General features: G+C 55.7%; 52 protein-coding genes, 5 tRNA genes, 1 other RNA gene and 1 pseudogene (2 of these 59 running past the window's edge). 16 read left to right on the plus strand and 43 right to left on the minus strand.

From position 1 onward, the window contains the following. Positions 1–584: the 5' portion of an 8-amino-7-oxononanoate synthase gene (gene bioF / locus ABIE11_RS08845; RefSeq protein ID WP_429184345.1), read on the minus strand. The gene continues 568 nt to the left of window position 1, outside the view; the window shows 584 of its 1,152 coding nt (coding positions 1–584); its start codon is at positions 582–584; its stop codon lies off the left edge, out of view. Next, positions 581–1,621: a biotin synthase BioB gene (gene bioB, locus ABIE11_RS08850; RefSeq protein ID WP_100777137.1), complete on the minus strand. Its 1,041-nt coding sequence runs from the start codon at positions 1,619–1,621 to the stop codon at positions 581–583. Before bioB ends, bioF begins: the two co-directional genes overlap by 4 nt. Before the next feature lie 71 nt (positions 1,622–1,692). Here bioB and bioA point away from each other — a divergent pair, with 71 nt between their 5' ends. Together bioA and ABIE11_RS08860 are read left to right on the plus strand one after the other, a co-directional pair. Then, the gene (bioA, locus tag ABIE11_RS08855) at positions 1,693–3,000 is read left to right on the plus strand and encodes an adenosylmethionine--8-amino-7-oxononanoate transaminase (RefSeq protein WP_429184346.1); all 1,308 of its coding nucleotides are present in this window, start codon (positions 1,693–1,695) and stop codon (positions 2,998–3,000) included. A 71-nt stretch (positions 3,001–3,071) separates the two neighbouring features. Further along, positions 3,072–3,548 carry a kinase inhibitor gene (locus ABIE11_RS08860; RefSeq protein WP_100777139.1) on the plus strand — a complete coding sequence of 159 codons (477 nt, stop codon included), beginning with the start codon at positions 3,072–3,074 and terminating at the stop codon, positions 3,546–3,548. Positions 3,549–3,651: 103 nt separating this feature from the next. On the opposite strand, the gene hutH is transcribed toward ABIE11_RS08860, so the two are convergent. The 5 genes from hutH to hutI form a co-directional block, all read right to left on the minus strand. Further along, on the minus strand, positions 3,652–5,172 hold the full coding sequence (gene hutH, locus ABIE11_RS08865) for a histidine ammonia-lyase (protein WP_429184347.1): 1,521 nt from the start codon (positions 5,170–5,172) through the stop codon (positions 3,652–3,654). Further along, a complete protein-coding gene (gene hutU / locus ABIE11_RS08870; RefSeq protein WP_194514168.1) occupies positions 5,172–6,857 on the minus strand; it encodes a urocanate hydratase in 1,686 nt (561 codons plus the stop codon). Before hutU ends, hutH begins: the two co-directional genes overlap by 1 nt. A 127-nt stretch (positions 6,858–6,984) precedes the next feature. Continuing rightward, entirely contained in the window at positions 6,985–7,719 is a 735-nt protein-coding gene (locus ABIE11_RS08875; protein WP_100777142.1) for a histidine utilization repressor, read from the minus strand. Positions 7,720–7,738: 19 nt separating this feature from the next. Continuing rightward, complete coding sequence (gene hutG / locus ABIE11_RS08880) at positions 7,739–8,677, minus strand: formimidoylglutamase (protein ID WP_429184348.1); 939 nt, start codon at positions 8,675–8,677, stop codon at positions 7,739–7,741. Beyond that, complete coding sequence (gene hutI / locus ABIE11_RS08885) at positions 8,674–9,897, minus strand: imidazolonepropionase (RefSeq protein ID WP_409255552.1); 1,224 nt, start codon at positions 9,895–9,897, stop codon at positions 8,674–8,676. Before hutI ends, hutG begins: the two co-directional genes overlap by 4 nt. A gap of 224 nt (positions 9,898–10,121) precedes the next feature. Between hutI and ABIE11_RS08890 the strand changes: the two genes are divergently transcribed. Beyond that, on the plus strand, positions 10,122–11,405 hold the full coding sequence (locus tag ABIE11_RS08890; RefSeq protein ID WP_107704009.1) for a putative acyl-CoA thioester hydrolase: 1,284 nt from the start codon (positions 10,122–10,124) through the stop codon (positions 11,403–11,405). Positions 11,406–11,464: 59 nt separating this feature from the next. On the opposite strand, the gene pgl is transcribed toward ABIE11_RS08890, so the two are convergent. Beyond that, a complete protein-coding gene (gene pgl / locus ABIE11_RS08895; RefSeq protein WP_312153041.1) occupies positions 11,465–12,460 on the minus strand; it encodes a 6-phosphogluconolactonase in 996 nt (331 codons plus the stop codon). A gap of 141 nt (positions 12,461–12,601) precedes the next feature. Between pgl and ABIE11_RS08900 the strand changes: the two genes are divergently transcribed. Further along, positions 12,602–13,420, plus strand: coding sequence for a pyridoxal phosphatase (locus ABIE11_RS08900; protein ID WP_107704010.1), 819 nt, complete (start codon positions 12,602–12,604; stop codon positions 13,418–13,420). Here ABIE11_RS08900 and modC read toward each other — a convergent pair whose 3' ends face one another. The 4 genes from modC to ABIE11_RS08920 form a co-directional block, all read right to left on the minus strand. Further along, the gene (gene modC / locus ABIE11_RS08905) at positions 13,421–14,479 is read right to left on the minus strand and encodes a molybdenum ABC transporter ATP-binding protein ModC (RefSeq protein WP_100777148.1); all 1,059 of its coding nucleotides are present in this window, start codon (positions 14,477–14,479) and stop codon (positions 13,421–13,423) included. A 2-nt stretch (positions 14,480–14,481) separates the two neighbouring features. Further along, on the minus strand, positions 14,482–15,171 hold the full coding sequence (modB, locus tag ABIE11_RS08910; RefSeq protein WP_100777149.1) for a molybdate ABC transporter permease subunit: 690 nt from the start codon (positions 15,169–15,171) through the stop codon (positions 14,482–14,484). After that, positions 15,171–15,944 (minus strand): molybdate ABC transporter substrate-binding protein, encoded by a 774-nt coding sequence (gene modA / locus ABIE11_RS08915; RefSeq protein WP_429184349.1) that lies wholly within the window; start codon positions 15,942–15,944, stop codon positions 15,171–15,173. The genes modB and modA overlap by 1 nt, the downstream gene beginning before the upstream one ends. 178 nt (positions 15,945–16,122) lie before the next feature. Continuing rightward, the gene (locus tag ABIE11_RS08920) at positions 16,123–16,272 is read right to left on the minus strand and encodes an AcrZ family multidrug efflux pump-associated protein (RefSeq protein ID WP_072241805.1); all 150 of its coding nucleotides are present in this window, start codon (positions 16,270–16,272) and stop codon (positions 16,123–16,125) included. 128 nt (positions 16,273–16,400) lie between these two features. On the opposite strand from ABIE11_RS08920, the gene modE reads away from it, so the two are divergent. The 7 genes from modE (at position 16,401) to gpmA (ending at position 24,194) form a co-directional block, all read left to right on the plus strand. Further along, a complete protein-coding gene (gene modE, locus ABIE11_RS08925; RefSeq protein ID WP_100777151.1) occupies positions 16,401–17,189 on the plus strand; it encodes a molybdenum-dependent transcriptional regulator in 789 nt (262 codons plus the stop codon). 67 nt (positions 17,190–17,256) lie between these two features. Further along, complete coding sequence (gene modF, locus ABIE11_RS08930) at positions 17,257–18,729, plus strand: molybdate ABC transporter ATP-binding protein ModF (RefSeq protein WP_429184350.1); 1,473 nt, start codon at positions 17,257–17,259, stop codon at positions 18,727–18,729. A 205-nt stretch (positions 18,730–18,934) separates the two neighbouring features. Next, a complete protein-coding gene (gene galE, locus ABIE11_RS08935) occupies positions 18,935–19,951 on the plus strand; it encodes a UDP-glucose 4-epimerase GalE (protein ID WP_100777153.1) in 1,017 nt (338 codons plus the stop codon). A 9-nt stretch (positions 19,952–19,960) separates the two neighbouring features. Further along, entirely contained in the window at positions 19,961–21,007 is a 1,047-nt protein-coding gene (gene galT / locus ABIE11_RS08940; protein WP_100777154.1) for a galactose-1-phosphate uridylyltransferase, read from the plus strand. Positions 21,008–21,010: 3 nt separating this feature from the next. After that, positions 21,011–22,159: a galactokinase gene (galK, locus tag ABIE11_RS08945; RefSeq protein WP_429184351.1), complete on the plus strand. Its 1,149-nt coding sequence runs from the start codon at positions 21,011–21,013 to the stop codon at positions 22,157–22,159. Beyond that, on the plus strand, positions 22,153–23,193 hold the full coding sequence (galM, locus tag ABIE11_RS08950) for a galactose-1-epimerase (RefSeq protein WP_429184352.1): 1,041 nt from the start codon (positions 22,153–22,155) through the stop codon (positions 23,191–23,193). The genes galK and galM overlap by 7 nt, the downstream gene beginning before the upstream one ends. 248 nt (positions 23,194–23,441) lie before the next feature. Further along, positions 23,442–24,194 (plus strand): 2,3-diphosphoglycerate-dependent phosphoglycerate mutase, encoded by a 753-nt coding sequence (gpmA, locus tag ABIE11_RS08955; protein WP_102105244.1) that lies wholly within the window; start codon positions 23,442–23,444, stop codon positions 24,192–24,194. Positions 24,195–24,257: 63 nt separating this feature from the next. On the opposite strand, the gene aroG is transcribed toward gpmA, so the two are convergent. Continuing rightward, complete coding sequence (aroG, locus tag ABIE11_RS08960; protein ID WP_102105245.1) at positions 24,258–25,310, minus strand: 3-deoxy-7-phosphoheptulonate synthase AroG; 1,053 nt, start codon at positions 25,308–25,310, stop codon at positions 24,258–24,260. A 317-nt stretch (positions 25,311–25,627) separates the two neighbouring features. Here aroG and ABIE11_RS08965 point away from each other — a divergent pair, with 317 nt between their 5' ends. Next, on the plus strand, positions 25,628–26,026 hold the full coding sequence (locus tag ABIE11_RS08965; RefSeq protein ID WP_100777159.1) for a YbgS-like family protein: 399 nt from the start codon (positions 25,628–25,630) through the stop codon (positions 26,024–26,026). Between the two features lie 107 nt (positions 26,027–26,133). Then, complete coding sequence (zitB, locus tag ABIE11_RS08970; RefSeq protein ID WP_107704016.1) at positions 26,134–27,072, plus strand: CDF family zinc transporter ZitB; 939 nt, start codon at positions 26,134–26,136, stop codon at positions 27,070–27,072. Here the strand turns inward: zitB and pnuC are convergent. The 21 genes from pnuC to mngA form a co-directional block, all read right to left on the minus strand. Then, a complete protein-coding gene (gene pnuC / locus ABIE11_RS08975; RefSeq protein ID WP_129035339.1) occupies positions 27,069–27,788 on the minus strand; it encodes a nicotinamide riboside transporter PnuC in 720 nt (239 codons plus the stop codon). The genes zitB and pnuC overlap by 4 nt on opposite strands. 37 nt (positions 27,789–27,825) lie before the next feature. Next, a complete protein-coding gene (nadA, locus tag ABIE11_RS08980; RefSeq protein ID WP_429184512.1) occupies positions 27,826–28,869 on the minus strand; it encodes a quinolinate synthase NadA in 1,044 nt (347 codons plus the stop codon). Between the two features lie 163 nt (positions 28,870–29,032). After that, a non-coding RNA gene (locus ABIE11_RS08985) (RtT sRNA) lies at positions 29,033–29,157 on the minus strand. A gap of 31 nt (positions 29,158–29,188) precedes the next feature. Beyond that, positions 29,189–29,264 (minus strand) — tRNA-Lys (locus tag ABIE11_RS08990). Positions 29,265–29,294: 30 nt separating this feature from the next. After that, positions 29,295–29,370 (minus strand) — tRNA-Lys (locus ABIE11_RS08995). A 29-nt stretch (positions 29,371–29,399) separates the two neighbouring features. After that, positions 29,400–29,475: transfer RNA gene (locus tag ABIE11_RS09000), tRNA-Lys, on the minus strand. A 2-nt stretch (positions 29,476–29,477) separates the two neighbouring features. Next, positions 29,478–29,553, minus strand: a tRNA-Val gene (locus tag ABIE11_RS09005). 37 nt (positions 29,554–29,590) lie between these two features. After that, positions 29,591–29,666, minus strand: a tRNA-Lys gene (locus ABIE11_RS09010). Positions 29,667–29,828: 162 nt separating this feature from the next. Continuing rightward, on the minus strand, positions 29,829–30,623 hold the full coding sequence (cpoB, locus tag ABIE11_RS09015; protein ID WP_102105250.1) for a cell division protein CpoB: 795 nt from the start codon (positions 30,621–30,623) through the stop codon (positions 29,829–29,831). Positions 30,624–30,632: 9 nt separating this feature from the next. Continuing rightward, positions 30,633–31,154: a peptidoglycan-associated lipoprotein Pal gene (gene pal, locus ABIE11_RS09020; protein WP_003858578.1), complete on the minus strand. Its 522-nt coding sequence runs from the start codon at positions 31,152–31,154 to the stop codon at positions 30,633–30,635. A gap of 35 nt (positions 31,155–31,189) precedes the next feature. Further along, entirely contained in the window at positions 31,190–32,482 is a 1,293-nt protein-coding gene (gene tolB / locus ABIE11_RS09025) for a Tol-Pal system beta propeller repeat protein TolB (protein WP_102105251.1), read from the minus strand. A gap of 129 nt (positions 32,483–32,611) precedes the next feature. Beyond that, positions 32,612–33,883 carry a cell envelope integrity protein TolA gene (tolA, locus tag ABIE11_RS09030; RefSeq protein ID WP_102105252.1) on the minus strand — a complete coding sequence of 424 codons (1,272 nt, stop codon included), beginning with the start codon at positions 33,881–33,883 and terminating at the stop codon, positions 32,612–32,614. A 28-nt stretch (positions 33,884–33,911) separates the two neighbouring features. Further along, positions 33,912–34,340, minus strand: a complete 429-nt coding sequence (tolR, locus tag ABIE11_RS09035; protein ID WP_100777166.1) for a colicin uptake protein TolR — start codon at positions 34,338–34,340, stop codon at positions 33,912–33,914. A gap of 3 nt (positions 34,341–34,343) precedes the next feature. Next, positions 34,344–35,036 (minus strand): Tol-Pal system protein TolQ, encoded by a 693-nt coding sequence (tolQ, locus tag ABIE11_RS09040; protein ID WP_100777167.1) that lies wholly within the window; start codon positions 35,034–35,036, stop codon positions 34,344–34,346. Next, positions 35,033–35,437, minus strand: coding sequence for a tol-pal system-associated acyl-CoA thioesterase (gene ybgC, locus ABIE11_RS09045; protein WP_032617092.1), 405 nt, complete (start codon positions 35,435–35,437; stop codon positions 35,033–35,035). Before ybgC ends, tolQ begins: the two co-directional genes overlap by 4 nt. Before the next feature lie 148 nt (positions 35,438–35,585). Then, complete coding sequence (gene ybgE / locus ABIE11_RS09050) at positions 35,586–35,876, minus strand: cyd operon protein YbgE (RefSeq protein ID WP_100780748.1); 291 nt, start codon at positions 35,874–35,876, stop codon at positions 35,586–35,588. Between the two features lie 2 nt (positions 35,877–35,878). After that, positions 35,879–35,992 carry a cytochrome bd-I oxidase subunit CydX gene (gene cydX / locus ABIE11_RS09055; protein ID WP_095281280.1) on the minus strand — a complete coding sequence of 38 codons (114 nt, stop codon included), beginning with the start codon at positions 35,990–35,992 and terminating at the stop codon, positions 35,879–35,881. A gap of 14 nt (positions 35,993–36,006) precedes the next feature. After that, positions 36,007–37,146 (minus strand): cytochrome d ubiquinol oxidase subunit II, encoded by a 1,140-nt coding sequence (gene cydB / locus ABIE11_RS09060; RefSeq protein WP_107704020.1) that lies wholly within the window; start codon positions 37,144–37,146, stop codon positions 36,007–36,009. Between the two features lie 15 nt (positions 37,147–37,161). Then, the gene (gene cydA, locus ABIE11_RS09065; protein ID WP_100777169.1) at positions 37,162–38,730 is read right to left on the minus strand and encodes a cytochrome ubiquinol oxidase subunit I; all 1,569 of its coding nucleotides are present in this window, start codon (positions 38,728–38,730) and stop codon (positions 37,162–37,164) included. Between the two features lie 681 nt (positions 38,731–39,411). Continuing rightward, a complete protein-coding gene (gene mngB / locus ABIE11_RS09070; RefSeq protein WP_429184353.1) occupies positions 39,412–42,045 on the minus strand; it encodes a mannosylglycerate hydrolase in 2,634 nt (877 codons plus the stop codon). Positions 42,046–42,062: 17 nt separating this feature from the next. After that, positions 42,063–43,979 carry a PTS 2-O-a-mannosyl-D-glycerate transporter subunit IIABC gene (mngA, locus tag ABIE11_RS09075; RefSeq protein WP_429184354.1) on the minus strand — a complete coding sequence of 639 codons (1,917 nt, stop codon included), beginning with the start codon at positions 43,977–43,979 and terminating at the stop codon, positions 42,063–42,065. Positions 43,980–44,161: 182 nt separating this feature from the next. Here mngA and ABIE11_RS09080 point away from each other — a divergent pair, with 182 nt between their 5' ends. Further along, positions 44,162–44,878 carry a GntR family transcriptional regulator gene (locus tag ABIE11_RS09080; RefSeq protein WP_429184355.1) on the plus strand — a complete coding sequence of 239 codons (717 nt, stop codon included), beginning with the start codon at positions 44,162–44,164 and terminating at the stop codon, positions 44,876–44,878. Between the two features lie 124 nt (positions 44,879–45,002). Here the strand turns inward: ABIE11_RS09080 and sucD are convergent, their stop codons facing one another. From sucD to sdhC, 8 genes are all read right to left on the minus strand, one after another. Continuing rightward, a complete protein-coding gene (gene sucD / locus ABIE11_RS09085; protein ID WP_095281274.1) occupies positions 45,003–45,872 on the minus strand; it encodes a succinate--CoA ligase subunit alpha in 870 nt (289 codons plus the stop codon). Then, positions 45,872–47,038 carry an ADP-forming succinate--CoA ligase subunit beta gene (gene sucC / locus ABIE11_RS09090; protein WP_059355295.1) on the minus strand — a complete coding sequence of 389 codons (1,167 nt, stop codon included), beginning with the start codon at positions 47,036–47,038 and terminating at the stop codon, positions 45,872–45,874. The genes sucD and sucC overlap by 1 nt, the downstream gene beginning before the upstream one ends. 96 nt (positions 47,039–47,134) lie before the next feature. After that, positions 47,135–48,364, minus strand: a complete 1,230-nt coding sequence (gene odhB, locus ABIE11_RS09095; RefSeq protein WP_100777173.1) for a 2-oxoglutarate dehydrogenase complex dihydrolipoyllysine-residue succinyltransferase — start codon at positions 48,362–48,364, stop codon at positions 47,135–47,137. A 14-nt stretch (positions 48,365–48,378) separates the two neighbouring features. Next, positions 48,379–51,186 (minus strand): 2-oxoglutarate dehydrogenase E1 component, encoded by a 2,808-nt coding sequence (sucA, locus tag ABIE11_RS09100; protein WP_100777174.1) that lies wholly within the window; start codon positions 51,184–51,186, stop codon positions 48,379–48,381. Between the two features lie 340 nt (positions 51,187–51,526). Next, positions 51,527–52,243 (minus strand): succinate dehydrogenase iron-sulfur subunit, encoded by a 717-nt coding sequence (locus ABIE11_RS09105; RefSeq protein ID WP_100777175.1) that lies wholly within the window; start codon positions 52,241–52,243, stop codon positions 51,527–51,529. Between the two features lie 15 nt (positions 52,244–52,258). Beyond that, positions 52,259–54,025, minus strand: coding sequence for a succinate dehydrogenase flavoprotein subunit (gene sdhA / locus ABIE11_RS09110; protein ID WP_100777176.1), 1,767 nt, complete (start codon positions 54,023–54,025; stop codon positions 52,259–52,261). Next, the gene (sdhD, locus tag ABIE11_RS09115; RefSeq protein WP_100777177.1) at positions 54,025–54,372 is read right to left on the minus strand and encodes a succinate dehydrogenase membrane anchor subunit; all 348 of its coding nucleotides are present in this window, start codon (positions 54,370–54,372) and stop codon (positions 54,025–54,027) included. Before sdhD ends, sdhA begins: the two co-directional genes overlap by 1 nt. Continuing rightward, positions 54,366–54,770, minus strand: coding sequence for a succinate dehydrogenase cytochrome b556 subunit (sdhC, locus tag ABIE11_RS09120; RefSeq protein WP_164971833.1), 405 nt, complete (start codon positions 54,768–54,770; stop codon positions 54,366–54,368). The genes sdhD and sdhC overlap by 7 nt, the downstream gene beginning before the upstream one ends. A gap of 491 nt (positions 54,771–55,261) precedes the next feature. On the opposite strand from sdhC, the pseudogene ABIE11_RS09125 reads away from it, so the two are divergent. Then, a pseudogene (locus ABIE11_RS09125) lies at positions 55,262–55,324 on the plus strand (hypothetical protein); the annotation flags it as partial. Positions 55,325–55,530: 206 nt separating this feature from the next. Continuing rightward, positions 55,531–56,817 (plus strand): citrate synthase, encoded by a 1,287-nt coding sequence (locus ABIE11_RS09130; RefSeq protein WP_102104149.1) that lies wholly within the window; start codon positions 55,531–55,533, stop codon positions 56,815–56,817. Between the two features lie 99 nt (positions 56,818–56,916). Here the strand turns inward: ABIE11_RS09130 and nei are convergent, their stop codons facing one another. Next, positions 56,917–57,671, minus strand: partial view of an endonuclease VIII gene (gene nei, locus ABIE11_RS09135; RefSeq protein WP_102104150.1) — the 3' portion only. The gene runs 37 nt beyond the window's last position; 755 of the gene's 792 nt are visible here — the last part of the coding sequence; its start codon lies off the right edge, out of view; the stop codon is at positions 56,917–56,919.

Below are 57,671 nucleotides of genomic sequence, written 5' to 3' on the forward strand. Positions count from 1 at the left end.
TGGCGTGCCGCGGCATGGAGTTCACCCAGCGGAGCGCAATCACCGTCCATGCTGAAGACCCCTTCCGTCACCACCAGCTGTTGCCCGTCGCAGGATTTCGCCAGCAGCGCGTTGAGCTGGGCGGCGTCGTTATGGGCAAACCGGCGCAGCTGCGCCGGACTGAGGCTGGCCGCTTCGAGCAGGGAAGCGTGGCTCAGGCGGTCGGCGACAATCCGATCCTCTTTTCCCATCAGGGCCGCAATCAGCGCCTGATTGGCGGCAAAACCGGAGATAAACAGCAGCGCGCGGGGATAGCCGAGCCAGTCGGCAAGGGCCTCTTCCAGCGCCTGATGCGCGGTGGTGTAGCCCGTCACATGCCCCGACCCGCCGCTGCCGACGCCCCAGGTTTCCGCCCCCTGCTGCCAGGCGCGAATGATCGCCGGATGTTGGCTCAGGCCGAGATAATCGTTGCTCGAAAAGTTGCAGAACCGGCGCGTTTCGCGGGTCAGAAAACGCCCGCCGCTTTCGACCGCCAAGCGCGAGCGAAATGCGTCCGCCGCCCGGCGTTCCTCCAGTGCGGCGTCGATGCGGTGTTGCCAGGTCATAGGGCTGCCGCGTTGTAGAACTGTTCAGTGTCGGCGTTGAAAAGCTGCTGTTCCAGCTGGTGCTGCTGCTCGTTATCACCCGTCAACACCTCGGTCTGATGCGGATTCAGCCCCAGCTTGCGGAACAGCTGGACATCTTTGTCCTCTTCCGGGTTTGGCGTGGTGAGCAGTTTGCAGCCGTAGAAAATTGAGTTTGCGCCCGCCATAAAGCACATCGCCTGAGTCTGCTCGCTCATCTGCTCACGGCCTGCGGAGAGGCGCACAAACGAGGTCGGCATCATGATGCGCGCGACGGCAATCGTGCGGATAAAATCAAATGCATCCACGTCATCGTTATCGGCCATCGGCGTGCCTTTGACCTTCACCAGCATGTTGATCGGCACGCTTTCCGGCGGCGTCGGCAAATTCGCCAGCTGCAACAGCAGACCGGCGCGATCTTTTACCGTTTCACCTAAACCGACAATCCCCCCGGAGCAGACTTTAATCCCCGCGTCGCGCACTTTGTCGAGCGTATCGAGACGCTCCTGGTAGGTGCGGGTGGTGATGATATTGCCGTAGAATTCCGGCGAGGTATCGAGGTTGTGGTTGTAGTAGTCCAGGCCCGCTGCTGACAGGCGCTGCGCCTGCGTTTCGTTGAGCGTGCCGAGCGTCATGCAGGCTTCCAGCCCCATCGCTTTCACGCCCTGCACCATCTGCTCCAGATACGGCATATCACGGTCGTGCGGGTTTTTCCACGCGGCTCCCATGCAGAAGCGGGTCGAACCGGCATTTTTCGCCTTGCGTGCCGAGTCGAGCACCTGCTCCACTTCCATCAGCCGCTCGGCCTCCAGCCCGGTTTTGTAGCGCGCACTTTGTGGGCAATATTTGCAGTCTTCCGGGCAGGCACCGGTTTTGATCGACAGCAGCGTACTGACCTGCACATGGCGCGGATCGAAGTGCTGGCGGTGGATTTGCTGGGCTTCGAACATCAGTTCGAGGAAAGGTTTGTTAAATAATTCGGTGACTTGCGACATTGTCCAACGTACAGGGTTAGCCATCGGGCTTCTCCAAAAAGGGGTTCAGTTCATTGTGGGTTCGGTTTATACTTGTAAACCTAAAACTTTTCAAAATGGTTTACAAGTCGATTATGACCCCGGACGATCTCGCCTTCGACAAGCAACATATCTGGCACCCCTACACCTCCATGACCCGCCCGCTGCCCGTTTATCCGGTCGCCTCGGCGCACGGGTGTGAACTGCATCTGGCCACCGGCGAAACGCTGATCGACGGGATGTCCTCCTGGTGGGCAACCATCCACGGGTACAACCATCCGCGCCTGAACGCGGCGATGAAAACGCAAATTGACCAGATGTCCCACGTGATGTTTGGCGGGATCACCCATCAGCCGGCGATTGAGTTGTGTCGTCGGCTGGTCTCCATGACTCCGGACGCGCTGGAATGCGTTTTCCTCGCCGATTCCGGTTCGGTGGCGGTGGAAGTGGCGATGAAAATGGCGCTGCAGTACTGGCAGGCGAAAGGTGAGCCGCGCCAGCGTTTCCTCACCTTCCGCAACGGCTATCACGGCGACACCTTCGGCGCGATGTCGGTCTGCGATCCCGATAATTCGATGCACAGCCTGTGGCAGGGTTATCTGCCGGAAAACCTGTTCGCCCCGGCGCCGCAAAGCCGTTTTGGAGGCGAGTGGAACGAAATGGATATGGTCGGATTTGCCCGTCTGATGGCCGCCCATCGCCACGAAATTGCTGCCGTGATCCTTGAGCCTGTCGTACAGGGCGCGGGCGGAATGCGCATGTATCATCCCGAGTGGCTGAAACGCATCCGAAAGATGTGCGATCGGGAGAGTATCCTGCTGATTGCCGACGAAATCGCGACCGGATTTGGCCGCACCGGCAAGCTCTTTGCCTGCGACCATGCGGAGATCGCTCCGGATATTTTGTGCCTCGGTAAAGCCCTGACGGGCGGCACCATGACCCTCTCCGCAACGCTCACGACCCGTCACGTAGCCGACACCATCAGCGACGGCGAAGCCGGCTGCTTTATGCACGGCCCGACGTTTATGGGCAATCCGCTGGCCTGCGCGGTCGCCAGTGAAAGTCTGGCTATTCTGGAAAGCGGTGAATGGCAGGCGCAGGTTGCGGCGATTGAATCTCAGCTCACGCGTGAACTGACGAGCGCGGCACAGTCAGAGTTCGTGGCCGACGTGCGGGTGCTGGGCGCAATTGGCGTGGTCGAAACGCGCCATCCGGTGAACATGGCGGCATTGCAGCGTTTCTTCGTCGAGCGTGGCGTGTGGGTGCGACCGTTCGGCAAACTGATCTACCTGATGCCGCCGTACATCATCACCCCAGAGCAACTGCAGAAGCTGACCCGCGCGGTGAATGAGGCTGTTAACATTCCCGCACATTTTGCGATTTAACCCAACGCGTTAGCTTCGGTATGCTGTTTTATGCAGTACACTTTTTGCATGGCTACGTACGGAGAAATCGCATGAAGATAATCAGTCAGGATCTGCGCGACGGTGAAAAGTTACCCGAGCGTCACGTGTTTAACGGCATGGGTTATCAGGGCGATAATATTTCGCCGCACCTGGCCTGGGATGATGTTCCGCCGGGGACGAAGAGTTTTGTCGTCACCTGCTACGACCCGGATGCGCCAACCGGTTCCGGCTGGTGGCACTGGATTGTCGCAAACCTGCCCGCTGACACGCGCGTGCTGCCGCAGGGCTCCGGCTCTGATTTAACGGCGTTGCCGGAAGGGGCCATTCAGACCCGCACCGATTTCGGCAAAGCCGGATATGGCGGCGCGGCGCCGCCAAAGGGCGAGACGCACCGGTATATTTTCACCGTTCATGCCCTGGACGTTGAGAAGATCGATGTGGATGAAGGCGCGAGCGGCGCAATGGTCGGCTTTAACGTGCATTTTCACACGCTGGGAAGTGCGTCGATTACCGCGATGTATTCGTAAAAAAAGCCGGGCGGCGTCGTCGCCTCACCCGGCCTGTACGGTTCATTCATCACCAAAACGTTGTTTTACAGGCCCGGCAAGCGCAGCGCTGCCGGGCTGTGCTTTACAGCACCGCGGGTAATAACGTCACCAGGCTCCCCGCCTTCAGCAGTTCCATCGCCTTATCAATATCCGGCGCAAAGAAACGATCGTCGTCGTAGTGCGTGACGTGTTCTCGCAACGTCTGGCGCGCCTGCTCCAGCAGTGGACTGGACTTCAGCCCTTCGCGCAGGTCGATCCCCTGCACCGCCGCCAGCCACTCGACCGCGATCACGCCGCGCGTATTGTAGGCCATCTCCCACAGACGACGCCCGGCCGCCGGCGCCATAGAGACATGGTCTTCCTGATTGGCCGAGGTCGGCAGGCTGTCCACGCTGTGCGGATGGGACAGCGCTTTGTTCTCGCTCGCCAGCGCCGCCGCTGTCACCTGGGCAATCATAAACCCGGAATTTACGCCGCCGTTGCGCACCAGGAATGGCGGCAGTTGCGACATGTGTTTATCCATCATCAGCGCGATACGACGCTCAGAGAGCGAACCTATTTCGGCAATCGCCAGCGCCAGATTATCGGCGGCCATCGCCACCGGCTCCGCATGGAAGTTCCCGCCCGACACCACGTCATTCTGCTCGGCGAACACCAGAGGGTTATCGGAAACCGCGTTCGCTTCCACCAGCAGCACGTCGGCGGCCTGACGAATTTGCGTCAGACACGCGCCCATCACCTGCGGCTGACAGCGCAGGGAGTACGGGTCCTGCACCTTGTCGCAGTTATGGTGCGAATCCGCAATTGCGCTGGTATCAGTCAGCAGATGACGGTACATCGCCGCCGCATCAATTTGCCCGCGCTGGCCGCGCACCTCATGGATACGCGCATCAAACGGACGACGCGAACCGAGCACGGCTTCCGTGGTCAGCGCACCGCACACCACCGCCGAGGCAAACAGGTCTTCAGCCTCGAACAGACCGCGCAGGGCGAACGCTGTGGAAGCCTGGGTGCCGTTCAGCAGGGCCAGTCCCTCTTTCGCCGCCAGAGTAATTGGCGTTAATCCGGCTTTTTGCAGCGCCTCTTTGGCGGGCAACCATTGCCCCTGCCAGCGAGCTTTGCCCTCGCCGAGGAGCAGCAACGACATATGCGCCAGCGGCGCCAGATCCCCCGAGGCACCCACCGAGCCTTTGGCCGGGATCCACGGATAGACCTGCGCGTTGACCAGAGCGATTAGCGCCTGAATCACGCTCAGGCGGATACCGGAGAAACCGCGCGCCAGGCTGTTAATTTTCAGCACCATCATCAGTCGGACGATCTCGTCATCCAGCGGTTCGCCGACCCCCGCCGCGTGTGACAGCACCAGCGAGCGCTGTAAGTTTTCCAAGTCGTGCGTGGCGATGCGCGTCTGCGCCAGCAGGCCGAAACCGGTGTTGATGCCATAGGCCGTGCGATCTTCGGCGACGATGGCTTCCACGCAGGCGACGCTGTCGTTGATCGCCTGATGGGCGTTTTCATCCAGTCTCACCGTCACCGGGTGGCGCCAGGCGCTGCGCAGGTGAGCGAAGGTCAGCGCGCCGGGCGTAATAGTCAGTGCATTCATCAGTGTTTTCCTTGTGTGGCGGCGACCATCGGCAGGTTCAGCCCCTGCTCTTTCGCACAGTCAATCGCGATGTCGTAGCCCGCGTCGGCATGGCGCATGACGCCTGTCGCCGGGTCGTTATGCAGTACGCGGGCGATGCGGGCGGCAGCTTCGTCGGTACCGTCGCAGACAATCACCATGCCCGCATGTTGGGAGAAGCCCATCCCGACGCCGCCGCCGTGGTGTAGCGACACCCAGGTCGCGCCGCTGGCGGTGTTCAGCAGGGCGTTGAGTAACGGCCAGTCAGAGACGGCGTCAGAGCCGTCCTGCATGGCTTCGGTTTCGCGGTTCGGGCTGGCGACTGAGCCGGAATCCAGGTGGTCGCGACCAATCACAATCGGCGCGGAGACTTCGCCGCTGCGCACCATTTCGTTAAAGGCCAGGCCGAGTTTTTGGCGCCACTCCAGCCCCACCCAGCAGATACGCGCGGGCAGCCCCTGGAAGTTGATGCGTTCGCGCGCCATGTCCAGCCAGTGGTGCAGGTGCGCGTCGTCGGCGACGATGGCTTTCACTTTGGCGTCAGTTTTATAGATATCTTCCGGGTCGCCCGAGAGCGCTACCCAGCGGAACGGGCCAATGCCGCGACAGAACAGCGGACGGATATAGGCCGGGACAAAACCAGGGAAGTCGAAGGCGTTTTCCACGCCCATCTCTTTCGCCATCTGGCGAATGTTGTTGCCATAGTCAAAGGTCGGTACGCCCATTTTGCTGAACGCCAGCATCGCCGACACATGCTCAGCCATCGAGCGTTTGGCGGCCAGCACCGTCCCTTCCGGGTCGCTTTGGGATTTTTGCTGGTACTCTTCCCAGCTCCAGCCTTTTGGCAGGTAGCCGTGGAGCGGATCGTGGGCGCTGGTCTGGTCGGTGACCAGGTCCGGGCGCACGCCGCGCGCCACCAGTTCCGGGACGACCTCCGCCGCGTTGCCGCACAGGGCAATCGACACGGTTTTGCCTTCGGCGGTGTATTTCTGAATGCGCGCCAGCGCGTCATCGAGATTGTCGGCCTGCTCATCGACATAGCGGGTGCGCAGGCGGAAATCGATGCGGCTCTGCTGACATTCGATGTTCAGGGAGCAGGCGCCCGCCAGTGTTGCTGCCAGCGGCTGTGCGCCCCCCATGCCGCCCAGTCCGGCGGTCAGCACCCAGCGCCCTTTCAGGGAGCCGTTATAGTGCTGGCGTCCGGCTTCGACGAAGGTTTCGTAGGTGCCCTGCACGATGCCCTGGCTGCCAATGTAGATCCAGCTGCCCGCAGTCATTTGGCCGTACATCGCCAGCCCTTTGGCGTCCAGCTCATTAAAGTGTTCCCAGGTTGCCCAGTGCGGAACAAGGTTTGAGTTGGCAATCAGCACCCGTGGCGCATTCTTATGGGTTTTGAACACCCCGACCGGTTTACCGGATTGCACCAGCAGGGTTTCGTCGATTTCGAGGTTGGTGAGCGCGTCCACAATGGCGTCGTAGCATTCCCAGTTACGCGCCGCGCGACCGATGCCACCGTACACCACCAGCTCGTGCGGGTTTTCGGCGACGTCGGGATCGAGGTTGTTCATCAACATGCGCAGCGGCGCTTCGGTGAGCCAGCTTTTGGCGGTGAGCGTGGTGCCGCGCGGGGCGCGGACATCCTGCTGACGGTATTTACCTGACGACATTGTGTGGTCCTCATACGGGATGAAAGATACAAACAGATATACTTGTATAGACAACCACGCACAAGGTCAGATTTAACAATAAAGATACAATTTTGTTATATTGTGTTAGCTATCACGCTTTGAAAACCTATGACATAAAGTGGCCTTGTAACCGGTAACGGGAACCGGGGAATAACAGTCTGGCGTGCGAGACAATCTGCCCGGAAGACCAGGTGCGGCGGCGGATCAGCAGGCACGGGTCGTGCTCTTTAATCCGCAGTCGTTCGCACTCCTGCGGCGTGGCGCGCACCGCTTCGACAATGTGTTCGCCCTCGGTCAGCGGAGCGACCTGTGACAGCCAGGCGTGGGGCGTGGTCTGGGTATAATCCTGCTGAAGATAATCGGGCACCCGTTCGGCGTTGACGCAGCGATCCTCGATTTGCACCGGAACGTCGTTCTCGAAATGCACCATCACCGAGTGGAAAATCCGCGCCCCCTCTTTGACATTCAGCTCAACCGCCTGCTCGGCACTGGCCTGTGTCTCCTCAAGCACCAGCACTTCACAGTGGTGCTGATGATTGCGCGAGGCGATCTCATCGGCAATGCTGCGGATTTCAAACAGCGCCGACTGCCCTTTCGGCTCGGCGACGAACGTTCCCACTCCCTGCAAACGCACCAGCAGCCCTTCGTCCGTGAGTTCACGCAGCGCGCGGTTGATGGTCATACGGCTGAAACCAAACTGCGCCACCAGTTCGGCCTCGGAAGGGATGCGGTCGTGCGGCTGCCAGACGCCGGTGGCGATCTTCTCGCTGATGGCCTGTTTCACCTTTTCGTAAAAAGGGGCTGGCGCGCCGGAAGGCGGATTCGGTGAGCGTGAAAACATTGTTACTCCTTAAAATGATTTATGCCCACCAGTGAGCAATTTGCCAGGCCAGACGCGCCGCGAGCCGCGCGCCCTGTCCGTCGCGATCGTAAACCGGATTAAACTCGACCAAATCTACTGCCTGCAGTTTTCCGCTGCGACAGATTTCGCCAATCACCGGCATTATATCCAGCGCCGACACGCCGAGCGCCGCCGGGGCTGAGACGGCAGGCATTTCACCGGCAGGCAGTACGTCGAGATCGATGGTCAGATAGACGCGGTCGGCCTGCGCCAGGACGCTTTCCAGCACCGGTAACGCCTCCCGGTGAAAATCGAGATCTTCCACCAGCGTCACGTTGAGGCGGGCCGCTTCGTCCCACAGCGCCTGCGTATTCGCCGCCCGGCTGACGCCCAGACAGGCGTACTGAAATTCGCGGTTCTGCGCCTCGCAATACTGCGCGAGCTGGCGGAACGGCGTGCCTGATGTGGCGTGGTCGGCCTTGCGGAGATCGAGGTGCGCGTCGAGATTGATAATCGCAACGCGTTCGTGAGGAAAGGCATCCAGCACTCCCCGACCGTGGGCCCAGGCCGTTTCGTGCCCGCCGCCGAACACCAGCGTACGCATGCCCGACTGCTGGCAGGCCAGCACCGCATCACTCAGCGCGCGCTGGGCGTCTTCGAGCCGATCGCCCGCAACGGTGATGGTGCCCATATCGGTCAGCGTGTCGTGCCCGCTGTGGCTGGCCATGTTTGCCAGCGCTTTACGCAGCACGTCGGGCGCCTGCGCGGCACCGGGCCGCCCATGGTTGCGCCGCACGCCTGCATCACACTCGAAACCTAACAGCGCAATGCCTGAACTTTTTGGCGCAAAACGATCGGTCTGGGCGATAGTCTGAAAAATTCGCAGCGCGTTGCTGGCTTCGCTGCTGTCGTCGCGCCCCTGCCAGAGATCAGCGGGCGTTGGCCGCCACAGTGTCATGATACTTTCCCTCGAAACACACGCTGATAGAGCGGATTACGCCCCGGCTCGTAGACCATTTCCACCGGGCGCTCAGCATCCCAGACGACGAAGTCAGCGACAAAACCGGCCTTCAACTGACCGTGGGTGGCACCCCGACCCAGCGCCTGTGCCGCGTGACGCGTCACGCCTGCCCATGCCTCTTGCGGCGTTAAACCAAACTGCACGCAGGCCATGTTCATCGCCAGATGCAGGCTGGCAAACGGGCTGGTGCCGGGGTTGTAGTCTGTGGCGACAGCCATCGGCACGCCCTGTTTACGCAGCTGATCGACAGGCGGGTGCTGACGTTCCTGTAAGAAGTAGAACGCGCCGGGTAGCAGCACTGCGACCGTGCCGCTGTGCGCCATCGCGTTGACCCCCGCGTCATCGAGATACTCAATATGATCGGCGGACCAGCCGTGATAGCGGCTCACTAATGCGGCGCCCCCCAGCCTGGAAAGCTGTTCGACATGGCCTTTGACGGGAATGCCCAGCGCGGCGGCCGCCTGAAACACCCGTTCGGTCTGCGACAGCGTGAAGCCGACGTTCTCGCAAAATACGTCCACCGCTTCAAACAGCCCTTCACGCCAGAGAGTCGGCATGATCTGCTCGCAAACCTGCGTCAGATAAGCGTCCGGATCCTGACGGTACTCCTTCGGCACGGCGTGGGCGGCAAGCAGCGTTGGGCTGATTTCAACCCGATGGCTTTGCGCCAGAGTCTGGACGACGCGCAGCATTTTCTCTTCAGTCTGCGCATTCAGGCCATAACCCGACTTGATCTCAAGGGTGGTGACGCCTTCCTGCATCAGGCGATGCAGGCGCTGTTCCGCCCGCTTGAGTAATGATGGTTCATCGCTTTCGCGGGTGGCGGCCACGGTCGCATTGATTCCGCCGCCCTGGGCGCTGATGGTCTGATAAGAGACGCCGTTCAGACGTTGCTCCCACTCCGCGGCGCGATCGCCACCGAACACCAGATGGGTGTGACAATCGATCAGACCAGGTGTCACCAGTCGTCCCCCGAGGTTGACCTGATGAGCATGCGTGGCCGGGACCTCCGTTTCAGGGATAATCGCTACAATCTTCTCGCCGCGCACCACCAGAGCCGCATTGTCACGCAGGCCGTAAGGTGCGGGTTCATCAGGGTTCATGGTCGCCAGTCGTGCGTTACGCCAGAGAAGATCGTCGGGATGAAGCTGATGCATAGGACTTCCGCTTGTCATGGGTTGTATAGACATTTATTTTCATTCGTTTGCCCGTGTCAACCGGCTTTACGGAAATTGTTATTTATTTGTGACGACTTCCCCGCCGGGCGCGGGTGAAATATGCAACTTTTTCGTATTTCATCTTCCCGTTTCGCTCAACTTAGTATAAAAAAGCAGGCTATTTCGATCATCCCGTTAAGACTCGCGAAGCAAGGAGCTTTCCCTTGAACATTTCCAGGATTTCTCGTCTGGCGTTGGCACTCGCCTTTGGCGTGACACTGTCAGCGTGCAGCTCAACGCCACCTGATCAACTGCCCTCTGAGCAGGCCGCACCAGGCACGGCATCTCGCCCTATTCTGTCTGCTGGCGAAGCGAAGAACTTTACCGCCGCACATTATTACACTGCCATGGACCCGAACGCGGCACCGTGGACGCCTTCTTCTATTAACGTTCCTGCGCAGCCTAACTTCGTGGTTGGCCCGGCAGGCACGCAGGGCGTGACGCACACCAGCATTCAGGCTGCCGTTGACGCTGCCATCACGAAACACAGCGCATCACGCCAGTACATCGCAATTCTGCCAGGCGAGTACGAAGGGACGGTCTACGTTCCCGCCGCACCGGGCAGCATTACGATTTACGGTACCGGTGATAAAGCGATTGACGTGAAAATCGGTCTGGCGATCGACTCTGAAATCGACCGCAACACCTGGCGTCACCTGGTGAACCCGGCCGGTAAATATATGCCGGGCAAACCAGCGTGGTATATGTTCGACAGCTGCCAGAGCAAGCAGAGCGCCACTATCGGCATGATGTGCTCGGCGGTGTTCTGGTCGCAGAACAACGGCCTGCAACTGCAGAACCTGACCATTCAGAACACCCTGGGTGACAGCGTGGATGCGGGTAACCATCAGGCTGTGGCGCTGCGTACTGACGGCGACAAAGTGCAGATCAACAACGTGAACATTCTGGGTCGTCAGAACACCTTCTTCGTGACCAACAGCGGTGTGCAGAACACCCTGCAGAATAACCGTCTGACCCGTACTCAGGTGACCAACAGCTATATCGAAGGTGATGTGGATATCGTTTCCGGTCGCGGCGCAGTGGTGTTTGATAACACCGAATTCCGCGTGGTGAACTCCCGTACTCAGCAAGAAGGTTACGTGTTTGCACCCGCAACGCTGTCCAACATGTTCTACGGCTTCCTGGCCGTGAACAGCCGCTTTACCGCAGCCGGTGACGGCGTGGCGCAGCTGGGACGTTCGCTGGACATCGACTCTGCCACCAACGGTCAGGTCGTGATCCGCGACAGCGTGATTAACGAAGGCTTTAACATGGCAAAACCATGGGCCGACGCGGCGATCTCCAAACGTCCTTACTCTGGTAACACCGGCGCGATGGATGATAAAGGAAACGTGCAGCGCAACCTGAACGACGCTAACTTCAACCGCATGTGGGAATACAACAACCGCGGTCTGGGCAGCAAAGTGGTTGCAGAGCCGAAGCAGTAATCCCGAACGCCGGGCATAAAAAAACCTCGCAAATGCGAGGTTTTTTGTTTTCACGCCGCTTAGTGCGCGTTTACCACCACCCACATTGGGCCCTGGCCTACGGCATAGCGGCCTTTCTCTTCCAGCAGGCCCTGCTCGCCTTTGATTTCATACAGCGCGATGTGGTGGGATTTCTGCCCCGCCGCCACCAGAAATTTACCGCTGTTATCAATATTAAAGCCGCGCGGCTGGGTTTCGGTTGGCTGGAAGCCTTCGATTGCCAGCACGCTGCCATCTTCAGAGACACTGAAAATGGTAATCAGGCTTGAAGTACGGTCGCAGGCGTACAGATGACGACCATCCGGGGTGATGTGAATATCCGCCGCCCAGCGGGTGTCAGTAAAGTCTGACGGCATCATGTCCAGGGTCTGAACGCGTTCAATCTTGCCGTTCGGATCGTTCAGTGCCCACACGTCTACAGAGCTGTTTAGCTCATTCACCACATAGGCGTACTGCTGATTCGGGTGGAACACCATGTGGCGCGGGCCTGCGCCCTCAACGGTGGTGATTTCCGCCGGGGTCTGCGCAGCCAGATGGCCGTCGTCGCTCAAGGTAAACAGGCAGATTCGATCCTGTTTCAGCGCCGGAACCCACAGCGTGCGGTTGTCCGGAGAGATATTGGCCGAGTGGCAACCTTCCAGCCCTTCAACCACTTCCACGGTGTCGCGCGGCAGGCCATCTTCCAGACGCGTGACGCTCACGCAGCCCGCATTGTAAGAACCGCTGAAGATGAACTGGCCTTTGCGATCGGTCGAGATGTGCGTCGGGCTGCCCGGGAGCGGCGCTTCGGCGGTATAGGTCAGGGCACCATCGTCCGGTGCAATGCGGTAGGCCAGCACGCGAAACTCAGGACGCACGCCTACGTACAGAAAACGTTTATCCGGGCTGACAACCATCGGTTGCACCTGTCCCGGCACATCAACAACCTGCACCAGCGTGAGCGAGCCTTCCGCATTCAAACGCCAGACGTGGATCTGCTGGCTCTCAGGACTGGCGGTATAAACGGTTTGTTTCATGAATACTCCTCTCCTCACTGCGCGTGAAAGTGATTAACTTTTTAACGGTGAATGCTGAATTTTAGCCTGGCATTTTGTGGGTCACGCCTCTCGGTGTACCATCCCCTAAGACCATAATTCAACATTAACCCGGAAGAACAAATGACCTCGCGTGTGATTGCTCTGGATTTAGACGGTACGCTGTTAACCCCGCAAAAAACCCTGCTCCCCTCTTCGCTCGAAGCACTGAAACGTGCTCAGGAAGCGGGATATCAACTCCTGATTGTTACCGGTCGACATCACGTTGCCATTCATCCTTTTTATCAGGCACTGGCGTTAGATACACCTGCAATTTGTTGTAATGGCACTTATTTGTATGATTATCATGCAAAAAAGGTTCTTGAGTCCGATCCGCTGCCGGTGACTGAGGCGTTACAACTGATTGATCTGCTGGATGAGCACGCCATTCACGGCCTGATGTACGTGGATAACGCCATGGTCTATGAGCGCCCAACCGGGCATGTCATCCGTACCAGCAACTGGGCGCTGTCACTGCCCGAGGCCCAGCGTCCGGTCTTTACGCAGGTGTCATCTCTACGCCAGGCGGCTGCCGACGTCGATGCTATCTGGAAGTTTGCCCTGACGGACGAAGATACGAACAAGCTGAACGCATTCGCGAAACATGTTGAGCAGACGCTGGGGCTGGAGTGCGAATGGTCCTGGCACGATCAGGTGGATATCGCGCGTAAAGGCAACAGCAAAGGCAAACGCCTGACGCAGTTTGTTGAATCTCAGGGCGGGTCGATGAAAGACGTGATCGCTTTCGGGGATAACTACAATGACATCAGCATGCTGGAGGCTGCCGGCACTGGCGTGGCGATGGGCAATGCCGACGATGCCGTGAAAGCGCGCGCCAACGTGGTCATTGGCGACAACACCACCGACAGCATCGCGCAGTACATTTACACCCATCTGCTGTGATCAGGCGGTGATCGAGACACTCTTGATCTGCGCGTAAAGCCACAGGCCAGGTTTGATGCCAAGCTCATCCCTGGCCCACGGGCTGATGCGCGCCCATAGCTTTCTGCTGCCCACTTCCAGCTGCACTTCCACCTGGCCGTTATCGTCCACACACTGGGCCACTTTCGCGCGCAAAATATTACGAATACTGGTTTGCAACGGCGGCTGAAGTACCAGAGAAACATCCGACGCCTGAATGCGTATACGCAGCGCGGATTGCAGCGGCTTGTCGATCTTATTGACCCACAGATGCTGATCGCCCAGCGCCAGCGCCGTCATGGCGTAGTGCGGATGGTGCTCCAGCACGCTGACCTTCAGGATGCTGCTCTGCTGCTCTTTCGGCAGCCACGGATACATCACGCTGCTGCCCCACACCTCTTCTAGCGGTCCAAAGGCCTTCACACTGCCGTTTTCCAGCACCAGCACGTTGTCCGCCAGATGCAGAATCTCGTCCAGCGAGTGGCTGACATAGAGCATCGGTATGTTAATTTCCCGCGCCAGGCGTTGCAGATAAGGCAATAACTCGCGCTTACGCGGCAGATCGAGCGACGCCAGCGGCTCATCCAGCAGCAGGAGTTCCGGTGCGGTTAACAGCGCGCGGCCAATCGCCACACGCTGTTTTTCACCGCCGGAGAGCGACGACGGGAGCCGGTCCAGCAGCGATTCAATGCCCAGCAACGTGACCAGATTATCAAACTGACCGGCCATGCTTTTCGCCATGCCGTAGCGCAGATTGCCGCGCACTTTATAGTGCGGAAACAGGCGCGCGTCCTGGAAAACATAGCCGATGCGCCGTTTTTCAGGGGCCAGGTAAATCTTATTTTCCGCGTCGTGAAGCACGCGATTGTTCAGCGCGATCCGCCCGGTTTGCGGGCGCGTCAGCCCGCTGATGGCATTAATCAGCGAGGTTTTTCCCGCGCCCGAAACGCCAAAGACGGCGGTAATTCCGCTGGCGGGCAGCGTTTCGTTGAGCACCAGACAGTGGTTGCCGAGCGTTTGAGTAAAGTTGAGTTCCAGCATGATTATTTCCCCATCCGCTCGCGGCTCAGACGCGCCAGCCATTCAGAAATCAGCAGCGACACCAGCGCCAGCACAATGGAGATAATGCACAGCCGTGCGGCAGCCCCTTCCCCGCCCGGCGTTTGAATCAGGGTGTACATCGCCGACGGAATGGTCCGCGTTTCGCCGGGGATGTTTGAAACAAAAGTAATGGTCGCGCCGAATTCACCCAGAGAACGGGCAAACGCCAGTACCGTACCGACGATAATTCCCGGCAACGTAAGGGGCAGCGTAATGGTGAAAAACACCCGCCAGCGCCCGGCACCGAGAGTGCGCGCCGCCTGCTCCAGCTTGATGTCCACCCCTTCCAGCGCCAGGCGTATCGCGCGCACCATCAGTGGGAAAGACATCACTGCCGCCGCCAGAACCGCGCCGCGCCAGCTAAAAGCAAACGTCAGGCCGAACCAGTCATACAGCCACTGGCCGATAAAACCGCGTCGCCCCATCGCGATCAGCAATAAATACCCGACCACCACCGGCGGCAACACGAGAGGGAGATGAAGCACACTGTCGAGCAGGGCTTTGCCCGGAAACTGGCAGCGAACCAGCAGCCAGGCAAAAAAGATCCCAAAGGGCAAACTAAAGGCAACTGCCAGGGAAGAGACTTTAAGGCTCAGCAGCACGGCCTGCCATTCAGGATCGGTCAATATCATTAGTGAGTCGTAAATCCGTAACGTTTAAAGATGGCAGACGCTTCAGGCCCTTTCAGATAGTCGTAAAAGGCGCTGACCGTCGCATTTTTATGTCCATCAACAATGGCGATCGGGTATTCCACTTTCTTGTGCGAATCTTCCGGGAAGGTCCCAACCACTTTCACACCTTTACCGGCAACCGCATCGGAACCGTAGACAATCCCCAGCGGCGCTTCGTTGCGCTCCACCAGCGCCAGGGCGCCGCGCACATCTTCAGCCGGAGCCAGTTTCGGCGATAATGTAGCCCACGCACCCAGTTTTTGCAGCGCTTCTTTCGCGTAGATGCCTGCCGGAACGTGGTCCGAATCGCCCACCGCCAGACGCCCGTCTTTCAGCAGGCTGGTCCAGTTAGTCTCTTTGTTGATGGTGAACTCCCCCTGCGCGCTGGCCTTTGGCGCGACCACCACCAGGCTGTTACCCAGCAGGGTTTCGCGGGTGGCCGTATCGATCGATTTTTTCTCCACCGCGTAATCCATCCATTTCTGATCGGCAGAAATAAACAGATCCGCAGGCGCACCGGCTTCGATCTGGCGAGCCAGAGTAGAAGACGAGGCGAACGACGAAACCACATCGACGTTTTTCTCTTTTTTATACTGCGCCGCAATGTCCTGCATCGCGTTGGTCAGCGACGCCGCCGCAAAGACCGTGATTTTCCCTTCGTCAGCCAGTACCTGCCCGGCGACGGTAAGTGTCAGTGTTGCCCCTGCGAAAAGGCGTAACCATGTACGTGCCATTTGTAGCTCCTGTGAGTGTCGTTATATACAGACAAATATAACGATAACTGCAGGGATAACCTAGCGTTAAATCGTACCGTTTAAGGGGTAAACAAAGCTGATTCTGAAACTACTATCGGCGGGAGAGGCGGAAACTTGAGAGCAAAACGCCCGGACTGACCGGGCGTTTTGGGAGGAATTAATGCTGCTTTTTAGGCTGGTCTTTATGACCGATGTTCGAAAAGACGTTGAACACTTCACCCAGGCCGTAGATGGCGCCGAGGATGATGGCCATCACTACGGGTACCATGATCACGGCGAATACCAGACTTTTCAACAACTCTAACATGGTTTTCTCCAGACACTGTGAATGGCGTATTCTAACCTGAAAAGTCAGAAAAACATCCCCTTTTGTGCGGTAGGCTTTGCGCTGTCGGGCAATTGGGTCACAATACGCTTTTTGCCAGGACACCGTCTATGCAGGCCGAAATTCTCCTTACCCTTCGACTTCAGCAGAAGCTTTTCGCCGATCCGCGACGTATTGCCCTGCTTAAACAGATAGAACAAACCGGTTCAATTAGCCAGGGCGCAAAGAATGCGGGCATTAGCTACAAAAGTGCCTGGGACGCCATCAATGAGATGAACAGCCTGAGCGAACAGACGCTGGTGGATCGGGCGACCGGTGGCAAAGGCGGCGGCGGCGCGATGCTAACCCGCTACGGCCAGCGCCTGATTCAGCTCTACGATCTGCTGGCGCAGATCCAGCAAAAAGCCTTCGATGTACTGAGCGACGACGACGCGTTACCCCTCGACAGCCTGTTGGCCGCCATCTCCCGCTTCTCCCTGCAAACCAGCGCGCGAAACCAGTGGTTTGGCACCGTGACCGCACGCGATCGCGACCAGGTTCAGCAGCACGTGGATATTCTGCTGGCCGACGGCACGACGCGGCTCAAAGTGGCGATTACCGCGCAGAGCGGCGAACGGCTGGGGCTGGACGAAGGCAAAGAGGTGCTGGTGTTGCTGAAAGCGCCATGGGTGAATATCACCCTGGATGAAAAGCAGGCCCAAGACGCCGATAACCAGTTGCACGGAAAGATCAGCCACATTGCGCGCGGCGACGAACAGAGCGAAGTGCTTATGACCCTGCCCGACGGGCAAGTGCTGTGCGCCACGGTCCCGCTGGCCGAAGCAGAAGATTTATCGGAAGGCGCTGACGTCACCGCATATTTTAATGCTGACCGGGTGATTATCGCCACGTTGTGCTAAGTGCGTTGACAAACCTGCCGCCAGTGAGTATCCCTGATGCATATTGCTGCAAAAAATGGGATAAGTCATGTCATCATTGCAAATTTCGCAAGGCACGTTTCGTCTTAGCGACACACGAACCCTCTCACTGCCCGAACTCAACTTGCGCGCCGGCGAAAGCTGGGCGTTTGTCGGCACCAACGGCAGCGGCAAGTCCGCGCTGGCTCGCGCGCTGGCGGGTGAGCTCACCCTGCTTAAGGGCGAACGTCAGTGCAGTTTTACCCGCATCACGCGCCTCTCCTTCGAACAGCTGCAAAAACTGGTCAGCGACGAGTGGCAGCGCAATAACACCGATCTGCTCAGCCCAGGCGAAGAGGATACGGGCCGTACCACCGCAGAAATTATCCAGGACGAAAGAAAAGACGCTGCTCGCTGCCAGCAGCTGGCCGAACTTTTCGGCATTACTGGCCTGCTGGAGCGACGCTTTAAGTACCTCTCGACGGGGGAAACGCGCAAAACTTTGCTTTGTCAGGCGCTGATGAACGAGCCGGATCTGTTGATCCTCGACGAGCCGTTCGACGGGCTGGATGTGCAATCCCGCGCACAGCTGGCCTCCCTGCTCGCGACGCTGAATCAGCAGGGCTATACCCTCGTGCTGGTTCTGAACCGTTTCGATGAGATCCCTGATTTTGTGCAGTACGCGGGCGTGCTGGCGGATTGTTGTCTGACGGAAACCGGCGAAAAAGAGGCGCTGCTTCAGCAGGCCCTGATCGCCCAGCTGGCACACAGCGAAAAACTCGACGGCATTGCACTCCCCGAGCCAGACGCCCCTTCGGCGCGGCATTTGCTGGACAACCACCAGCCGCGCATCGAGCTGAAAAACGGTACTGTCTCTTATAACGATCGCCCGATCCTTGATCGGCTGAGCTGGACGGTGAACCCCGGCGAGCACTGGCAGATCACCGGCCCCAACGGCGCGGGGAAATCCACGCTGCTGAGCCTGATTACCGGCGATCATCCCCAGGGTTACAGTAACGATCTGACGCTGTTTGGCCGTCGTCGCGGCAGCGGTGAAACCATCTGGGATATCAAAAAACACATCGGCTACGTCAGCAGCAGCCTGCACCTCGATTACCGCGTCAGCACCACGGTGCGAAACGTGATTTTGTCGGGATATTTCGACTCCATTGGCATCTATCAGGCGGTTTCTGACAAACAGCACAAGCTGGCGCAGGAGTGGCTGGAGATTCTGGGGATGGATAAACGCGTGGCGGATGCGCCGTTTCACAGTTTATCGTGGGGACAGCAGCGGCTGGCGCTGATCGTCCGCGCGCTGGTGAAGCACCCTACGGTGCTGATTCTGGATGAACCGCTGCAGGGTCTCGACCCGCTTAATCGCCAGCTGATACGCCGCTTTGTGGACGTTTTAATCAGCGAAGGCGAAACACAACTGCTGTTCGTTTCCCACCATGCGGAAGATGCGCCATCCTGTATCACCCACCGGCTGGAGTTTGTTCCTCACGGCGAGCAGTATCGCTATGAGTTAAGCCGCATTCGCTGATCGTTCTCTCAGAGGGGCGTGCCCCTCTTTTTCAGACAACCTGCAGTAATACATTGTTATCTCTTTGATTTATAATGGGCCATCTCATTACAAATTCGCGTGCGTGATTCAGTGTAACCGATTCCACTATTTTATCCCATGTCACACTTTTCACGTCTCTGTTATGCTATGGTTATTACATACCATAAGCCTAATGGAGCGAAATATGCGAGTTCTGGTAACGGGTGGTAGCGGTTACATTGGAAGTCATACCTGTGTGCAACTGCTGCAAAATGGCCATGATGTCATCATCCTCGACAACCTGTGCAACAGTAAGCGCAGCGTGCTGCCCGTCATTGAGCGCCTCGGCGGAAAACAGCCCACGTTTGTGGAAGGCGATATCCGCAACGAAGCGCTGATGACCGAAATCCTTCACGACCACGCCATTGATACGGTGATTCACTTTGCGGGCCTGAAAGCGGTCGGCGAATCCGTCGCTAAGCCTCTCGAATACTACGATAACAACGTGAACGGTACCCTGCGCCTGATCTCCGCCATGCGCGCCGCGAACGTGAAAAACTTCATCTTCAGCTCATCGGCCACCGTCTACGGCGACCAGCCTAAAATTCCTTACGTCGAGAGCTTCCCAACCGGCACGCCGCAAAGCCCGTACGGCAAAAGCAAGCTGATGGTGGAACAGATTCTGGCCGATCTGCAAAAAGCACAGCCGGACTGGAGCATCGCTCTGCTGCGTTATTTCAACCCGGTTGGCGCACATCCGTCAGGCGATATGGGCGAAGATCCGCAGGGCATCCCGAATAACCTGATGCCCTACATCGCGCAGGTGGCCGTGGGCCGCCGCGACTCGCTGGCAATATTTGGCAACGACTACCCAACCGAAGATGGCACCGGGGTGCGCGACTACATTCACGTCATGGATCTGGCCGATGGTCACGTGGCGGCGATGCAGCAGTTGGCGAATAAACCTGGCGTGCATATTTACAACCTCGGTGCTGGCGTGGGCAGCAGCGTGCTGGACGTGGTTAACGCCTTTAGCAAAGCCTGCGGCAAACCGGTGGCGTATCACTTCGCGCCACGCCGCGATGGCGATCTTCCCGCGTACTGGGCAGATGCCTCTAAAGCCGACAAAGAGCTGAACTGGCGTGTCACGCGCACACTGGATGAAATGGCACAGGATACCTGGCACTGGCAGTCACGCCATCCCCAGGGCTATCCGGATTAAGGATCCGACATGACGCAATTCAACCCCGTCGATCATCCGCATCGGCGTTATAACCCGTTAACCGGGCAATGGATTTTGGTCTCTCCGCATCGTGCGAAGCGCCCATGGCAAGGCGCGCAAGAGACGCCGGCGAAACAGACGTTGCCTCAGCATGACCCGGACTGCTTCCTGTGTCCGGGGAATACCCGCGTCACCGGCGATAAAAATCCGGATTATCAGAGCACGTATGTATTTACCAACGATTTTGCCGCCCTGATGACCGACACGCCGGATGCCCCGGAAAGTGACGATCCGCTGATGCGTTGCGAAAGCGCGCGCGGCACCAGCCGGGTGATCTGCTTCTCGCCGGACCACAGCAAAACGCTGCCGGAGCTGAGCCTGGGCGCCCTCACCGACGTGATCAACACCTGGCAACAGCAGACCGCCGAGCTGGGACAGGATTATCCGTGGGTGCAGGTTTTTGAAAACAAAGGGGCGGCGATGGGCTGCTCTAACCCGCATCCACATGGCCAGGTGTGGGCGAACAGCTTCCTGCCAAATGAAGTTGAGCGCGAAGATCGTCTGCAAAAAGCTTATTACGACGAAAACCAGTCAGCGCTGCTGGCGGATTACGTTCAGCGCGAGATGGCTGACGGCAGCCGTACGGTCGTTGAAACCGAACACTGGCTCGCCGTAGTGCCGTACTGGGCGGCGTGGCCGTTCGAGACGCTGCTGCTGCCAAAAGCCCATGTCCTGCGCATTACCGATTTGAGCGATGCCGAGCGTGACGATCTGGCCCTGGCGCTGAAAAAACTGACCAGTCGCTATGACAATTTGTTCCAGTGCTCTTTCCCCTATTCTATGGGCTGGCACGGCGCGCCGTTTAATGGCGAAGAGAATCAGCACTGGCAGTTACACGCCCATTTTTATCCGCCGCTACTGCGTTCCGCAACGGTGCGTAAATTTATGGTGGGCTATGAGATGCTGGCAGAAACCCAGCGCGATCTGACGGCAGAACAGGCGGCAGAACGTCTGCGCGCCGTCAGCGATGTCCACTACCGCGAATCAGGAGTCTAATAAATGAGTCTGAAAGATAAAACACAATCCCTGTTTGCTGAAAAATTCGGCTACCCTGCCACCCACGCGATACAGGCTCCTGGCCGCGTTAATCTGATTGGTGAGCACACCGACTATAACGATGGTTTCGTTCTGCCTTGTGCGATCGATTATCAGACCGTCATCAGCTGCGCCAAACGCGACGACCGCACCGTGCGGGTGATTGCCGCCGATTACGACAATCAGATCGACGAGTTTTCCCTTGATGCGCCGATTGTGGCTCACGATACCCAGCAGTGGTCAAACTACGTGCGCGGGGTGGTTAAACACCTGCAAAAGCGCAATAAAAACTTCGGCGGTGCGGATCTGGTTATCACCGGTAATGTTCCGCAAGGTGCAGGCCTGAGTTCTTCTGCCTCTCTGGAAGTGGCGGTCGGCACCGTATTCCAGCAGCTTTATCATCTGCCGCTGGACGGGGCGCAAATCGCCCTCAACGGCCAGGAAGCGGAGAACCAGTTCGTCGGCTGTAACTGCGGGATTATGGACCAGCTGATTTCTGCGCTTGGTAAAAAAGAGCATGCACTGCTGATTGATTGCCGCACGCTGGGCACCAAAGCCGTCTCCCTGCCGAAAGGCGCGGCGGTGGTTATTATCAACAGTAATTTCAAACGCACGCTGGTCGGCAGTGAGTACAACACCCGCCGTGAGCAGTGTGAAACCGGCGCGCGCTTCTTCCAGCAGCCTAAACTACGCGATGTTTCGTTAAACGAATTCAATAAAGTGGCGCATGAGCTGGACCCGGTCGTCGCCAAACGCGTGCGTCACGTTCTGACCGAAAACGCCCGTACCGTGGAAGCAGCTTCTGCGCTGGAGAAAGGCGATCTGAAACGCATCGGCGAACTGATGGCGGAATCCCACGCCTCCATGTGCGATGATTTCGAGATCACGGTTCCGCAAATTGATACGCTGGTTGAGATTGTGAAAGCGATCATCGGCGAGAAAGGCGGTGTGCGTATGACCGGCGGCGGTTTTGGTGGCTGCATTGTGGCGCTGATTCCGGAAGAGCTGGTTCCCGCCGTTCAGGATGCCGTGGCGAAACAGTATGAAGCCAAAACCGGTATTAAAGAGACCTTCTATGTCTGCAAAGCAACCCAAGGAGCTGGACAGTGCTAAACGAAACGCCAACCCTCGCCCCTGACGGTCTGCCGTATCGCCTGTTGACCCTGCGTAACAGCGGAGGAATGGTGGTGACGGTGATGGACTGGGGCGCAACGCTACTCTCTGCCCGCGTACCCATGCCAGACGGCAGCGTGCGCGAGACCCTGCTCGGCTGCGCATCGCCGGAACAGTACGTCAACCAGGCGGCTTACCTGGGCGCCTCTGTCGGACGCTACGCTAACCGTATCGCCAAAAGCCGCTTCGATCTGGACGGTAAAACCTATTCCTTAGTGCCAAGCCAGGGCGAGAATCAGCTCCACGGCGGCATGGAAGGTTTTGATAAACGCCGCTGGCGTATCGTGCAGCAGAATGACAGCGAAGTGCTGTTTGCGCTGGAATCCGCCGACGGCGATCAGGGCTTCCCCGGCAATCTTTCTGCCTCTGCCCTCTTCCGCCTGACGGACGATAACCGTATCAGTATTGAATACCGTGCGACGGTCGACCAGCCTTGTCCGGTCAATTTGACCAACCACGCCTATTTCAATCTCGACGGCGATCAGACGGATGTGCGCAATCACAAATTGCAGATCCTGGCCGATACGTATTTACCGGTCGATGCGATGGGAATTCCTCTTGAAGGACTGAAGTCCGTAGAGGGCACCAGCTTTGATTTCCGCAGCGCGAAAACCGTCGCAACGGATTTCCTGAGCGACGACCATCAGCGCAACGTGAAAGGCTATGACCACGCATTCCTGCTGCAGGCGAAGGGAGATGCTACCCAACCTGCCGCTCAGGTGTGGTCTGCCGATGAGAAGCTGCAGATGACGGTGTATACCAGCGCTCCCGCCCTGCAATTCTATTCCGGGAACTACCTCGGCGGTACGCCTGCGCGCGAACAGGGTGATTATCAAGACTGGCAGGGGATGGCGCTTGAAAGTGAGTTTCTGCCGGACAGCCCTAACCATGCCGAGTGGCCACAGCCTGACTGCATTCTGCGTCCGGGCCTGGAATATGTGAGCGAGACCGTTTATCAGTTTATCGCCCGCTAATGACGTCGGGTGGCGTGTTGTTTCCCCGGCCACCCGAACGACATCCCGCCAGGCCCTCATGCTGAGGGCTTTTTTTGTCCGTCTTGCTGAAAATAGCGTCGATCGCGGACAAAATCATAACCCTCAATTCACAAGCATCTTACACTGGGCCACTATTTTCGCTATGGTTAGGGTTAAGCGTTGCCGCCTGAGCGATCACGGCAATATAATGAGAATTGTTATCATTCAATAAGCTTAAGGAGTGCAATATGGCTGTAACTAAGCTGGTCCTGGTGCGCCACGGCGAAAGCCAGTGGAACAACGAAAACCGCTTCACCGGTTGGTATGATGTTGATCTGTCTGAGAAAGGCGTAAGCGAAGCAAAAGCTGCAGGTAAACTGTTGAAAGATGAAGGCTTCAGCTTCGATTTTGCTTATACCTCTGTGCTGAAACGTGCCATCCACACTCTGTGGAACGTGCTGGACGAACTGGACCAGGCCTGGCTGCCGGTTGAGAAATCCTGGAAGCTGAACGAGCGTCATTACGGTGCGCTGCAAGGGCTGAACAAAGCTGAAACCGCTGAAAAATACGGTGACGAGCAGGTTAAGCAGTGGCGTCGTGGTTTTGCGGTAACCCCACCAGAGCTGACCAAAGATGATGAGCGTTATCCGGGCCACGATCCGCGTTACGCGAAACTGACTGATGCTGAGCTGCCACAGACTGAAAGCCTGGCGCTGACCATCGATCGCGTTGTGCCTTACTGGAACGACACCATTCTGCCGCGCATTAAAAGCGGTGAGCGCGTCATCGTTGCCGCTCACGGTAACTCCCTGCGTGCGCTGGTGAAATACCTGGATAAGATGGGCGAAGACGAAATCCTTGAACTGAACATCCCAACGGGCGTACCGCTGGTGTATGAGTTCGATGAGAACTTCAACCCAATCAAACGTTACTATCTGGGTAACGCTGACGAAATCGCAGCGAAAGCCGCGGCGGTAGCAAACCAGGGTAAAGCGAAGTAATGATTCGCCAGATATAAAAAAAAGCGTGGAGCAATCCACGCTTTTTTATTGGGTTAAGAAGGATTAACCGCGACGCGCTTTAACCGCGTTTGCCAGCTGGCGCAGGATCGCGTCCGTATCTTCCCAGCCGATGCAGGCGTCAGTGACACTCTTCCCGTAAACCAGCGGCTCGCCGCTCTCCAGGCTCTGATTTCCTTCCACCAGGTGGCTTTCAATCATCACGCCGATCACGGCTTTCTCGCCGTTAGCCAGCTGCTGGCAAACGTCCGCGCCCACTTCCATCTGCTTTTTGAACTGCTTGCTGGAGTTTGCATGGCTAAAATCGATCATCACATTCGGTGACAGACCCGCTTTTTCGAGGCCCGATTTCACTTCTGCGACGTGTTTTGCGCTGTAGTTAGGCTCTTTACCGCCACGCAGAATGATATGGCAGTCGCCATTCCCGCTGGTATTGACGATAGCAGAGTGGCCCCATTTGGTGACCGACAGGAAACAGTGCGGCGCACCGGCGGCGTTGATGGCGTCGATTGCCACTTTCATGGTGCCATCGGTACCGTTTTTGAAACCGACCGGGCACGAGAGACCCGACGCCAGTTCGCGGTGAACCTGAGATTCCGTGGTACGCGCACCAATCGCGCCCCAGCTCATCAGGTCGGCCAGATATTGCGGGGTGATCATGTCCAGGAACTCGCCTGCGGCCGGTAATCCGCTGTCGTTAATTTCCAGCAGCAGTTTGCGCGCGATGCGCAGCCCGTCGTTGATCTGGAAGCTGTTATCCATGTGCGGATCGTTAATCAGCCCTTTCCAGCCCACCGTGGTGCGTGGTTTTTCAAAATAGACGCGCATGACGATTTCCAGCTCACCTTGCAGCTCTTCACGCAGGGTGAGCAGGCGCGCAGCGTACTCTTTTGCCGCCGCAGGATCGTGAATGGAACAAGGGCCAATCACCACCAGCAGGCGATCGTCATTGCCTTTCAGGATCTTATGAATCGCTTTGCGGGCATGAGAAACCGTATTGGCGGCGTTTTGCGTGGCGGGAAATTTTTCAAGGAGCGCTACAGGGGGTAATAACTCATTGATCTCTTTAATGCGTAAATCGTCGTTCTGATAATTCATGATCGTTCCGGCTCTGACATATTTTTAGTAATGAATGCAATCCTTTCAATCTAACTTGTCAGCCTGGAAGTGTAAACGGGCTTTTACACTTCGCACGGATAATTCCTGGAATTACCCTAAAAAACGCGACAAAGTAGCGAATAACGAGATCTGCCCTAAACTTTTTAAATGTAACCACTCTGTTTATGCATTTAAACGTGATTCCATCCTGACATAAGTTCAGATAATGGAATCTTTGACCACTCAGCGATTGATTTCGCGGATGCACTGTTGGAAGAAGTTATCCAGCAAATAACGACCAGAACAGGAGCAGCATGATGAAAATGACTAAACTGGCAACCCTTTTCCTGACAGCAACCCTGACCATGGCGAGCGGCGCAGCGCTTGCAGCAGATTCTACGGGTTCCGATAATAATGGCCAGGCGAACGCTGCGGCTGCAGCAGGCCAGGTCGCGCCGGACGCCAAACAGAACGTGGCGCCAAACAATGTTGATAACAGTAATATCAACACGGGCAGCGGAACCAGCGGCGGTACCATGCTGCACCCGAACGGGACCGACTCGGGCACCATGAACCATGACGGGATGACCAAGGACGAAATTCACAAAAACTCGATGTGTAAAGACGGGAAATGTCCGGACATCAACAAGAAAGTTGAAACCGGCAACGGGATCAATAACGATGTTGATACTAAAACCGATGGCACAACGCAGTAATACGAGTCGGATCGGATAAATGAAGGAGAGCGAAGGCTCTCCTTTCTTTTTTGTGCAAAATGTTAAAAAATCTACACTTAGAATGATTACTCATCAGGACAGAGTTCATGGCGCACACGCATTCGCATTCACACTCTCCAGGGGACGAAAACGCTAAACGTCTGATGCTGGCTTTCGGCGTCACAGCCACGTTTATGGTTATCGAGGTTATCGGTGGGCTGATTTCTGGCTCTCTGGCATTACTGGCGGATGCGGGCCATATGCTCACGGATGCCGCTGCGCTGCTGTTTGCGCTGATCGCCGTGCAGTTTTCCCGCCGTCCACCTAACGCGCGCCACACCTTCGGCTGGCTGCGTCTCACGACTCTCGCCGCTTTCGTCAATGCCATTGCGCTGGTGGTGATCACGATTTTGATTGTCTGGGAGGCGTTCCAGCGCTTCCGCGATCCGCAGCCTGTCGCCGGAATGACGATGATGGTGATTGCCGTGGCCGGGCTGCTGGCCAATGTCCTCGCCTTCTGGATTTTGCATCGCGGTAGCGCAGAGAAAAACCTCAACGTCCGTGCGGCCGCGTTACACGTGCTGGGCGATCTGCTGGGCTCGGTCGGGGCGATTGTGGCGGCACTGGTGATTATCTCCACCGGCTGGACACCGATCGACCCCATCTTGTCGGTGCTGGTCTCCTGTCTGGTGCTGCGCAGTGCATGGGGATTGTTACGCGAGAGTGTGAACGAACTGCTCGAGGGTGCGCCCGTTTCGCTGGATATTTCGGCGCTGAAGCGCAAGCTGTGCCGGGATATTCCGGAAGTGCGCGATGTTCATCATGTGCATGTCTGGCTGGTGGGCGAGAAACCGGTGATGACCCTGCATGTCCAGGTGATCCCTCCGCACGACCACGACGCACTTCTGGGCCGCATTCAGCACTTCCTGGAGCATCACTACGAGATTTCGCACGCCACTATTCAGATGGAGTATCAGACCTGTAGCGGGCCGGACTGCCATCTCAATGAGACGCAGCCCGACCATTCACACCATCACCACCATTAACTGGACAGCGCGCGGGAGCCACGCTGACGCGCGCTGTTAATCCACATCCGGCTGCCGTTCAGGGCGATGAAGGTGAGGAGCAGATATTCCAGCGACATGGCGTAGACGCCCTGCAACGCGAAGATCACCACGCTTATCACGTTAATGATGACCCACAGCAGCCAGTTCTCGACGTATTTACGCGTCATCAGAATCATCGCCGCGATCGACAGCACCATCATGCAGGAATCCCAGAACGGGAACGCATCGGGCTGCAGTTCAGGCATAGTGACGTTTAATCCCAGGCTGGACATCACCGACACTGCCACGCGCGTCAGGAATCCAAATACCGGATTGATGTAGACCGTCATCAGGCCAATGGCGACGATACAGGCCGCGAGCCAGGCGATGGCTTTTGGCAGAGGTAGCCAGCGAATCTGTAGCTCCGCTTCCTGAGCGCTGTTTTGCCGCGACCATGCATACCAGCCGTAGATATTCGCGGCGAAGAAAAAGAGCTGCAACAGCAGGCTGGCATAGAGCTGGATCTGGAAAAAGATAATCGCAAACAGCGTGACGTTAATCAGGCCGAAGGCGTAGTTGCTGATCTTCTCCAGACTTGCGAGCCAAATGCAGAGCAGCCCCGCCAGGGTGCCAATGGCTTCAATCCATGACAGGTCGTAGCCGCCCGCCCCGATTGGTATATGAACCAGGATATTCTGCGTGCTAAAAAAATCCATCTTTTCCCCAGAGCGTACTGATACGCGTTATCTCATCTCAGGAGCGTAGTGTAGCCGCAAAATCGAGCATACGGTTAAGAGGAATTAACGCCCCCTCACGCAACGCAGCGTCCACATGGATCTCATGTGCCGCTCCGCCTGACTCCAGCCCTTCGGCAATCGCCTTAAGACCATTCATCGCCATCCACGGGCAATGCGCGCAGCTGCGGCACGTGGCGCCCTCTCCGGCTGTTGGGGCTTCGAACAGCTCTTTGTCCGGAACCGCCTGCTGCATCTTATAAAAGATACCGCGATCGGTGGCGACGATCAGCTTCTGCTGCGGCAGCGTTTTCGCGGCGTTGATCAGCTGGCTGGTGGACCCCACCGCATCAGCCATATCGACTACCGACTGAGGTGACTCCGGGTGGACAAGGATCGCGGCGTCAGGATAGAGGTCTTTCATGCGTGCCAGCGCCTGGGTTTTAAATTCGTCGTGCACAGTACACGCACCCTGCCAGCACAACACATCCGCGCCAGTTTGCTTCTGCACGTAGTTACCCAGATGTTTATCCGGCGCCCAGATGATCTTCTGCCCGAGACTATCCAGATGCTCAATGAGTTCGACGGCGATACTGGAGGTGACCACCCAGTCTGCACGCGCTTTGACAGCGGCAGAGGTGTTGGCGTAAACAACGACGGTTCTGTCCGGATGGGCATCGCAAAATGCGCTGAATTCGTCGACCGGACAGCCTAAATCCAGAGAACACTCCGCATTGAGCGTAGGCATCAGAATGGTTTTTTCCGGGCTGAGGATCTTTGCCGTCTCGCCCATAAAGCGAACGCCAGCCACTAGCAGCGTCGAGGCTGGATGTTTAGCACCAAAGCGGGCCATTTCAAGAGAATCGGAGATACAACCGCCGGTCTCTTCGGCCAGCTGCTGGATTTCGGGATCGGTGTAGTAATGTGCGACCATTACCGCATCTCGCTCCTTCAGCAGGCGCTTTATTTTTTCACGGTAGAACTGTTTTTCGTCCCGGTTTAAAGGCACGGGCTTAGGCGGGAAAGGATAAATTGCGGCTTCAGGATCAAACATCACGCTCATCATTGCTTCTCGTTTTACTGGCTTAACAATAATGTCTCTCTTTTGCGTTATGAACGAAAGATACGACAATTGTGTTTTGTATACTAAACAAGATAGCGCGTTGAAGGAAAAAAGTCACAATATTTGGATAGCAAAAAGGCGCCTTTAGGGCGCCTTTCTACACTGGTGGGTCGTGCAGGATAACTCGTTTCGCTCGCCCTTCGGACCGTCGCCGCAGGCGGCTCCGGTGTCTCACTGCGTTCGACTCGAACCTGCAGCAGGTTCTCATCCTGCCGAATCGCGCATAGCAAAAAGGCGCCTTTAGGGCGCCTTTCAACATTGGTGGGTCGTGCAGGATTCGAACCTGCGACCAATTGATTAAAAGTCAACTGCTCTACCAACTGAGCTAACGACCCCTTTCGGGACATGCAAATTTTTATTCAGGCTGGTGGGTCGTGCAGGATTCGAACCTGCGACCAATTGATTAAAAGTCAACTGCTCTACCAACTGAGCTAACGACCCATTCGGGTGTTGCCTGAATTTTGTAGTATTGGTGGGTCGTGCAGGATTCGAACCTGCGACCAATTGATTAAAAGTCAACTGCTCTACCAACTGAGCTAACGACCCGATGGTGGGTGATGACGGGCTCGAACCGCCGACCCCCTCCGTGTAAAGGAGGTGCTCTACCAACTGAGCTAATCACCCAACGCCGTACTACAGGGCACTACAGGAAAATCTTAAGTGGTGGGTCGTGCAGGATTCGAACCTGCGACCAATTGATTAAAAGTCAACTGCTCTACCAACTGAGCTAACGACCCACTTTTTTCGCGGCTTTCGGGCTGTTCGATATCCCTTGGCAACGGCGGCATATATTACTGATTTAAGAATTCAGCGCAACAAAAATTTCGACGAAGATCACTTAACTGCTTACGAATCAGGCGGCACGACCAGAAATAACGCGATTTCTGGTCATGCGACACTCAACCCATCGATCCAAGACGTTTTTGCGCTTGTTTCGCACCTTCGGTGCCAGGGTACTTCGCGACCACCTGCTGATAAACGGCCTTCGCTTTCGCGCTGTCGCCTTTATCCTGCATGATGACACCGACCTTAAACATGGCATCAGGGGCTTTAGGCGATTTTGGGTAATTTTTTACCACAGAGGCAAAATAAAACGCCGCATCATCCTTTTTACCCTTGTTGTAGTTCAACTGACCAAGCCAATAATTCGCATTTGGCTGATAAGTTGAGTCAGGGTACTTTTTCACGAAGTTCTGAAACGCCGCAATGGCATCGTCCTGACGCGATTTATCCTGCACCAGGGCAATAGCTGCGTTGTAGTCAGTATTTGCGTCACCGCTCTGTACAGGCGCGCCTGTCGAAGCTGACGCATCTGCTGCCGGTGCCGGAGTGGCTGTCGCCGCCCCGCTCTGATCGCCCGCCGCAGGTTGCGCTGCAGCGCCGCCGTTACTCATGCCGTCGATCTGCAACAGGATCTGCTTCTGACGCTCGACAACCTGATTCAACTGATACTGACTTTCCTGGATCTGACCACGGAGAGAATCAATATCGTTTTGGTTATCAGAGAGCTGCTGCTGGAGTTGGGTTAAAAGCTGACTGTGAGCGTTAGAAATACGCTCGAGTTGAGTGACACGGTCTTCGACCGAGCCGGAGCCGACACTACTGATTGGTGCCTGAGCAAAAGCGGCCCAGGGGGCCGCTATTCCAACCAGTAACGACAGACTCAAGAGTTGATGTCTGAAGTTACTGCTCATGCAATTCTCTTAGTAAACCAGTACGGCACGACGGTTTTTGGAGTAAGCCGCTTCGTCATGACCCAGTACTGCAGGTTTTTCTTTACCGTAAGAAACGATGGAGATCTGGTCAGCAGAAACGCCTTTACCCTGCAGGTACATCTTAACGGCGTTCGCACGACGCTCACCCAGGGAGATGTTGTACTCAGGAGTACCACGTTCGTCAGCATGACCTTCTACGGTGACTTTGTAAGATGGGTTGCTACGCAGGAAGTTTGCGTGCGCATCCAGCATCGCAGCGAAGTCAGAACGGATGTCATACTTGTCCAGATCGAAGTAAACAATGTTGTTCTGCTGCAGCTGCTGCATCTGAAGACGCGCTTGCTCTTCAGAAGACATATTGCCGTTACCGTTAGCGTCCATACCAGTGCCGGCACCCATCATGCCTTCGCCGCTCTGGTCGTTGCTTGCATTCTTGTTGGAAGAACACGCCGCGATTGCCATTACAGGCAGAGCGATCATCAGCCCCTTCAGCACTTTGTTCAGTTGCATTTCTATGATTCCTTTAGTAATCAATTAATTATTATTTACAGATACGGCGACCAGGCAGGTGATTTTACCTGTCCATCAGTTGCCGGAATACGCGCTTTGAAACGCCCATCTGTAGAAACCAGATTCAGCACAGATCCCATCCCCTGAGAAGAGCTGTAGATTACCATCGTGCCGTTAGGTGCCAGACTCGGCGTTTCATCCAGGAACGTTGACGACAGAACTTGCACGCCACCCGTTACCAGATCTTGTTTGGCAATGTGCTGCTGGCCACCAGCAGAGCTGACCATTACCATAAATTTACCGTCACTGCTTACATCTGAATCCTGGTTCTGTGAACCTTCCCAGGTGATGCGCTGCGGTGCACCGCCATTTACATTGACTTTGTACACCTGAGGACGACCGGCCTGGTCAGACGTGAACGCCAGGTTCTGGCTGTCCGGGAACCAGGTAGGTTCAGTGTTGTTGCTGCGACCATCTGTGACCTGGCGAATCTGGCCGGAGCCGATATCCATCACGTACAGGTTCAGGCTGCCTGTTTTAGACAGAGCAAATGCCAGTTTAGTCCCATCAGGTGAGAACGCTGGCGCACCGTTGTGACGCGGGAACGAAGCAACCTGACGCACAGCGCCGTTGGACAGAGTCTGAATCACCAGCGCAGAGCGACCGCTTTCGAAGGTCACGTAAGCGAGTTTCGAACCGTCCGGAGACCAGGCCGGAGACATCAGCGGCTGTGGTGAACGGTGCACGGTGAACTGGTTGTAGCCGTCGTAGTCAGAGACGCGCAGTTCATACGGGAACTGGCCGCCGTTGGTCTGAACCACATAGGCGATACGGGTACGGAAGGCACCTTTAATACCGGTCAGCTTCTCGAACACTTCATCACTCGCAGTGTGACCCGCGTAGCGAAGCCACTGCTTGTTCACTTTATACGAGTTCTGCGCCAGAACAGTACCTGGAGCGCCGCCAGTATCAACCAGCTGGTAAGCCACTGTGTAGCCACCGTCCGGATTTGGAGTCACTTGACCCACTACCACGGCATCAATACCGAGCGCAGACCAGGCTGCCGGTTGAACTTCCTGAGCGGTACCCGGCTGCTGTGGCAAACGAGAACGATCTAAGGGATTGAATTTGCCGCTGTTACGCAAGTCAGCCGCCACAATGCCGCCAACGTCTTCAGGGGCAGCGCCAGGGCCAGCCCACTGGAACGGAACAACGCCAATTGGACGCGCAGAGTCAACCCCTTGGGTGATCTCGATGCGTACCTCTGCGTGCAGCACGGCTGCCCACAGCATAAAGAAACTTACTGCTACACGTAATGCCTGCTTCATTATATCTCCCTTATCTGGGTAACGTTACCCACGATAATTTAGCAGAATGTTAACAAACTCAAATAGACAAAACTACCCGTCCCCAGCATCAAACCTTAGCCTGTATTTCCCACTTTGAGCGGGAAAACATCACAGTTTGAAGTCCAGTTTGGCATCTTTTACCTTCTCATAAACAGCCTGTGAAGGCGGTTTAGGAATTTTGGCCGTTTTGGCAGCCGTCAAAGCAGCCTGACATAACGCTGGATCGCCCCCTTCCTGGGTTACGTCCAGTAGCAGTCCATCTGGCGCAAGCTTGATATGCAAGACGCAAGATTTACCGGCGTACAGATCAGCGCCGTATAAACGGCTCTGAATAGCAGTACGGATTTGCGAGGCGTAAGCACTGATGTCCGCACCCGATGCACCACCATTCGCCCCACTCGTTCCGCTGTCTTTAGCTGGCTGGCCGTTTCCTTTCGCCCCACCGCCCGACTTCGGCGCATTCTTACCTGAACTCAGGTCACCGAAAAGGTCGTCAACATCAGATGCCGACGCTTTCTCTGCTGCCGCTTTTTTGGCTGCGGCGGCTTTGGCGGCTGCTGCTTTATCGGCAGCGGCTTTCTTATCTGCAGCAGCTTTTTCAGCGGCAGCGGCTTTTTTGTCGGCCGCAGCCTTCTCAGCAGCGGCGGCTTTTTCAGCAGCGGCCTTCTCTGCTGCAGCCGCTTTCTTCGCAGCATCAGCAGCGGCTTTCTTCTCCGCTTCCTGGGCTGCTTTCTTCGCGGCTTCCGCTTCTGCTTTCTTCTGTGCGTCGGCAGCAGCTTTCTTGGCGGCTTCTGCTTCCGCTTTTTTCTGTGCGTCGGCGGCAGCCTTCTTCGCGGCTTCCGCTTCTGCGACTTTTTGAGCATCAGCAGCGGCTTTCTTCGCTGCGTCAGCAGCTTGTTTTGCCTGAGCGTCTGCTTTTGCTTTGGCATCCGCAGCGGATTTGGCTGCCGCTTCTTCTGCCTGCTTTTGCTGCTCTTGTGCTTTCTGGGCCGCAGCTTCAGCCTGCTTCTGCTGTTCTGCCTGCTCCTTCGCCGCTTCTTGGGCCTGCAAACGTTCTTTCTCGAGCTGCTTCAGACGCTCCTGCTCCGCGGCCTGCTTTTCACGCAGCTCCTCGGCTTGCTGTTGCGCCTGTTTATCACGCTGCTCTTCTGCCCGTTTTGCACTCGCCTGCTGCTGTTGCTGACGATTATAGTTTTGCACTACCGCGCCTGGGTCCACCATGACGGCGTCGATGGAAGAGCCTCCACCGCCGCCGGCTGACGCGTCAATATGCTCATCGAACGAACTCCAGATCAGCGCTGCAAAGAGAATCACATGCAGCACAGCGGAGATGATAATCGCTCGCTTAAGCTTGTCGTTTTGTTCGGTTGCCTTTGACACTATCGGTTCCCAAAAACTGTGCAGAGGATTAAATCGGTTGCGTCATCAAGCCTACCGACTTAACACCCGCGCTATGTAGCAAGTTCAGCGCTTTAATTATTTCATCGTAAGGCACATCTTTGGCGCCACCGATTAAGAAGACCGTTTTCGGATTCGACGTCAGGCGACGCTGCGCTTCAGCAATAACCTGCTCAGGCGGCAGCTGATCCATGCGATCTTTCTCTACCACAACGCTATATTGCCCCACGCCGGAAACCTCGATGATAACCGGTGGTTCATCATTGCTGCTTACCGCCTGTGATTCTGTCGCATCCGGCAGATCAACTTCCACGCTCTGGGTGATGATTGGCGCTGTCGCCATAAAGATCAGCAGCAGCACCAACAATACGTCCAGCAACGGTACAATATTGATTTCGGACTTAAGTTCGCGACGATTTCGTCCACGCGCTCTGGCCATGGTTTACCCCTTGTTACTCTCGGTGCTGGTAAACGCCTGACGGTGCAGAATCGCAGTGAACTCTTCCATGAAGTTGTCGTAGTTCAGTTCCAGTTTGTTCACTCGCTGGTTCAGTCGGTTATACGCCATAACTGCCGGAATTGCGGCGAACAGACCGATTGCGGTCGCGATCAGTGCTTCTGCGATACCCGGTGCAACCATTTGCAGCGTAGCTTGTTTAACCGCACCCAGTGCGATGAAGGCATGCATGATCCCCCACACGGTACCAAACAGACCGATATACGGGCTGATGGAACCCACCGTGCCAAGGAACGGGATGTGTGTTTCAAGTGATTCCAGCTCACGGTTCATCGAGATGCGCATGGCACGCGATGCCCCTTCAACGACCGCTTCAGGCGCATGATTATTTGCGCGATGGAGGCGAGCGAACTCTTTGAAACCGCTATAGAAAATTTGTTCGGAGCCTGAAAGGTTATCACGGCGTCCCTGGCTTTCCTGATACAAACGAGAAAGCTCAATACCAGACCAGAATTTATCTTCAAAGGCTTCGGCTTCACGGCCAGCAGCGTTAAGAATACGGGTTCTCTGGATAATGATTGCCCAGGATGCGATTGAAAAACCAATCAAAATCAACATGATAAGTTTAACCAGAAGGCTAGCCTTCAGGAACAAATCAAGGATATTCATGTCAGTCACTGCTTAAACTCCGCGACAATAGACTTAGGAAGCGCACGAGGCTTCATGATGAGTGGATCAACACAAACAATCAGGACTTCTGCTTCGTTCAGTACTGTGTTCTCTGCGTTGACGATCCGCTGCGTGAAAACCAGTGAGGTCCCGCGCATTGATGTTATTTCCGTTTGGACTTCGAGCATATCGTCGAGTCTGGCGGGTGCAAAATACTCCAGCGTCATCTTGCGTACCACGAAGGCAACTCGCTCAGCCAACAAAACCTGCTGACTGAAGTGATGATGGCGCAGCATCTCAGTGCGTGCCCGTTCATAAAAAGCAACGTAGCTGGCGTGGTAGACCACACCCCCGGCATCGGTATCTTCGTAGTAGACCCTAACCGGCCATCGAAACAGCGTTGTATTCACTTTACATCCTGGTAATGCAACAAAAGTTAGAGCTTTTAAACTTCGCTACTATACGCGCGGGAATGATGGTTTGGAATGGGGGAAAGTAAACGGAGAGTAAATTTTTATGGGCTCGAGTAAGCCCATAAGATTAACGGACAGTTCTTATTCAGCTAAAGAAAAAAACAAGTCCGGCGAGAAGCACAATATCAGCGACCAGCGGGCAGAAAATGCCTTGCCAGTGAACGGCTTTCGGGCGAAAGCCCACACCGTGAATGACGCCAGCGCAAACTGCCCACATGATCAAGAAACCATGCCAGATTTCCAGTTCGCTCGTCTTCGCCGCAAAGCGCGACGGGTCCCAGAAGATACAGCCTGCCAGCAGTAATGCCATCACTAAGGAAAGCGCCCGTAACGGGCGCTTGTCCATTACCGCATATAGCTTTGCGATAACATTCATCATCAGTGCTTTTCTTCACCGGTTTTGGTCGCTTCGATATGCTCAAGCGCCAGCGCGGTAATGACACCAAATGCACAGGCAAGAAGCGTCCCCAAAATCCATGCGAAATACCACATATTCAGCTCCTTACTTAGTACAGGGAATGAGTGTTGCTTTCGATGTCTTCTTTCGTGATACGACCGAACATTTTCCAGTAACACCAGGTGGTGTAGAGCAGGATAATCGGTACGAACACGCAAGCAACATACGTCATCAGGTTAAGCGTCAACTGGCTTGACGTCGCATCCCACATGGTCAGGCTCGCATTCATCATGGTGCTGGATGGCATGACGAACGGGAACATTGCAATGCCCGCAGTCAGGATGATGCACGCCAGCGTCAGTGAAGAGAACACGAATGCCCAGGCGCCTTTCTCAAGACGAGACGTCAGGACCGTCAGCAGCGGCAGCAACACACCCAGAGCCGGGATAGCCCACAGCGCAGGAGTGCTGTTAAAGTTCACCAGCCATGCCCCTGCCTGACGCGCGACTTCTTTGGTCAGCGGGTTAGACGGCGCAGCATGGTTGATAGCAGACGTCACTACATAACCATCAATACCGTATACGACCCAAACACCTGCCAGCGCGAAGCAGACCAGTGTCACCAGCGCCGCAACCTGCGCGGTGGCACGGGAACGCAGGTGCAGTTCACCCACCGTACGCATCTGCAGATACGTGGCACCCTGAGTAATGATCATCGCCACACTCACCACGCCCGCCAGCAGGCCAAACGGGTTCAGCAGCTGGAAGAAGTTACCGGTGTAGTACAGACGCATATACTCATCGAGGTGGAACGGAACGCCCTGCAACAGATTGCCGAACGCCACACCAATCACCAGCGGTGGTACGAAGCTACCGATGAAGATGCCCCAGTCCCACATGTTGCGCCAGCGGGTATCTTCGATCTTCGAGCGGTAGTCAAAACCGACCGGACGGAAGAACAAGGATGCCAGCACCAGAATCATCGCCACATAGAAGCCGGAGAACGCAGCCGCGTAGACCATCGGCCAGGCGGCAAACAGTGCGCCACCCGCGGTGATCAGCCACACCTGGTTACCGTCCCAGTGCGGGGCGATGGAGTTGATCATGATTCGACGCTCGGTGTCATTACGACCGAGGAAACGGGTGAGCATGCCCACGCCCATGTCGAAACCGTCCGTGACCGCAAAACCAATCAGTAAGATACCGACCAGCAGCCACCAGATAAAACGCAATACTTCATAATCGATCATTTGACGACTCCTGTCTTAGCGTGCCGGCTGAGTAGCCACGTTGGACTGCTCGTAGTGATAGCGACCGGTTTTCAGGCTGCTCGGGCCAAGGCGTGCGAACTTGAACATCAGGAACAGTTCGGCCACCAGGAACAGGGTGTACAGACCACAAATCAGCAGCATGGAGAAAATCAGGTCTCCCGCAGTCAGGGATGAGTTAGCCACTGCCGTTGGCAGCACCTCACCTATCGCCCATGGCTGACGGCCATACTCCGCAACAAACCAGCCGGACTCGATAGCAATCCATGGCAATGGAATACCGTACATCGCGGTACGCAGCAGCCATTTTTTCTGGCCGATACGGTTACGAATCACAGACCAGAAGGAGGCCGCGATAATCAGAAGCATCAGGATGCCGCAACCGACCATGATACGGAACGCGAAGTACAGCGGCGCAACGCGTGGAATGGAGTCTTTGGTTGCCAGCTGAATCTGTGCTTCAGTCGCATCAGACACATTCGGGGTATAACGCTTCAGCAGCAGGCCGTAACCCAGGTCTTTCTTCACGTCATTGAACTGATCGCGAACAGCCTGATCGGTAGAGCCTGAACGCAGCTGCTCCAGCAGCCCGTACGCTTTCATACCGTTACGGATACGCTCTTCGTGCTGCACCATCAGATCTTTCAGGCCCGTCACCTGCTTATCAACAGAACGGGTGGCGATGATGCCGAGGGCGTAAGGGATTTGAATAGCGAAACGGTTTTCCTGCGCATCCTGGTCAGGAATACCAAACAGGGTAAACGCCGCCGGAGCTGGCTGAGTTTCCCATTCGGCTTCGATAGCCGCCAGTTTGGTTTTCTGCACGTCACCCATTTCGTAACCGGATTCATCACCCAGCACGATAACAGACAGGATTGCCGCCATACCGAAGCTTGCCGCGATGGCAAAGGAGCGCTTGGCGAAAGCGAAGTCACGACCGCGCAGCATATAGTAGGAGCTGATGCCGAGTACGAACATCGCGCCGCAGACATAACCCGAGGCCACAGTGTGAACGAATTTCACCTGAGCAACCGGGTTCAGGACCAGCTCGGCAAAGCTGACCATCTCCATACGCATGGTTTCAAAGTTGAAATCAGACGCGATAGGGTTCTGCATCCAGCCGTTAGCGACCAGGATCCACAGTGCGGACAGGTTGGAGCCTAAGGCCACCAGCCAGGTCACTGCCATGTGCTGAACTTTACCCAGACGGTCCCAACCGAAGAAGAACAGACCTACAAAGGTGGATTCGAGGAAGAAGGCCATCAGACCTTCAATGGCCAGCGGCGCACCGAAGATATCCCCAACATAGTGAGAATAGTAAGACCAGTTAGTCCCGAACTGGAACTCCATGGTCAGGCCGGTCGCCACGCCCAGTGCAAAGTTGATACCAAACAACTTGCCCCAGAACTTGGTCATATCTTTATAAATCTGTTTGCCGGAAAGGACGTAGACCGTCTCCATGATGGCCAGCAGGAACGCCATACCGAGCGTCAGTGGCACAAAAAGGAAGTGGTACATCGCGGTCAAGGCAAACTGTAAGCGCGACAGTTCGACTATATCTAACATCATGACTCCTTGCTCATCGCATGAAGACTCCGAGAGTGAATCCCTGAGACGGGTTCACACACATGCCCCAATACAAAGTTATCTGTTCCCTTCGTCGTGACTTATTTTCTTCACTAGAGGAAAAAGTCATGATGAAAGGTTACAAATACGTTAAGAAAAAACTCTAATTGATCCCGCGAATATAATACGCTGCAAAGCCCTTACAATAAACAGGTTTTTATTGAAGGAGATTTACGTTTTACGACGGTGATCAATATATAGCGAATTTACACATTTTCAGCCAGTTTGATCGCCGACAATTTAGCGCCTTTTGAGGTGTTTTTCCAAGCATTAAACATTGATTTAAATCAAAAACGCGACTTTATGTTAATGGTGTTTAAATGCAGTAGCCATAGTAAAATCAATGTTAATGATATGTAGATTTAAGCAAGGTGATGGTTATCAAATACAGGGATGAAAATAAATTGAAGTGATTTTTTTTAACGCTGTTTGCCGCCTGGTCATTTTCACTGACAAACACTTAAGGATAGCTGCTTTAACGTGACTTTCCATCGCGAGGTTTTCAGTCGAAGCGGAAACATCTATTTTACTTTTATTAATCTTTAAATTAACACCACGGCGTGACTATTTAGAAAACGAAAAGGTCACAAAAATGTGACCTTTGATTCGTTCGCCGGGTTTTTAGGCAAGTTTGATGCTAAAGGTTCTGGACTGGCAGGGCCACAGGGTTTCAGCCATCCCGTTGACGACTCTATCGCCCTTCTGAATCTCTTCATCCATTCCCGTTTCAGCACAGCGGCTGATCTCACGGCTGAAGCTGAACGAGGTATCACAACAAACCGACTCGGAAGGATTGAACACCCGCAGGATAATCTCATCGCGATCTTCGGCTTTTTTCAACGCCCCCACCAGGCAGCCAACGGGAGACATGGTCAATAAGCTGTAGGTCGCGGGAGTGACGAAGCTGGCTTTGTTAAGCTTCATCGCATCCCACGGGATTTTGTTATAGCACTGGATCGGCGTCAGCCAGGCCCTGGCCTGCTGGGCAACGCCCGCATTGAGAGGCGTTCCGCAAAAGTTAAACAGGCTGAAACGACACTGCAGCGCTCCCCTCACCTGCGAATCTGGCACCGGCATTTTTATGCCAGAGGGGCGGCCTGGGCGTAATAACAGATCCTCTTTTCCGAGTAACCCAACGCCGCGCAGTAGCGTCAGAGCAAAGGCTTTCTTCTCCTCACCGACAATTTCAAACTCGCGTAATCCTTCGGTGAACAACGCCATGCCGTGGCGCCCCTCCTGTAACACCGCGTAATTCAGTAAGTTCCACACCGGCACCGGCGCCTCTTTCCAGCCCTCTTCCTGCCAGCGGTCCATCGCTTCATCACGCACGGGGCGTACAACCGAGCCAAACTGGGTGTCTGCCAGCACCTCTGCCGTGTTGAAGGGGGTCGGAATGAGCACCCTCACCCGGTGATCGTCCGCCTGATTATCCAGGCGCACCTCAACGTCGATACGTCGGCTGTGATGGCTGAGCGTGACCTCAATTTCAATGCCCAGGTGGCCGTTACGCAGGCGAGCAGAGCGCGCAGCCAGATTGACCGGGATAGCCATGCGGCTTCGGATCACCGCCCTGCTCTGCCAGGCTTCGTGAATCACCTCGACGGTATGCTGCGCCTCACGTGATGTCAGCCGCCACTCTTCCCGCGACGGCGAATAGTCGTATTCGTCCCCGTCATCGGAACTCTCTTCGATCTCCAGCACGCGGTCATAAATAAGGCCGGAGTCTTTATCCCGCAGGCGAAGCGTGCCGTCATCATTCAGGTCAATCTGCCAGAAAGCATTTTCCAGCAGCGCCGCCGTCGCCTCATGGCCCGGCAATATTTTTCCTGCCACGTGCGGTTCGATATAGAGGGTGCGATAGCCCATCGAAGGCAAAATCTGGCGCAGCTGGATATCAAACTCCATAAACGGCTCGTAGTTGCCATAATGCACAATCTGCCGATCAATAAGGCCCGGATCGATCTCCCGTTGGGCGCGGATAAAGTAGGGAATTTCATTTCCTTTATCGTCCAGCAGGCGGAACGCGCTCGCGCGCAGGCGCACGGTAGTATTGACCACCTCTTCGCGTGGCCACGGCATCAGATTAAACAGCACCAGTTTGTCTTCATCCGTTTGCGGCATGTTGTCGACAATCTTACGTAAAGTGAAACGAATCAGATTGTCGGCCATATCCTCCGCCAGCTCGAAACGGGATGCGATCTCCCGGTGCACTTTATCGCTACAGCAGCAGCCGATGCTGTCGTGGGCGTGATTCTTTAAAATCTCCTTCCACATTTTCTCCAGCAGCCCATGGTGATACTCAAAGCCCAGCGTCCAGGCCAACGTAGAGAGCGGCTCCAGAATATTGACGATTTTGTTCTCCATGCGGGCGTGAGCCATTTTGATATCCATACGCGTGGAGCCGATGGTCCGGTGAACGCGCATATATTTCCCGTCGATAAACTCGCCGTTGAGCGTTGCCAGCGCATCACGATGAGCGTCGATATGCGCAAACACCTCTTCGAAGCGGCTCATGACAAACTCCCGCTGGGGATAGATCTCCCGCAGCGTCTTCATCACCGTAAAAATGTTTTGCTGCAGCGGCATCTGGTCGTGTCCGTTCGGCAACAAAATCTCTTTCGTGAGCGAGGCGTTTTCCAGCACGTCGAAATAACTGTCCAGCCGTTTACGCAGCCCGGCTTCGTCCTCCGGTAAGTACTTACCAATCGCGTAGCCCAGCGGCAGCACCTGTGTTGTCACTTCGCTGCCGTCTTTGCTCTGCCACAAAAACTCTGTTTTGTCGGTGCCATGACGTTCAGAACAGCCGCGCCAGAACATCGCGCGTTGGATACCAAACCCGTTGTAGATGTGCGGAAGCTGACCCGACATGCCGAAGGAATCCGGCAAATAGCCGATTTTCATCGGCTCGCCGAAGGCCAGGCAATCACGCATCCCGTACAGCAGGTTGCGCACAATGGATTCGCCCGAAACAATCGTGGTGTCCGTCTGGGTGTACCACGGCCCGATAATCAGCTTTCCGGCTTCCACCAGCGCTTTGACGCGTGCTTTGTTCTCCGGCTTTATCGCGAAGTAATCTTCCAGAATCGCCGTCTGCCCGTCGAGAACGTAGTATTTGTACTCCTCATCCTGCTCAAGGCGCACGAGGATCTCTTCCATATTATTGACCAGCAAAATGCGTGACTCTTCGGTGGTGAAGTACCACTCACGGTCCCAGTGCATGTGCGGCGTGATGTGAACGCGAGATACAGCTTTCATCGTCGTTTCCTGTCCAGTTAAGGCATGATGCTATTGGGAATGTATTTGCCGCTTTTTACCGCCTGACGCCGCCAAAGGAGCAGCACGCTGGTCGATATGGCGGTCCCCACCAGCGCGGCGCCAAACCAGCCCGCTGCGGCCGCAACGCCGCTCAGTCCGGCGGGATGCAGTAAAAAGAGGGAGAAAATTCCGGCCCCTGGAGTGGAAAGTCCCATTCCCATCGCGCCGACTATCGCGCCTGTCACCAGTGAGCCGAGCACAAACGAGCCAATCACCCGCAGCGGATCTTCAATCGCCATCGGAATCGCTCCTTCGGTGATCCCTGCCAGCCCCAGCAGCCAGGTCGATTTTCCGGTTTCGATTTCAAAAGGTTTAAACAGCCGCGGGGAGATGAGCGTTGAGGCCGTCACGGTAAACGCAGAAACCATTTTGACCGACGCAAAAATAGCGTATGGGCCGTACACCCCATTCGCCATCGCGCCGAGGCAAAAGGCGTAGGCCGCTTTATTCACCGGGCCGCCCAGATCGAACGAGCACATAAATCCGAGGATTGCCCCGAGCAGCAGCGCGTTTGCACCAGACAGTCCGTTGAGCCAGGCAGTCAGGGCGTTATTGATCCACGCTACCGGCTCACCGATCACAAACAGCATCAGGCTGCCGGCGCCGAGCGTGCCTATCACCGGATAGAGGTAATAGACCAGGAAACCGTTATAGCGATTGCTCAGGCGAACGTGATTTTTCACCCAGCGCATCAGATAGCCCGCGATCAGGCCCCCGGCGATAGCGCCCAAAAACCCGGAGCCAATCATGTTGGCGGCAAGTCCCGCCGCGAAACCGGGGGCCAGCGCGGGTTTATCTGCCAGCGAATACGCGGTATAGGCTGCGAGCACCGGCACCATCAACACGCCCAGCATCCCGCCGCCCAGTTTGCGATACATCCACAGCCATGAATTCTCCTGATCGAAGAGGTGCTGCAAACCGAGCATTTGCGCCAGTAATACCGACACTGCCAGCACCGTGCCCCCTGCAACGATCAAGGGCACGGCAAACGAAATCCCGCTCAGCAGGGCCTGTTTCAGCTCAGTTTTCAGGCTTTTTCGCCCGTCGGCGTCGGGTTGTTGCTGCCGTTGAACCTCAGAAGATTTCAGGGCCAGCGCCTGAGTGATCAGCGCTTCGGCGTGACGCAGCGGCTCGGTCACGGGGACCGACAGCGCAGGAATGCCGTTAAAACGTTCATGATCTTTAATCGCCACGTCGGCGGCAAAAATGCAGGCCTTCGCCTCCTTGAGCTGCTGGGGCGTTAAGCGCCCTTCAATGCCGTTCGCCCCCTGCTTTTCGACAATCACATTGACGCCAAGCTTGCGCCCGGCCTTCTCAAGGTATTCCGCCGCCATATACGTGTGGGCGATCCCCGCCGGGCAGGCCGTGACGCAAACAATCGTCGGCGCATCTGACAGCAGCGCCACGGTTTGCTCTTCGGGTTCTTCGTCCAGCGCGGCCAGCAGGGCGTCGGGCGTATCAGCCGCCATCACACGCGCCCGCAAGACATCATCGGCCAGACGCGTGGTCAGCGCCGTCAACACTTTCATGTGCGTGGTCCCTGCTTCGGCAGGCGGGATCGCCAGCAGGAAAATCAGCTCGACGTTTTCAGGCCCATCGACCCCCTCCCACTCAAGCGGATTGCGCAGCGTCGCGACCGCAAAAGCCGCTTCGTTCACCGCCGCACTTTTACCGTGCGGAACCGCCAGCCCCTCGCCCAGCGCGGTTGGTCCCTGCGCTTCGCGCTGTAAAACATCAGCCAGAAAACGCTCCGGATCGGCTATTTTTCCCAGATCGTGTAGCCGCTGTGCCAGCTGGCGGATCGCATCGTCACGATCGGTAAATCGCGCATGCAGAAAGATCGCCTGGGGATGAGTCAGAGTCGTCAGGTTCATCAGATCCTCACAGAATTGTCGTTTTAATGTACGGCAGATTCTGGCACACCAGATGATACCTTTATGTGATCACTTTCACTTAAACACCATATTTGTATTATTGTTGTATTATTTACAATCCGAATACTCAGGGCATAATTCAAAAGAATGGTATTACCTGAACAATACAAAAACGGACGTTTATGAGTCAGAAACCGATGTACCGCCAGATCGCCGACACCTTGCGCGAACAGATCAGCAGCGGCGAACTGAAGCCGGGTGACGCGCTCCCCACCGAATCAGCGCTTCAGGCGATGTTCAGCGTTAGCCGCGTGACGATCAGGCAAGCCTTAAAGCGGCTGACAGAAGAGCAGATCATCGAAAGTATTCAGGGCAGCGGCTCTTACGTAAAAGAGGAGCGGGTGAATTACGACATCTATCAGCTCACCGGTTTTTACGAAAAACTGGCGGACCGCAACGTCGACACCCACAGCGATGTGAAAGTGTTTGAGGTCATAAAAGCCGATGCAAGGCTTGCCGAAAAGTTACAGCTCGCCCCGGATGACAAGGTCTGGCACGTTAAACGCGTGCGTTTTATCAAGCAAAAACCGGTGAATCTGGAAGAGACCTGGATGCCGCTGGCGCTGTTTGCCGACCTCACCTGGGAGGTGATGGAAAACTCGAAATATCACTATATTGAGCAGATCAAAAAGATGATTATCGATCGCAGCGAGCAGGAGCTGTTGCCGGTCATGCCTTCAGAAGAGGCGATCGCCGCCCTGTCGCTCGATCCGGCAAAACCGATCCTCGAAAAAGTCTCTCGCGGTTTTTTGAAAGACGGCAGAGTGTTTGAGTTCAGCCGTAACGTGTTTAACAGTGACGACTACAACTTCACGCTGGTAGCGAAACGCCGACACTGAAAACCTGGCCGGTAAACGGTGCACGAGAAATATATGGCATAAAAAAGGCCGCTTTTCAGCGGCCAACCATGTCGAAACGGACATTTATTATGTCAAAGCTCCCCTTGCGGAGAGCAGAGAGGATTTACTTGATGATAGCGCTCAGCGCTTCGCCGATATCGGCCAGGCTGCGAACGGTTTTAACACCTGCGGCTTCCAGAGCGGCGAATTTCTCATCCGCTGTGCCTTTACCACCGGCAATGATGGCGCCTGCGTGGCCCATACGTTTGCCTTTTGGCGCCGTCACACCCGCGATGTAGCCAACAACCGGCTTGGTGACGTGATCTTTGATGTAAGCTGCAGCTTCTTCTTCCGCGCTACCGCCGATTTCACCGATCATCACGATCGCTTCAGTCTGCGGATCTTCCTGGAACAGTTTCAGGATATCGATGAAGTTAGAGCCTGGGATCGGGTCACCGCCGATGCCCACACAGGTGGACTGGCCGAAACCGTAGTCAGTGGTCTGTTTAACCGCTTCATAGGTCAGGGTACCGGAGCGAGACACGATGCCCACTTTGCCTGGCTTGTGAATGTGGCCCGGCATGATGCCGATTTTGCACTCGCCTGGGGTGATGACGCCAGGGCAGTTTGGCCCGATCATGCGAACGCCCGCTTCATCCAGCTTCACTTTTACGGTCAGCATGTCCAGCGTCGGGATGCCTTCCGTAATGGTGATGATCAGTTTGATGCCTGCGTCGATCGCTTCCAGAATAGAGTCTTTGCAGAACGGAGCCGGAACGTAGATCACGGTCGCGGTTGCGCCCGTCGCTTCGACCGCTTCGCGCACGGTGTTAAACACCGGCAGGCCCAGATGCGTGGTGCCGCCTTTGCCTGGCGTCACGCCGCCAACCATCTGCGTACCGTAAGCAATCGCTTGTTCGGAGTGGAAAGTCCCCTGGCTTCCGGTGAAGCCCTGGCAGATAACTTTAGTGTTCTTATCAATCAAAACGGACATTATTTCCCCTCCACTGCGGCAACAACCTGCTGAGCTGCATCCGTCAGACTTTTCGCTGCAATAATATTCAGGCCACTGTCAGCCAGTTTTTTCGCGCCGAGTTCAGCGTTGTTACCTTCCAGACGAACCACAACCGGGACGTTCACGCCCACTTCTTCCACCGCACCGATGATACCGTCAGCGATCAGGTCGCAACGAACGATACCGCCGAAGATGTTAACCAGAACGGCTTTCACGTTGTCGTCAGAGAGGATGATTTTGAACGCTTCGGTTACGCGCTCTTTGGTCGCGCCGCCGCCCACGTCAAGGAAGTTAGCCGGTTCGCCACCGTGCAGTTTAACGATGTCCATGGTGCCCATTGCCAGGCCCGCACCGTTAACCATGCAGCCGATGTTGCCATCCAGCGCAACGTAGTTCAGTTCCCACTGTGCAGCCTGCGCTTCACGCGGATCTTCCTGAGACTGATCGCGCATTTCACGCAGATCGGACTGGCGGAACAGTGCGTTACCGTCAGCGCCCAGTTTGCCGTCGAGGCAGATCAGGTCGCCCTGAGTGGTGATCACCAGCGGGTTGATTTCGATCAGCGCCAGATCGCGCTCAAGGAAGATCGTCGCCAGGCCCATGAAGATCTTGGTGAACTGCTGAACCAGTTTACCTTCCAGACCCAGTTTGAACGCCAGCTCGCGACCCTGGTAAGGCATAGGGCCTGCCAGTGGATCGATAGCCACTTTGTGGATCAGGTGTGGCGTCTCTTCAGCCACTTTCTCGATTTCCACGCCGCCTTCGGTGGATGCCATGAACACCACGCGACGGGAGCTACGGTCTACAACCGCGCCGAGATACAACTCTTTTGCGATATCCGTCGCCGCTTCAACCAGGATCTGGTTTACCGGCTGGCCGTTCGCATCTGTCTGATAGGTCACCAGGCGTTTGCCCAGCCAGTGTTCAGCAAAAGCGCGGATCTCTTCTTTGCTCTTCACAACCTTCACACCGCCCGCTTTACCGCGGCCACCAGCGTGAACCTGACACTTAACTACCCAAGGGCCGGAACCGATTTTAGATGCGGCTTCTTCTGCTTCACGTGGGGTAGTACAGGCATAACCCACCGGAGCCGGTAAGCCATACCGGGCAAACAGCTGTTTGGCCTGATATTCATGTAAGTTCATGTGTTCTATCCATCCTTCAGGTAATCGTTTTTTTCAAACCTGTAGACCGGCAGCGCAACGCTTGCCCGGTCTACAGGGCAGGTGAGGCAAAAACTACTACACGTCCAGCAGCAGACGCGTTGGATCTTCCAGCAGCTCTTTAATCGCCACCAGATAACCCACAGATTCACGACCATCAATCAGACGGTGATCGTAGGAGAGCGCCAGATACATCATCGGCAGGATCTCCACTTTACCGTCAACCGCCATTGGGCGATCTTTGATGGCATGCATACCCAGAATCGCGCTCTGCGGCGGGTTGATGATTGGGGTAGACATCAGGGAACCGAACACACCACCGTTGGTGATGGTGAAGTTACCGCCGGTCAGGTCTTCAACGGTCAACTTACCGTCACGGCCTTTCAGCGCCAGCTCTTTGATTTTCTTCTCGATATCTGCCATGCCCAGGGTATCAACGTCACGCAGAACCGGGGTCACCAGGCCGCGCGGCGTGGAGACCGCCATGCTGACGTCGAAGTAGTTGTGGTAGACCACATCTTCGCCATCGATAGAGGCATTCACTTCCGGATAGCGTTTCAGCGCTTCAACAACCGCTTTCACGTAGAAGGACATAAAGCCCAGACGGATACCGTGACGTTTTTCAAACGCGTCACCGTACTGCTTACGCAGATCCATGATTGGCTTCATGTTGACTTCGTTGAAGGTGGTCAGCATCGCGGTGGAGTTTTTCGCTTCCAGCAGACGCTCAGCCACACGCTTACGCAGACGCGTCATCGGCACGCGTTTTTCACTGCGTGCGCCCAGCGCTGGCTGTGCAGCAGGCGCTGCGGCCGCTGCCGCCGGTGCTTTGGCTTCTTCTTTCGCAGGCGCTTTCGCCAGATGTTTTTCCACATCTTCGCGGGTCAGACGACCGCCAACACCGGTGCCTTTAATGGCGCTGGCTTCGAGATTGTGTTCACCCAGCAGGCGACGGATCGCCGGGCTGAGTGCATCGTTAGTTTGCTCTTCCAGAGACGCTTGCTGACGCTGAGCCGGGGTGGACTCTTTGCTTTCAGACTTGGCGCTGGACTCTTTGCCCGCGCTGTTGCCTTCACGCAGGCGACCGAGGATCTGGCGAGAGGTCACCGTGGTGCCTTCGTCTTCCAGCACTGCATCAAGAATGCCATCCGCCGATGCCGGTACTTCCAGTACCACTTTGTCAGTTTCGATTTCTACCAGCACTTCATCGCGCTTAACGCTATCGCCCGGTTTTTTATGCCAGGTCGCAACCGTGGCGTCAGCGACGGATTCAGGCAGGTCGGGAACAAGAATATCTACGCTACTCATTATGTATCCTTAAATTATTCGACGTTCAGCGCGTCATTAACCAGATCTTGCTGTTGCTTCTGGTGAACGGACATATACCCTACCGCCGGAGAGGCGGAGGCCGGGCGACCTGCGTAACGCAGGGCAGACCCAAATGGAATCACATCACGGAAATGATGCTGGCTGCAGTACCATGCGCCCTGGTTGAGCGGCTCTTCCTGGCACCAGACAAAATCATGCACGTGTGCGTACGGTTTCAACGCTTCCTGCACCGACTGATGCGGGAACGGATAAAGCTGCTCGATACGCACGATGGCGACATCTTTCTGATCTTTCTTGCGGCGCTGTTCAAGCAGGTCGAAATAAACCTTACCAGAACACATCACAACGCGCTTCACGGCCTGCGGATCCAGCTCGTCAATCTCACCAATCGCTGGCTGGAAGGTCCCGTTCGCCAGCTCATCCAGGCTGGAAACTGCCAGCGGATGACGCAGCAGAGATTTCGGTGACATCACCACCAGCGGACGGCGCATACCGCGCAGCGCCTGACGACGCAGCATGTGGTAAACCTGTGCTGGCGTAGATGGCACGCAGACCTGCATGTTCTGCTCAGCGCAGAGCTGCAGATAACGTTCCAGACGCGCGGAGGAGTGCTCCGGACCCTGTCCTTCGTAGCCGTGTGGCAGCAGCATCACCAGGCCACACATACGGCCCCATTTTTGCTCGCCGGAGCTGATGAACTGGTCGATAACGACCTGCGCACCGTTAGCGAAGTCACCAAACTGCGCTTCCCAGATAGTCAGGGTGCGCGGCTCTGCGGTGGCATAGCCGTATTCAAACGCCAGTACCGCTTCTTCGGACAGCACGGAGTCCCAGACCTTGAACTGGCCCTGACCGTTATGCACGTGCTGCAGCGGGGTGTACGTTGAACCGTTGGTCTGGTTGTGAATAACCGCGTGACGGTGGAAGAAGGTCCCACGGCCCGCATCTTCACCGGACAGACGCACCGGAATCCCTTCGTCGACCAGCGTCGCGTACGCCAGGTTCTCAGCGCCACCCCAGTCGAACAGCTTCTCGCCGGACGCCATTGACTGACGGTCGGAGTAGATTTTCTGCACGCGGGACTGCATTTCAATCGCTTCAGGTACCGTGCTGATGCGTTTAGCCAGCTCCTGCAGACGCTTCATTTCGACCTTGTTCGGGTAGCTCTCATCCCACTCGTGGTTGAGGTACGGCGACCAGGTAAAGGAGTGCATGTTCATCGGACGCAGCTCTTTCACTACGCACTCACCGGCATCCAGCGCATCGCGGTAAAGATTAACCAGCTCGGTCGCATCTTCCAGGGTCGCGATTTTGTCGGCTTCCAGTTTGTCAGCGTAGATCTTACGTGGCGTCGGATGCTTTTTGATTTTCTGGTACATCAGCGGCTGGGTTGCACTCGGCTCGTCCGCTTCGTTATGGCCATGACGGCGATAGCAGAACAGGTCGATGAACACATCGCGTTTGAAGGTGTTACGGAAGTCCAGCGCCAGACGGGTAACGAAAGCAACAGCTTCCGGATCGTCCGCGTTCACGTGGAAGATTGGCGCCTGCACCATTTTACCGATGTCAGTACAGTACGGCGTAGAGCGTGCATCCAGCGGGTTCGAGGTGGTGAAGCCCACCTGGTTGTTGATGACGATGCGAACGGTACCGCCCACTTCGTAACCACGCGCTTTGGACATGTTCAGGGTTTCCTGAACGACGCCCTGCCCGGTTACCGCCGCATCACCGTGAATGGTGATTGGCAGTACTTTGTTGCTGCTTGGCTCGTCCAGACGATCCAGACGCGCACGCACGGAACCGATCACCACCGGGCTTACGATTTCCAGGTGCGACGGGTTAAACGCCAGCGCCAGGTGAACCAGACCGCCCTGCGTTTCGATATCCGATGAGAAGCCCATGTGGTACTTCACATCGCCGGTACCGAGATGTTCTTTATGTTTGCCCGCGAATTCGTCGAACAGGTCCTGCGGTTTTTTACCCAGCACGTTGACCAGCACGTTCAGACGCCCACGGTGCGCCATACCCAGCACCACTTCACGGGTGCCGCTGTTGCCCGCATGGCGGATCAGCTCTTTCAGCATCGGCACTAACGCATCGCCGCCTTCCAGGGAGAAGCGTTTTGCACCCGGGAATTTAGCACCGAGGTAACGCTCCAGACCTTCTGCTGCGGTCAGTTCGCTCAGGAAGCGTTTTTTCTCTTCAACGCTAAAGCTGGCGTGGCCTGTCACCGACTCAATGCGCTGCTGGATCCAGCGTTTTTCGTCCGTGGAGGTGATGTGCATGTATTCTGCGCCAATGGAGCCGCAGTAGGTTTGTTTGAGCGCCTCAAGCAGCTCTCCCAGCTTCATCGTGTCTTTGCCGCTGGCAAAAGAGCCGACGTTAAAGCTTTCCTGGAAATCTGCCTCGGTCAGATCGTGATACGCCGGATCGAGATCCGCCACACGTTCTTGTTTCCACAGTCCCAGCGGATCGAGGTTCGCATGCTGGTGACCACGGAAGCGATAAGCATTGATGAGCTGCAGGACTTTAACCTGCTTCACATTGGTGTCAGGGTCAGAGATCGAGGAAGAGTAACGTGAGGCATCCTTCGCCAGACGACGGAAATAATCACGTGTTTTGGAATGGAATTGATCCGGTTTGACCCCAGTGCCAGGTAACTGCTGGAACATGGAACGCCAGTTAGCGTCCACTGAGTCAGGATCGGTTAAGAAGTCTTCATAGAGCTGTTCGATCCAGCTTTGGTTTGCACCAGAGAGGAAAGAAGAGTCCAGCCAGGCTTTCATTGCGCCGTTCTGCATCGTGATCCCTTAAGCATTTTTATGCTTATTTCGCCGTAGAAACTACCACGCACACCTCGTGTACGTGCCGGGGTTCACCTGCGAGCTCTTATGTTGTCTTGGGCTCGCGAAGGAACCTTTAAAAACTGTCTGTATAATCTTCGTCGTTCAGGCGGAGTTGTCGTTGCGGTTTTCACTCACGTCAGTTAACCGCGCCGTGCCTCGCTCTGAACGCCTCAATTATTGCCTGTCAGGGCAGTTTTTAGAGGTTTCCTACAATGTCTCTTTGCCCGGTGGCGTTCCGCTTACTGGCCTACATAAAAGTAGGCCGGATAAGCGGAGCGCCATCCGGTGGTATTACTTAGGCACTGCGCTGCAACAGCATCGACTTAATATGGCCGATGGCGCGCGTCGGGTTCAGCCCCTTAGGACATACACTGACGCAGTTCATGATGCTATGGCAGCGGAATACGCTGAAAGCATCACTTAATCCTTCAAGGCGACTGTCGGTTTCGGTATCGCGGCTGTCAATCAGGAAGCGATACGCGGCCAGCAGGCCAGCCGGGCCGATAAACTTGTCCGGGTTCCACCAGAACGACGGGCAAGAGGTCGAACAGCATGCACAGAGAATACACTCATACAGACCATCGAGTTTTTCACGCTGCTCTGGCGACTGTAAATGCTCGCGAGCGGGTGGATTTTGCCCATTATTCAACAAGTAAGGCTTAATCTTCTCATATTGTGCATAGAATTGCCCCATGTCCACCACCAAATCGCGAACGACCGGCAGGCCAGGCAGAGGACGAATCACAATTTTCTGTCCTGAACGCTGTAGCGCTGAAATTGGGGTGATACAGGCCAGGCCATTTTTGCCGTTCATGTTCACGCCGTCGGAGCCACAAACCCCTTCACGGCAGGAACGACGAAACGACAGTGTCGGGTCCTGTTCTTTCAGCTGCATTAACGCATCAAGCAGCATCATGTCGCGACCTTCTTCCGCTTCCAGGGTGTAATCCTGCATATGCGGAGCGTCATCGACATCCGGGTTATAACGATAAACTGAGAATTCGAGTTTCATTATCCTGTCTCCGCATTAATAGGTACGAATCTTCGGCGGGAACGCCGGACGCAGTTTCGGTTCCATGTTGACTTGACGTCGCGTCATAGATTCCGACTCTGGCAGATACAGGGAATGGCACAGCCAGTTTTCGTCGTCACGATCCGGGAAGTCGAAGCGGCTATGGGCGCCACGGCTTTCGGTGCGGAAGTTTGCGGAGACGGCCGTTGCATAGGCGGTTTCCATCAGGTTATCCAGCTCAAGGCATTCGACGCGCTGCGTGTTGAACTCGCTGGAGGTATCGTCCAGACGGGCATTTTTCAGACGCTCACGAATCGCTTTCAGCTGCTCAAGGCCTTTAGCCATCGCATCGCCTTCACGGAATACCGAGAAGTTGTGCTGCATACACTCTTGCAGCGCTTTGCGGATTTCGACCGGATCTTCGCCATCACGGTTGCCGTTCCAGCGGTTGAGACGTTCGAGAGAGGCTTCGATATCCGATTCACGGGCATCGCGCAGATCGCCCTGCTCGGCGATGGACTCTTGCAGATGTAAACCGACCGCACGACCAAACACCACCAGGTCGAGCAGCGAGTTGCCGCCCAGACGGTTAGCACCGTGGACCGATACGCAGGCGATTTCGCCAACCGCGAACAGACCCGGAATCACCACGTCTTCGCCCTGCTCGTTCACAGTCAGCGCCTGACCGGTTACTTTGGTCGGAATACCGCCCATCATATAGTGGCAGGTTGGGATAACCGGAATCGGCTCTTTCACCGGGTCAACGTGCGCGAAGGTGCGCGACAGTTCCAGGATGCCCGGCAGACGGGACTCCAGAACGTCTTTACCGAGGTGATCCAGTTTCAGTTTCGCATGCGGCCCCCACGGACCATCGCAGCCGCGACCTTCACGGATTTCGATCATGATGGAACGCGCCACCACGTCACGACCCGCCAGGTCTTTCGCATTCGGGGCATAACGCTCCATGAAGCGCTCGCCGTGTTTGTTCAGCAGATAACCGCCTTCACCACGGCAGCCTTCGGTAACCAGAACGCCCGCACCGGCGATGCCGGTCGGGTGGAACTGCCACATTTCCATATCCTGCACAGGCACACCTGCGCGGATCGCCATACCAACGCCGTCACCGGTGTTGATGTGGGCATTGGTGGTGGACTGGTAAATACGGCCTGCGCCGCCGGTCGCCAGCACGGTCGCGCGGGCTTTGAAGTAGACCACTTCACCGGTTTCGATGCACAGCGCGGTACAACCCACCACTGCGCCATCTTCGTTTTTCACCAGATCCAGCGCATACCACTCGGAGAAAATTGTGGTGTGGTTTTTCAGGTTCTGCTGATACAGGGTGTGCAACAGCGCGTGACCGGTACGGTCAGCCGCTGCCGCAGTACGTGCCGCCTGCTCGCCGCCGAAGTTTTTCGACTGGCCGCCAAACGGACGCTGATAAATTGTGCCATCTTCCAGGCGGGAGAACGGCAGACCCATATGGTCTAGCTCCAGAATCGCTTCCGGGCCGGTTTTACACATATATTCGATGGCGTCCTGGTCACCGATGTAATCGGAGCCTTTCACCGTGTCATACATATGCCATTCCCAGTTATCTTCATGGGTATTACCGAGCGCCACGGTGATACCACCCTGCGCAGACACGGTATGGGAACGGGTCGGGAATACTTTAGAGAGCAGCGCACAGGTCTGGCCGCTCTGGGAAATTTGCAGCGCCGCGCGCATACCTGCGCCACCGGCACCAATCACAACAGCATCAAATTCTCTGACTGGCAGTTTCATCACACACCCCACACCACAACAAATCCATAAATAACGTAAACCACCAGAGCCACAACAATCAGGAGTTGCAGCGGCAAGCGAACGCCTAACGGTTTAACGTAATCGGTCAACACCTGCCACATGCCAATCCAGGCATGAATAAGGATGGAGAACAGAGCCAGCAGGGTGAACACTTTGGTGAAGGCAGATCCGAAGAACCCGCTCCAGATTTCCCACGTCAGCTCGCCGCTGGTCGCAAAGAAACCGATCATGTAGATGATGTAAAGCGTGAGGACGATGGCAGTAGCGCGGACCAGAATGAAGTCATGTACGCCGTTGCGTCCTAATGCGGAGGCGTTGCTTACCATACGAGGACTCCTGCAAGAATTGAAAGCACGACAGTAATCACAAATGAAATATTGGCAGAACGTTTACCTGCTTCGAAGGTTTCTTCCAGATAGCCAAAATCCATCAGCAGATGGCGAACACCCACCACAACGTGGTACGCCAGCGCCGTCAGAATGCCCCACATGATAAATTTCACGAAGAAGCTGCTCATAATGGCAGAGGCCTGGAGGAATCCTTCAGGAGAAGAGAGGCTGGTACCCAGTAACCACAGCAGAATGCCGACCGCCACAAACGTGATCACACCGGACACACGGTGCAGAATGGACGCTATTGCCGTTACGGGGAATCGGATCGTTTTGAGATCCAGATTGACAGGTCTTTGTTTTTTCACATTTCTTATCATGAATAACGCCCACATGCTGTTCTTATAATTCCCTTTGAATTCGCGTTACAGGAAGGCGGCAAGTCCGGGAATCCCCTGCATCACAGTAAACTGTGTGACCGGGGTGACCTGACGCAGCCAACACACCTGTAGCGTGAAAGACGACGGGATTTCCTTCCTCCGGTCTGCGTGCGGGTCAAGCAGCGTCCATATCTATAACTGCGCGTCATGGTAAACATTGCTTCCAAATGCTAAAACGACACGTTACAACGCTGGGTGGCTCGGGATTGCAGGGTGTTCCGGAGACCTGGCGGCAGTATAGGTCGTTCACAAAACCATTACAATTAACCTACATACAGTTTGTCGGGTTTTATGCGGAACAGTGATCAGAGTCACGATAACAACATTATTTTAAATTTTAATCATCGGATTTGACAAAGATTAAACATTATTGTTACAAACTACAGCAGAAAAGGCATATAATGCGCAAAAGTTATGAGGTCTCTCTTTCACCTGAGATTTAGTTATGTAACAGTGTGATGGTATTGACCGAAGTTATCAGGACAGTTATTAGTGGTATACAGGTTTGAATAATTCGGACTGCGAAGACACTGATTTGCTGTTGTTTCTCTGATTTTTCACACGTTTACCTGCAAGGCGCCATAGCTCTGTACCCTGGTTCCTCCTCGCGAGCTGAGCGGTAAGCCAAATAACAAACCGGTAACGATGTGATAAACAGCTGAAAGCAAGTTGGTAAAAACGTGGTCTTAAGCATAAGGCGCTAAGGAGACCGTAAATGGCTGATACAAAGGCAAAGCTCACCCTAAACGGTGACACTGCTATTGAACTGGATGTGCTAAAAGGCACGCTCGGTCAGGATGTTATTGATATCCGTACACTGGGTTCCAAAGGAGTATTCACCTTTGACCCTGGTTTCACCTCTACCGCATCTTGCGAATCCAAAATCACCTACATCGACGGTGACGAAGGTATCCTGCTCCACCGCGGTTTCCCCATCGATCAGTTAGCCACCGAATCCAACTATCTGGAAGTGTGCTACATCCTGCTGAACGGCGAAAAACCGACGCAGGAACAATACGATGAGTTCAGAACCACCGTTACCCGCCACACCATGATCCATGAGCAGATTACCCGTCTGTTCCATGCATTCCGTCGTGATTCACATCCGATGGCCGTCATGTGCGGGATTACCGGCGCACTGGCCGCGTTCTACCACGACTCTCTGGACGTGAATAACCCACGCCATCGCGATATCGCGGCGTTCCGTCTGCTGTCCAAAATGCCAACCATGGCGGCGATGTGTTACAAATACTCCATCGGCCAGCCATTTGTTTACCCGCGTAACGACCTCTCCTATTCAGGCAACTTCCTGAACATGATGTTCTCCACACCGTGCGAAACCTACGAGGTTAACCCGGTGCTTGAGCGCGCCATGGATCGTATTCTGATCCTGCACGCCGATCACGAACAGAACGCATCGACCTCTACCGTCCGTACCGCAGGCTCTTCAGGCGCGAACCCGTTCGCCTGTATCGCTGCCGGTATCGCCTCCCTGTGGGGACCGGCGCACGGTGGTGCTAACGAAGCGGCACTGAAGATGCTGGAAGAGATCAGCTCCGTTGAGCACATTCCAGAGTTCGTGCGTCGTGCGAAAGATAAGAACGACTCCTTCCGCCTGATGGGCTTCGGTCACCGTGTTTACAAAAACTATGACCCGCGCGCCACCGTGATGCGTGAAACCTGCCACGAAGTGCTGAAAGAGCTGGGCACCAAAGATGATCTGCTGGAAGTGGCGATGGAGCTGGAACATATCGCGCTGAACGACCCGTACTTCATCGAGAAGAAACTGTACCCGAACGTCGATTTCTACTCTGGCATTATTCTGAAAGCGATGGGCATTCCGTCTTCCATGTTTACCGTGATCTTCGCGATGGCACGTACCGTCGGCTGGATTGCACACTGGAACGAAATGCACAGCGAAGGCATGAAAATTGCGCGTCCGCGTCAGCTGTATACCGGCTACGACCAGCGTGATTTTAAGTCTGATGTGAAAACCAAATAAGCGCCATGAGGTGCGGCCTGCTGCCCGCACCTTAATCTTCTTCACACTGGAGAGGACGCTAATACCAAAAACGGTAACCTTCGGGTTACCGTTTTGTTTTTATTGCTGGCACGCCGGGCACCAGTAAAACGGTCGTGACGACAACATCGTTCGCTCAATCGCCCCGCCGCACCGCTCGCACGGCTTCCCTTCCCGATGAAACACCTTAAAGCGGAACAGCGCCCCGTGATGTTTTTTATCATCCACCACGCCGCGCGTGTTGTAGGAGAGGCGTGGGATCTCCAGCAAGGCATGAGACAGCGCATCGAGCTGTCTCTCATTGAGCTGCGACGCTTTTCGCTGACCTGCCAGCCCCACTTCCCACAGAATTTCAACGCGCAGATAGTTACCTAGCCCGGCGAGAAACGCCTGATCGAGCAGCAGCCCGGAAAACTGTCGGTTGCGAAAGGCAGGCGACAGCAGCCGCGCTTTCACAGTTTCTGCGGTCAGGCGCATATCCAGCACGTCCGGCCCGACCCGTTGCAGAAACGGGTGAGTGAGCAGTTGCTCCGGCGTTAACATCTCGATATCCGACGCGCTGTAGAGCAAAATAGCCTTCTCCGCCGTCTGCAATCTGACGCGCAGGACACGATTAGTTTGCGGTTGCTCACCCACATTGATCACTCGCCAGACGCCATAAAGCTGGTTGTGGCTATATAACGTCAGGTTATGGCTGAAATGGGTCAGCAACGCTTTGCCGCGCGTCTCGATGTGCGTCACGGTTTGCCCGATCAACTGCGTTTCATACGGTTTTAACTGAGGGAAAGCAAACCACGCATCGGTCAGTGGTTTGCCCTTTATCGCCGCCTCCAGGC

It is taken from the genome of Lelliottia sp. 489 (assembly GCF_050435885.1).
Classification (GTDB): domain Bacteria; phylum Pseudomonadota; class Gammaproteobacteria; order Enterobacterales; family Enterobacteriaceae; genus Enterobacter; species Enterobacter nimipressuralis.

What these genes read in the sequence shown, in the direction of transcription:
- galK (WP_429184351.1), top strand. Translation starts at nt 21,011, where the DNA reads ATGAGTCTGAAAGATAAAACACAATCCCTGTTTGCTGAAAAATTCGGC.
- ABIE11_RS09105 (WP_100777175.1), bottom strand. Translation starts at nt 52,243, where the DNA reads ATGAAACTCGAATTCTCAGTTTATCGTTATAACCCGGATGTCGATGAC.
- gpmA (WP_102105244.1), top strand. Translation starts at nt 23,442, where the DNA reads ATGGCTGTAACTAAGCTGGTCCTGGTGCGCCACGGCGAAAGCCAGTGG.
- ABIE11_RS08875 (WP_100777142.1), bottom strand. Translation starts at nt 7,719, where the DNA reads ATGTTTTCACGCTCACCGAATCCGCCTTCCGGCGCGCCAGCCCCTTTT.
- tolB (WP_102105251.1), bottom strand. Translation starts at nt 32,482, where the DNA reads ATGAAGCAGGCATTACGTGTAGCAGTAAGTTTCTTTATGCTGTGGGCA.
- modF (WP_429184350.1), top strand. Translation starts at nt 17,257, where the DNA reads ATGTCATCATTGCAAATTTCGCAAGGCACGTTTCGTCTTAGCGACACA.
- sdhC (WP_164971833.1), bottom strand. Translation starts at nt 54,770, where the DNA reads ATGTGGGCGTTATTCATGATAAGAAATGTGAAAAAACAAAGACCTGTC.
- modB (WP_100777149.1), bottom strand. Translation starts at nt 15,171, where the DNA reads ATGATATTGACCGATCCTGAATGGCAGGCCGTGCTGCTGAGCCTTAAA.
- sucC (WP_059355295.1), bottom strand. Translation starts at nt 47,038, where the DNA reads ATGAACTTACATGAATATCAGGCCAAACAGCTGTTTGCCCGGTATGGC.
- tolR (WP_100777166.1), bottom strand. Translation starts at nt 34,340, where the DNA reads ATGGCCAGAGCGCGTGGACGAAATCGTCGCGAACTTAAGTCCGAAATC.
- ABIE11_RS09080 (WP_429184355.1), top strand. Translation starts at nt 44,162, where the DNA reads ATGAGTCAGAAACCGATGTACCGCCAGATCGCCGACACCTTGCGCGAA.
- ABIE11_RS08965 (WP_100777159.1), top strand. Translation starts at nt 25,628, where the DNA reads ATGAAAATGACTAAACTGGCAACCCTTTTCCTGACAGCAACCCTGACC.
- pgl (WP_312153041.1), bottom strand. Translation starts at nt 12,460, where the DNA reads ATGAAACAAACCGTTTATACCGCCAGTCCTGAGAGCCAGCAGATCCAC.
- bioB (WP_100777137.1), bottom strand. Translation starts at nt 1,621, where the DNA reads ATGGCTAACCCTGTACGTTGGACAATGTCGCAAGTCACCGAATTATTT.
- cydB (WP_107704020.1), bottom strand. Translation starts at nt 37,146, where the DNA reads ATGATCGATTATGAAGTATTGCGTTTTATCTGGTGGCTGCTGGTCGGT.
- cydA (WP_100777169.1), bottom strand. Translation starts at nt 38,730, where the DNA reads ATGTTAGATATAGTCGAACTGTCGCGCTTACAGTTTGCCTTGACCGCG.
- hutU (WP_194514168.1), bottom strand. Translation starts at nt 6,857, where the DNA reads ATGTCGTCAGGTAAATACCGTCAGCAGGATGTCCGCGCCCCGCGCGGC.
- odhB (WP_100777173.1), bottom strand. Translation starts at nt 48,364, where the DNA reads ATGAGTAGCGTAGATATTCTTGTTCCCGACCTGCCTGAATCCGTCGCT.
- ABIE11_RS08920 (WP_072241805.1), bottom strand. Translation starts at nt 16,272, where the DNA reads ATGTTAGAGTTGTTGAAAAGTCTGGTATTCGCCGTGATCATGGTACCC.
- aroG (WP_102105245.1), bottom strand. Translation starts at nt 25,310, where the DNA reads ATGAATTATCAGAACGACGATTTACGCATTAAAGAGATCAATGAGTTA.
- cpoB (WP_102105250.1), bottom strand. Translation starts at nt 30,623, where the DNA reads ATGAGCAGTAACTTCAGACATCAACTCTTGAGTCTGTCGTTACTGGTT.
- pnuC (WP_129035339.1), bottom strand. Translation starts at nt 27,788, where the DNA reads ATGGATTTTTTTAGCACGCAGAATATCCTGGTTCATATACCAATCGGG.
- galT (WP_100777154.1), top strand. Translation starts at nt 19,961, where the DNA reads ATGACGCAATTCAACCCCGTCGATCATCCGCATCGGCGTTATAACCCG.
- bioA (WP_429184346.1), top strand. Translation starts at nt 1,693, where the DNA reads ATGGTTTACAAGTCGATTATGACCCCGGACGATCTCGCCTTCGACAAG.
- ABIE11_RS08900 (WP_107704010.1), top strand. Translation starts at nt 12,602, where the DNA reads ATGACCTCGCGTGTGATTGCTCTGGATTTAGACGGTACGCTGTTAACC.
- cydX (WP_095281280.1), bottom strand. Translation starts at nt 35,992, where the DNA reads ATGTGGTATTTCGCATGGATTTTGGGGACGCTTCTTGCCTGTGCATTT.
- modA (WP_429184349.1), bottom strand. Translation starts at nt 15,944, where the DNA reads ATGGCACGTACATGGTTACGCCTTTTCGCAGGGGCAACACTGACACTT.
- hutG (WP_429184348.1), bottom strand. Translation starts at nt 8,677, where the DNA reads ATGACACTGTGGCGGCCAACGCCCGCTGATCTCTGGCAGGGGCGCGAC.
- hutH (WP_429184347.1), bottom strand. Translation starts at nt 5,172, where the DNA reads ATGAATGCACTGACTATTACGCCCGGCGCGCTGACCTTCGCTCACCTG.
- hutI (WP_409255552.1), bottom strand. Translation starts at nt 9,897, where the DNA reads ATGCATCAGCTTCATCCCGACGATCTTCTCTGGCGTAACGCACGACTG.
- zitB (WP_107704016.1), top strand. Translation starts at nt 26,134, where the DNA reads ATGGCGCACACGCATTCGCATTCACACTCTCCAGGGGACGAAAACGCT.
- ABIE11_RS09130 (WP_102104149.1), top strand. Translation starts at nt 55,531, where the DNA reads ATGGCTGATACAAAGGCAAAGCTCACCCTAAACGGTGACACTGCTATT.
- modC (WP_100777148.1), bottom strand. Translation starts at nt 14,479, where the DNA reads ATGCTGGAACTCAACTTTACTCAAACGCTCGGCAACCACTGTCTGGTG.
- modE (WP_100777151.1), top strand. Translation starts at nt 16,401, where the DNA reads ATGCAGGCCGAAATTCTCCTTACCCTTCGACTTCAGCAGAAGCTTTTC.
- sdhD (WP_100777177.1), bottom strand. Translation starts at nt 54,372, where the DNA reads ATGGTAAGCAACGCCTCCGCATTAGGACGCAACGGCGTACATGACTTC.
- mngA (WP_429184354.1), bottom strand. Translation starts at nt 43,979, where the DNA reads ATGAACCTGACGACTCTGACTCATCCCCAGGCGATCTTTCTGCATGCG.
- sdhA (WP_100777176.1), bottom strand. Translation starts at nt 54,025, where the DNA reads ATGAAACTGCCAGTCAGAGAATTTGATGCTGTTGTGATTGGTGCCGGT.
- ABIE11_RS08860 (WP_100777139.1), top strand. Translation starts at nt 3,072, where the DNA reads ATGAAGATAATCAGTCAGGATCTGCGCGACGGTGAAAAGTTACCCGAG.
- galE (WP_100777153.1), top strand. Translation starts at nt 18,935, where the DNA reads ATGCGAGTTCTGGTAACGGGTGGTAGCGGTTACATTGGAAGTCATACC.
- mngB (WP_429184353.1), bottom strand. Translation starts at nt 42,045, where the DNA reads ATGAAAGCTGTATCTCGCGTTCACATCACGCCGCACATGCACTGGGAC.
- ybgE (WP_100780748.1), bottom strand. Translation starts at nt 35,876, where the DNA reads ATGAATGTTATCGCAAAGCTATATGCGGTAATGGACAAGCGCCCGTTA.
- sucA (WP_100777174.1), bottom strand. Translation starts at nt 51,186, where the DNA reads ATGCAGAACGGCGCAATGAAAGCCTGGCTGGACTCTTCTTTCCTCTCT.
- pal (WP_003858578.1), bottom strand. Translation starts at nt 31,154, where the DNA reads ATGCAACTGAACAAAGTGCTGAAGGGGCTGATGATCGCTCTGCCTGTA.
- nadA (WP_429184512.1), bottom strand. Translation starts at nt 28,869, where the DNA reads ATGAGCGTGATGTTTGATCCTGAAGCCGCAATTTATCCTTTCCCGCCT.
- sucD (WP_095281274.1), bottom strand. Translation starts at nt 45,872, where the DNA reads ATGTCCGTTTTGATTGATAAGAACACTAAAGTTATCTGCCAGGGCTTC.